This window comes from Chryseobacterium sp. MHB01 (assembly GCF_034651565.1).
GTDB lineage: Bacteria > Bacteroidota > Bacteroidia > Flavobacteriales > Weeksellaceae > Chryseobacterium > Chryseobacterium nepalense.
This window is the reverse complement of the sequence record NZ_JAYEDA010000016.1, coordinates 1-57671: the sequence shown is the minus strand read 5'-3', so window position 1 is coordinate 57671 and position 57671 is coordinate 1. Positions and strand designations below refer to the sequence as shown.

At 36.3% G+C, this 57671-nt stretch carries 50 protein-coding genes; 24 read left to right on the top strand and 26 right to left on the bottom strand.

Translation table 11 applies throughout. From position 1 onward, the window contains the following. Nucleotides 1-53: 53 nt before the first annotated feature. The 5 genes from U9K52_RS19040 to U9K52_RS19020 all read left to right on the top strand — a co-directional run bounded on the left by U9K52_RS19040 (nucleotide 54) and on the right by U9K52_RS19020 (nucleotide 7769). The gene (locus U9K52_RS19040) at nucleotides 54-938 is read left to right on the top strand and encodes a hypothetical protein (protein ID WP_322927771.1); all 885 of its coding nucleotides are present in this window, start codon (nucleotides 54-56) and stop codon (nucleotides 936-938) included. Nucleotides 939-1134: 196 nt separating this feature from the next. Next, nucleotides 1135-2685, top strand: a complete 1551-nt coding sequence (locus U9K52_RS19035) for an NAD(P)/FAD-dependent oxidoreductase (RefSeq protein WP_322927770.1) — start codon at nucleotides 1135-1137, stop codon at nucleotides 2683-2685. 76 nt (nucleotides 2686-2761) lie between these two features. Then, nucleotides 2762-4417, top strand: coding sequence for a C45 family peptidase (locus U9K52_RS19030; RefSeq protein WP_323673819.1), 1656 nt, complete (start codon nucleotides 2762-2764; stop codon nucleotides 4415-4417). 226 nt (nucleotides 4418-4643) lie between these two features. Further along, nucleotides 4644-5738, top strand: a complete 1095-nt coding sequence (locus tag U9K52_RS19025) for a hypothetical protein (RefSeq protein ID WP_263602105.1) — start codon at nucleotides 4644-4646, stop codon at nucleotides 5736-5738. A gap of 18 nt (nucleotides 5739-5756) precedes the next feature. Then, nucleotides 5757-7769 carry an FG-GAP-like repeat-containing protein gene (locus tag U9K52_RS19020; protein ID WP_263602106.1) on the top strand — a complete coding sequence of 671 codons (2013 nt, stop codon included), beginning with the start codon at nucleotides 5757-5759 and terminating at the stop codon, nucleotides 7767-7769. Nucleotides 7770-7821: 52 nt separating this feature from the next. On the opposite strand, the gene U9K52_RS19015 is transcribed toward U9K52_RS19020, so the two are convergent. The 24 genes from U9K52_RS19015 to U9K52_RS18900 all read right to left on the bottom strand — a co-directional run bounded on the left by U9K52_RS19015 (nucleotide 7822) and on the right by U9K52_RS18900 (nucleotide 28467). Further along, complete coding sequence (locus tag U9K52_RS19015) at nucleotides 7822-8994, bottom strand: DUF2062 domain-containing protein (protein ID WP_322927766.1); 1173 nt, start codon at nucleotides 8992-8994, stop codon at nucleotides 7822-7824. Nucleotides 8995-8998: 4 nt separating this feature from the next. Continuing rightward, the gene (locus U9K52_RS19010; protein WP_248388799.1) at nucleotides 8999-9475 is read right to left on the bottom strand and encodes a hypothetical protein; all 477 of its coding nucleotides are present in this window, start codon (nucleotides 9473-9475) and stop codon (nucleotides 8999-9001) included. Beyond that, nucleotides 9472-9852, bottom strand: coding sequence for a 3-hydroxyacyl-ACP dehydratase (locus U9K52_RS19005; RefSeq protein WP_248388797.1), 381 nt, complete (start codon nucleotides 9850-9852; stop codon nucleotides 9472-9474). The genes U9K52_RS19010 and U9K52_RS19005 overlap by 4 nt, the downstream gene beginning before the upstream one ends. A gap of 133 nt (nucleotides 9853-9985) precedes the next feature. Beyond that, nucleotides 9986-10597 (bottom strand): outer membrane beta-barrel protein, encoded by a 612-nt coding sequence (locus U9K52_RS19000; RefSeq protein WP_322927764.1) that lies wholly within the window; start codon nucleotides 10595-10597, stop codon nucleotides 9986-9988. Between the two features lie 6 nt (nucleotides 10598-10603). After that, nucleotides 10604-11191 (bottom strand): hypothetical protein, encoded by a 588-nt coding sequence (locus U9K52_RS18995; protein ID WP_248388793.1) that lies wholly within the window; start codon nucleotides 11189-11191, stop codon nucleotides 10604-10606. A gap of 13 nt (nucleotides 11192-11204) precedes the next feature. After that, nucleotides 11205-11831 carry an outer membrane lipoprotein carrier protein LolA gene (locus U9K52_RS18990; protein ID WP_322927763.1) on the bottom strand — a complete coding sequence of 209 codons (627 nt, stop codon included), beginning with the start codon at nucleotides 11829-11831 and terminating at the stop codon, nucleotides 11205-11207. Between the two features lie 141 nt (nucleotides 11832-11972). Then, the gene (locus U9K52_RS18985; RefSeq protein ID WP_322927761.1) at nucleotides 11973-12734 is read right to left on the bottom strand and encodes a polysaccharide deacetylase family protein; all 762 of its coding nucleotides are present in this window, start codon (nucleotides 12732-12734) and stop codon (nucleotides 11973-11975) included. A gap of 180 nt (nucleotides 12735-12914) precedes the next feature. Beyond that, nucleotides 12915-13976: a beta-ketoacyl synthase N-terminal-like domain-containing protein gene (locus tag U9K52_RS18980; protein WP_322927759.1), complete on the bottom strand. Its 1062-nt coding sequence runs from the start codon at nucleotides 13974-13976 to the stop codon at nucleotides 12915-12917. Beyond that, entirely contained in the window at nucleotides 13973-15172 is a 1200-nt protein-coding gene (locus tag U9K52_RS18975; protein WP_322927758.1) for a beta-ketoacyl-[acyl-carrier-protein] synthase family protein, read from the bottom strand. The genes U9K52_RS18980 and U9K52_RS18975 overlap by 4 nt, the downstream gene beginning before the upstream one ends. A 79-nt stretch (nucleotides 15173-15251) precedes the next feature. After that, nucleotides 15252-15509 (bottom strand): phosphopantetheine-binding protein, encoded by a 258-nt coding sequence (locus U9K52_RS18970; RefSeq protein ID WP_066437770.1) that lies wholly within the window; start codon nucleotides 15507-15509, stop codon nucleotides 15252-15254. Between the two features lie 92 nt (nucleotides 15510-15601). After that, nucleotides 15602-16141, bottom strand: coding sequence for a hypothetical protein (locus U9K52_RS18965; protein ID WP_322927756.1), 540 nt, complete (start codon nucleotides 16139-16141; stop codon nucleotides 15602-15604). A 17-nt stretch (nucleotides 16142-16158) separates the two neighbouring features. After that, nucleotides 16159-16482, bottom strand: coding sequence for a type II toxin-antitoxin system RelE/ParE family toxin (locus U9K52_RS18960; RefSeq protein WP_322927754.1), 324 nt, complete (start codon nucleotides 16480-16482; stop codon nucleotides 16159-16161). Beyond that, nucleotides 16443-16691: an addiction module family protein gene (locus U9K52_RS18955; RefSeq protein ID WP_248388779.1), complete on the bottom strand. Its 249-nt coding sequence runs from the start codon at nucleotides 16689-16691 to the stop codon at nucleotides 16443-16445. Before U9K52_RS18955 ends, U9K52_RS18960 begins: the two co-directional genes overlap by 40 nt. A 33-nt stretch (nucleotides 16692-16724) precedes the next feature. Further along, on the bottom strand, nucleotides 16725-17888 hold the full coding sequence (locus U9K52_RS18950; RefSeq protein WP_322927752.1) for a beta-ketoacyl synthase N-terminal-like domain-containing protein: 1164 nt from the start codon (nucleotides 17886-17888) through the stop codon (nucleotides 16725-16727). After that, nucleotides 17885-18313 carry an acyl-CoA thioesterase gene (locus U9K52_RS18945; protein WP_248388775.1) on the bottom strand — a complete coding sequence of 143 codons (429 nt, stop codon included), beginning with the start codon at nucleotides 18311-18313 and terminating at the stop codon, nucleotides 17885-17887. The genes U9K52_RS18950 and U9K52_RS18945 overlap by 4 nt, the downstream gene beginning before the upstream one ends. After that, the gene (locus tag U9K52_RS18940) at nucleotides 18303-19568 is read right to left on the bottom strand and encodes an ABC transporter permease (RefSeq protein ID WP_248388772.1); all 1266 of its coding nucleotides are present in this window, start codon (nucleotides 19566-19568) and stop codon (nucleotides 18303-18305) included. Before U9K52_RS18940 ends, U9K52_RS18945 begins: the two co-directional genes overlap by 11 nt. Then, the gene (locus U9K52_RS18935) at nucleotides 19555-20310 is read right to left on the bottom strand and encodes an ABC transporter ATP-binding protein (protein WP_248388770.1); all 756 of its coding nucleotides are present in this window, start codon (nucleotides 20308-20310) and stop codon (nucleotides 19555-19557) included. The genes U9K52_RS18940 and U9K52_RS18935 overlap by 14 nt, the downstream gene beginning before the upstream one ends. Nucleotide 20311: 1 nt before the next feature. After that, nucleotides 20312-21307: a BtrH N-terminal domain-containing protein gene (locus U9K52_RS18930; RefSeq protein WP_322927750.1), complete on the bottom strand. Its 996-nt coding sequence runs from the start codon at nucleotides 21305-21307 to the stop codon at nucleotides 20312-20314. Nucleotides 21308-21340: 33 nt separating this feature from the next. Then, nucleotides 21341-21745: a hypothetical protein gene (locus U9K52_RS18925; protein ID WP_248388766.1), complete on the bottom strand. Its 405-nt coding sequence runs from the start codon at nucleotides 21743-21745 to the stop codon at nucleotides 21341-21343. Between the two features lie 5 nt (nucleotides 21746-21750). Continuing rightward, nucleotides 21751-22194 carry an ABC transporter permease gene (locus tag U9K52_RS18920; protein ID WP_248388764.1) on the bottom strand — a complete coding sequence of 148 codons (444 nt, stop codon included), beginning with the start codon at nucleotides 22192-22194 and terminating at the stop codon, nucleotides 21751-21753. 91 nt (nucleotides 22195-22285) lie between these two features. Beyond that, nucleotides 22286-22717: a hypothetical protein gene (locus tag U9K52_RS18915; RefSeq protein WP_248388761.1), complete on the bottom strand. Its 432-nt coding sequence runs from the start codon at nucleotides 22715-22717 to the stop codon at nucleotides 22286-22288. Next, nucleotides 22718-23857, bottom strand: coding sequence for a beta-ketoacyl-ACP synthase III (locus U9K52_RS18910; RefSeq protein WP_248388759.1), 1140 nt, complete (start codon nucleotides 23855-23857; stop codon nucleotides 22718-22720). A 1-nt stretch (nucleotide 23858) separates the two neighbouring features. Next, nucleotides 23859-24773, bottom strand: a complete 915-nt coding sequence (locus U9K52_RS18905; RefSeq protein ID WP_263602118.1) for a dialkylrecorsinol condensing enzyme DarA — start codon at nucleotides 24771-24773, stop codon at nucleotides 23859-23861. A 43-nt stretch (nucleotides 24774-24816) separates the two neighbouring features. After that, entirely contained in the window at nucleotides 24817-28467 is a 3651-nt protein-coding gene (locus tag U9K52_RS18900) for an MMPL family transporter (RefSeq protein ID WP_322927748.1), read from the bottom strand. Nucleotides 28468-28641: 174 nt separating this feature from the next. On the opposite strand from U9K52_RS18900, the gene U9K52_RS18895 reads away from it, so the two are divergent. From U9K52_RS18895 to topA, 5 genes are all read left to right on the top strand, one after another. Then, a complete protein-coding gene (locus U9K52_RS18895; protein ID WP_263602120.1) occupies nucleotides 28642-29646 on the top strand; it encodes a hypothetical protein in 1005 nt (334 codons plus the stop codon). Further along, nucleotides 29643-30782, top strand: coding sequence for an EpsG family protein (locus U9K52_RS18890; protein ID WP_322927747.1), 1140 nt, complete (start codon nucleotides 29643-29645; stop codon nucleotides 30780-30782). The genes U9K52_RS18895 and U9K52_RS18890 overlap by 4 nt, the downstream gene beginning before the upstream one ends. An 81-nt stretch (nucleotides 30783-30863) precedes the next feature. Then, entirely contained in the window at nucleotides 30864-35558 is a 4695-nt protein-coding gene (locus U9K52_RS18885; protein WP_322927746.1) for a T9SS type A sorting domain-containing protein, read from the top strand. A 106-nt stretch (nucleotides 35559-35664) separates the two neighbouring features. Next, on the top strand, nucleotides 35665-36813 hold the full coding sequence (locus U9K52_RS18880; RefSeq protein WP_322927745.1) for a hypothetical protein: 1149 nt from the start codon (nucleotides 35665-35667) through the stop codon (nucleotides 36811-36813). A gap of 51 nt (nucleotides 36814-36864) precedes the next feature. After that, nucleotides 36865-39438 carry a type I DNA topoisomerase gene (gene topA / locus U9K52_RS18875; protein ID WP_322927743.1) on the top strand — a complete coding sequence of 858 codons (2574 nt, stop codon included), beginning with the start codon at nucleotides 36865-36867 and terminating at the stop codon, nucleotides 39436-39438. A 336-nt stretch (nucleotides 39439-39774) separates the two neighbouring features. Here the strand turns inward: topA and U9K52_RS18870 are convergent, their stop codons facing one another. Then, a complete protein-coding gene (locus tag U9K52_RS18870; RefSeq protein WP_322927741.1) occupies nucleotides 39775-40254 on the bottom strand; it encodes a hypothetical protein in 480 nt (159 codons plus the stop codon). Nucleotides 40255-40486: 232 nt separating this feature from the next. Here U9K52_RS18870 and U9K52_RS18865 point away from each other — a divergent pair, with 232 nt between their 5' ends. Beyond that, entirely contained in the window at nucleotides 40487-41566 is a 1080-nt protein-coding gene (locus U9K52_RS18865; RefSeq protein ID WP_322927739.1) for a glycoside hydrolase family protein, read from the top strand. Between the two features lie 50 nt (nucleotides 41567-41616). On the opposite strand, the gene U9K52_RS18860 is transcribed toward U9K52_RS18865, so the two are convergent. Continuing rightward, nucleotides 41617-42207 (bottom strand): hypothetical protein, encoded by a 591-nt coding sequence (locus U9K52_RS18860; protein WP_322927738.1) that lies wholly within the window; start codon nucleotides 42205-42207, stop codon nucleotides 41617-41619. Between the two features lie 157 nt (nucleotides 42208-42364). Here U9K52_RS18860 and U9K52_RS18855 point away from each other — a divergent pair, with 157 nt between their 5' ends. The 13 genes from U9K52_RS18855 to U9K52_RS18795 all read left to right on the top strand — a co-directional run bounded on the left by U9K52_RS18855 (nucleotide 42365) and on the right by U9K52_RS18795 (nucleotide 56704). After that, on the top strand, nucleotides 42365-43435 hold the full coding sequence (locus U9K52_RS18855) for a formimidoylglutamase (RefSeq protein ID WP_248388739.1): 1071 nt from the start codon (nucleotides 42365-42367) through the stop codon (nucleotides 43433-43435). 3 nt (nucleotides 43436-43438) lie between these two features. Then, complete coding sequence (locus U9K52_RS18850; protein WP_322927736.1) at nucleotides 43439-44440, top strand: glycosyltransferase family 2 protein; 1002 nt, start codon at nucleotides 43439-43441, stop codon at nucleotides 44438-44440. 90 nt (nucleotides 44441-44530) lie between these two features. Then, the gene (locus U9K52_RS18845; protein WP_248388735.1) at nucleotides 44531-45658 is read left to right on the top strand and encodes a glycosyltransferase family 4 protein; all 1128 of its coding nucleotides are present in this window, start codon (nucleotides 44531-44533) and stop codon (nucleotides 45656-45658) included. A 26-nt stretch (nucleotides 45659-45684) separates the two neighbouring features. Then, complete coding sequence (locus tag U9K52_RS18840; RefSeq protein WP_322927735.1) at nucleotides 45685-46554, top strand: polysaccharide biosynthesis/export family protein; 870 nt, start codon at nucleotides 45685-45687, stop codon at nucleotides 46552-46554. A gap of 4 nt (nucleotides 46555-46558) precedes the next feature. Next, complete coding sequence (locus U9K52_RS18835) at nucleotides 46559-49054, top strand: exopolysaccharide transport family protein (RefSeq protein WP_322927734.1); 2496 nt, start codon at nucleotides 46559-46561, stop codon at nucleotides 49052-49054. Between the two features lie 213 nt (nucleotides 49055-49267). Beyond that, the gene (locus tag U9K52_RS18830; RefSeq protein WP_248388729.1) at nucleotides 49268-50161 is read left to right on the top strand and encodes a DUF6089 family protein; all 894 of its coding nucleotides are present in this window, start codon (nucleotides 49268-49270) and stop codon (nucleotides 50159-50161) included. Nucleotide 50162: 1 nt separating this feature from the next. Then, nucleotides 50163-50912, top strand: a complete 750-nt coding sequence (locus tag U9K52_RS18825) for an isoprenyl transferase (protein WP_322927733.1) — start codon at nucleotides 50163-50165, stop codon at nucleotides 50910-50912. A gap of 27 nt (nucleotides 50913-50939) precedes the next feature. Then, nucleotides 50940-53477, top strand: coding sequence for an outer membrane protein assembly factor BamA (gene bamA / locus U9K52_RS18820; RefSeq protein ID WP_248388725.1), 2538 nt, complete (start codon nucleotides 50940-50942; stop codon nucleotides 53475-53477). Between the two features lie 8 nt (nucleotides 53478-53485). Then, nucleotides 53486-54031: an OmpH family outer membrane protein gene (locus U9K52_RS18815; RefSeq protein WP_072884471.1), complete on the top strand. Its 546-nt coding sequence runs from the start codon at nucleotides 53486-53488 to the stop codon at nucleotides 54029-54031. Between the two features lie 61 nt (nucleotides 54032-54092). Next, a complete protein-coding gene (locus U9K52_RS18810) occupies nucleotides 54093-54596 on the top strand; it encodes an OmpH family outer membrane protein (RefSeq protein WP_072884267.1) in 504 nt (167 codons plus the stop codon). Nucleotides 54597-54665: 69 nt separating this feature from the next. Next, nucleotides 54666-55151 carry an acyl-CoA thioesterase gene (locus tag U9K52_RS18805; protein ID WP_322927732.1) on the top strand — a complete coding sequence of 162 codons (486 nt, stop codon included), beginning with the start codon at nucleotides 54666-54668 and terminating at the stop codon, nucleotides 55149-55151. Next, nucleotides 55151-56017, top strand: a complete 867-nt coding sequence (rfbD, locus tag U9K52_RS18800; protein ID WP_248388721.1) for a dTDP-4-dehydrorhamnose reductase — start codon at nucleotides 55151-55153, stop codon at nucleotides 56015-56017. The genes U9K52_RS18805 and rfbD overlap by 1 nt, the downstream gene beginning before the upstream one ends. 3 nt (nucleotides 56018-56020) lie before the next feature. Continuing rightward, on the top strand, nucleotides 56021-56704 hold the full coding sequence (locus tag U9K52_RS18795) for a hypothetical protein (RefSeq protein WP_322927731.1): 684 nt from the start codon (nucleotides 56021-56023) through the stop codon (nucleotides 56702-56704). The last annotated feature ends 967 nt before the right edge of the window (nucleotides 56705-57671 follow it).

The following is a 57671-nucleotide window of genomic DNA, read 5'->3' as shown; positions in this document are numbered from 1 at the left end:
AATAATTGTTACACTGTTACATTTTTACATTGGTACATGGTTCAATGACGACTATGAACAAGTGGAAAGGTAAATCTAAGGGGACGATTCTGGGATACAGAATTTTTGTCTGGTGTATTAGAAATATCGGGATCAGAAGTTCATATATTGTGCTTTATTTTGTTGCCTTCTACTATTTTTTATTCGAAAAAAACGGCAACAGATATTACAGATATTATTTCGGAAAAAGACTGAATTACGGATACTGGAAAACAAAAATTTCATTATTTAAAAACTATTTTACTTTCGGAAAGGTTCTTATCGACAAAACGGCTATTTCAGCCGGATTACGGGGAAAATATACTTATGAATTCGACGGAATTGAAAATCTGAGAAATCTTTTAGCCGAAAAGAAAGGCGGTGTTCTCATCAGTGCCCATATCGGCAATTTTGAAATCGCAGAACATTTCTTTGCAGATATTGATTTTGATTGTCAGATCAATCTGGTGACTACAGATCAGGAGGTTACGGTTATTAAAGAATATCTTGAAAGCGTATCGGTTAAAAAAAGTACCGTTAAATTCATTTATGTAAAAGAAGATATGTCTCATATCTTCGAGATTAATGAAGCGCTATCCAAAAACGAACTTATTTGCTTTACCGGCGACCGCTATTTCGAAGGGTCAAAATTTTTAGAAGGCGAATTGCTTGGGAAAACAGCAAAATTTCCTGCAGGTCCTTTTCTTATTGCCTCAAGGCTTGGCGTTCCCGTGGTGTATGTTTATGTAATGAAAGAAAAAAATCTTCATTATCATTTGTACGCCAGAGTTGCTGAGAATGTAAAAAAGCGCGATGCACAGGGACTTCTCAATTCTTATACCCAAAACCTGGAATCCATGATCAGGAAATATCCGCTTCAATGGTTCAATTATTTTGATTTTTGGGACGATATTGATTAATTTTCCTACTTTTACTCCAGAAAAAACTAATATTTAACTCAAACATTAAATGATTGAGAATTTAAAATAAAGTTCTAAGTTCATTTTTGTCTTGCTGAGTGTTTAACGCCTTTGCGAATTTAAAAACAGCAAGTGATCAAGAAAAATCTTTGCAGGCTTTGTGTTTAAAATTCAAATCATAAAGACACTTTCCTCCTTGAAAAAAACATACGACATACTCGTAATCGGCAGCGGATTGGGCGGCCTTGTTTCGGCACTTATTCTGGCGAAAGAAGGCCTGAAGGTTTGTATACTGGAAAAGAATAATCAGTACGGAGGTAATTTACAGACTTTTTCCCGTGATAAACTCATTTTCGATACAGGAGTTCACTATTTAGGAGGTCTCTCGGAAGGGCAGAACCTGCATCAGTTTTTTTTCTATCTGGGAATAATGGATGCTCTTGAGCTTAGGAAAATGGATGAAAACGGATATGATAAAATAACTTTCGGAGACGATCAGACAGAATATCCCCATGCACAGGGCAGCGAAAATTTTGTTAAACAGTTATCAAAATATTTTCCTGAAGAAAAAGAAAACATAGAAAACTATTGCGAGGAAGTCCGGCGGATATGCAGTCAGTTTCCAAGATACAATCTTGTTGGGGAAAATCGGTATAACGAAGAAATTCTCCACTTAAATACCAAAAGATTTATTGAATCTTTAACCTCTGATAAAAAGCTGCAGTCCGTTTTATTAGGTTCGAACTTTTTATATGCAGGTGATTCTGAGCATATTCCGTTTTATGTTCATGCACTTACGGTTAATTCCTATATTCAGAGCGCTTACAAATGTGTAAATGGAGGCAGCCAGATTTCAAAGTTGCTCATTCGCAAGCTTCGTGAGCATGGTGCTGAAGTTCATAAACATACTGAGGTTTCAGCGTTTATTTTTAATGAAAATAATGAAATAGCCGGTGTAAAAACGGAACAGGGAAGAGAATACTTTGCCAAAAAATTTATTTCGAATATAGAAATACGCTCTTTAATTCATATAATTGGAGAAGAAAGGCTAAAAAAATCTTTTTTAAACAGGATCATGAGCTGGAAACCTGTGTCTTCATGCTTCAGTGTGTACCTTGTACTTAAACCCCACACAATTCCTGATTTTAATTATAATATATACCATTATTCTAATGAAGAAATGGTCTGGAATGCATACCGTTATCAGAAAGAATCCTGGCCGGAAACTTACATGCTTTCTTCAACGGAATCAAAACATAATCCTGGTTTTGCAGAAAGTCTTACGGCAATTTCCTACATGGATTTTGAAGAAGTAGAAGAGTGGAAGAATACATTCAATACCGTTGCAGATGAGCATGAAAGAGGAGCGGGCTATGAAAGATTCAAGCTTGATAAAGCAGAAAAAATGATTGATGCCTTAGAAAAGAAAATCCCTGATCTAAGAAAATATATAAAAAAAATCTACACCTCTTCACCATTATCTTACCGCGATTATATCGGCAGCTTCAACGGAAATATGTACGGTTATCGCAAAAACTCGGAAAATCCTCTAAAAACAATGGTTTCGCCAAGAACAAAAATCGACAATCTTTTTCTCACAGGGCAATCTGTGAATATGCACGGAATCTTAGGTTGTACTATAGGGGCATTCAATACCTGTGCGGAAATTGTTGGTAAAGAATTGATTGATAAAAGATTAAAACAATTTATTAACGAAGGTAAAAGTGGAGAAGAAATACAACATTAATTTACGATTAGTCATTCCAAATGGAGAAAGACGAATTAAAACATCCAAATTAAAAACAAATTTTTCTTCAAGATGCATCGTTTTATCATTTCTCAGTCTTAGTCTTATTTTTATCCTAACATCTTGCGGTATACGAAAATCCATCAATCATATTCCTGATATTCAACAGTATTCTATTGAAATTCCGGAAGTTAAAAGAATCAATGATTCCACTTTCAGCTTTAAAAAAAATTATTTAACGAAGAACAAGCAGCAGATCTGGGAGCTTTATATTACAGGAAACCCTTTGCAGCTGGGGTATAATAATGGAGCGCTTACACAGAGCCTCATGCAAAATCAGGAAAAGATTTTCTTTTCAAAAGTAGAAGGTTTTGTTCCGTCGAAATTTAAACAAAGTCTCTTGCGTGGGTTTTTGAAATGGTATAACCGGAAAATGTATCTGAATGTTCGGGAGGATTTTCAGGCAGAGCTCTATGGTTTATCCCGGTATTCTTCCGATGAATATGATTTTATCGCCCCTAAATACCAGCGAAATCTTTATCTGCACGGGGCTCACGATATCGGTCATGCCATGCAGGATCTTATGATGGTTGGATGTACTTCTCTCGCCGTCTGGAATGAAAATACCGAAGACGGAGATTTGCTGATCGGAAGAAATTTCGATTTTTATGTGGGTGATGATTTTGCGGAAAATAAAGTTATTGAAATTGTAGAGCCGGAAAATGGGATTCCTTACTTATCTGTAAGTTGGCCGGGTATGATAGGGGTAGTTTCCGGGATGAATAAAGAAGGAATTACGGTAACCATCAATGCCGGAAAATCTAAAATTCCGTTAACAGCAAAAACGCCGATTTCTCTGGTAACGAGAGAAATTCTTCAGTATGCTAAAAATATTGATGAAGCCATAGCCATTGCAAGGAAGAGAAAAGTTTTTGTCTCGGAATCTATTCTGGTTGGAAGTGCTTATGATAAAAATGCTGTAATCATCGAAGTTTCTCCGGATAATTTCGGGGTATATAAAGTAGAGAATACAAGTCGGGTTTTTTGCACCAATCATTTTCAGTCGGATGCTTATAAAAATGATAAAAGGAATCAGAAGCATATTGCAGAAAGTCATTCCGAATACCGCTACGAAAAGCTGCAGGAACTTTTAGAAAAAAATAAAAAACTTACCCCTGAAAAAATGGCTGCAATCTTACGTGACAAGTCCGGACTGAAAGGAAAAAAAATAGGTTACGGAAACGAAAAGGCAATTAATCAGCTTCTGGCGCATCATGCTGTGATTTTTTCGCCCCAGAAAAAGTTGGTTTGGGTTTCGGCAAATCCTTATCAGCTGGGAGAATTTGTATGTTATGATCTTAATGAATTATTTTCGGATCAAAAATTGAAAAATGGTGATTTCGCAAGGTCTGAATTGAATATTGCAAAAGATCCTTTTATAGATTCCCGGGAATTTGAAGATTATAAACAATACAAAATGATGAACGAGGAAGTTCAGAAAGCAATTGAAGGAGATGTATTGTTAACGGAAGATTTCCTGCCATATTACCAATCACTAAATCCGGATTTCTGGGTGGTTTATTATCAGTCTGGAAAATATTATTACAAGCAAAAAGAATACAGCAAAGCAAAAACAGAATTTGAAAAAGCACTGACCAAAGAAATCACAACTCTTGAGGACAGAAAGCATATTGAACATTATTTTAAGAAAGCACTCAAAAGATGTAAATAAACATTTTCTTTGTTTAAAAAATATTGTTTTTATGATGAATATTTTAAATAATAAATTTTTGAATCTGATTCTTGATATGATTTGTTTTTATTAAATTTTAACAAAAGAAATAGCTGTAAGTATAGTATAAATTATCTGTTTTTAAGAATATTATTGTTTTTATTGTTAATAATTTTATTTCGTATGATTTAAATGATTAAATTCGTTTTCGTTAAATCGTTAATGAATGAGAAAAATCTACTTACTGTATTTATTTTGCTTTTTAGGCCTTTTTTCCTGTAAAAACGACGAAAAAATTGAAAGTGTAGAAACGGAAAGTTCTTTTGTTAATTTTAATATTGACGCAGTTCCGTACGCAAAACTCTCAACTTATATGTTTTTTACGGGGGAACTGAAAAATCTGCAGCCTAACACCAAAGTTATTCCTTATGAACCCGCCAGTTCGCTTTTTACAGATTATGCTTTGAAAAAGAGATTCATCTGGATGCCGGGTAATGTAAAGGCAAACTATGATGCGGATGATAAAATACTGAATTTTCCTGTGGGCACCGTACTGATCAAAAATTTCTACTACAATACCGTACAGCCCGGAAATACAACAAAAATTCTTGAAACACGCTTAATGATTAAAAAATCCACAGGCTGGATTTTTGCAGAATATCTCTGGAATGATGCTCAGACTGAAGCCGAGCTGGTTACCGGGGCCAACTTTGCAAGCGGAAGTTCTAAAAACATTACTTTTAAAAAAGATAATGGTGATATCATCACTACGGATTACAGAATCCCTTCGGAAACGGAATGCCTGGCGTGCCACAAATTAGACAATAAACCAATTCCGATTGGGATGAAGCCACAGAATTTAAATGGGACTTACAATTATCCTAATGGTATTAAAAACCAGCTTCAAAAGTTTGTTGATGAAGGCTATCTCCAAAGTTTTCCATCCAATATTGTCTCGACGGTGAATTATAAAGATACAAGCAAACCTCTGGATATCCGGCTGCGTTCTTATCTTGATATCAACTGTGCCCATTGTCACCAGGAAAATGCAAGATGTGATTACAGAGCAATACGTTTAAGCTTCACCCAGACGGCCAACTTAACAAAGATGGGGGTTTGTGTGATGGCTGATGAACCCCTCGGCTCATCGCTGGAAAAAATTATTACGCCAGGAAATCCTGCCAAATCGGTAATGCATTTCAGATTGAATTCTGTCAATGAAAATAACAGGATGCCGCTGCTAGGAAGAACTATCGTTCATGATGAAGGTGTACAACTCCTGAATCAATGGATCTCTTCTTTAAATCAAACTTGTCCTTAATAATAAAAACTTCTATCCATGAAAAAAATATTCCCCTTACTTATTTTATTATTGAACAGTACATGGGCGTCTGCACAGCTCACCTGCGCAACAGCAGTTTCCCTAAATCTAGGAACAGTTACCGTGCCGGATGTCACGGGAGATCCTCCTTTAACGGCTTGTACCTTAGGTGCAGCCGGAACAAAAGGCTTGTGGTATAAATATACGGCTACAGCAAATAAAACGATTAAAATTACCACTTCGTCTGCTGGGCAAAACGCTGATACCCGTTTAATGGTGTTTTCAGGAAATTGTACCGCACTTAATTGTATTACGGCCAATGATGATTACATTGGACAGTTTTCCCAGGTTACCTTTAATGCAGTTGCCGGAACCACATATTATATCGTCTTTGATAATAAATATTCTTCCTTGGGCTTTAATGTTACATTATCCGAGGTAATAGTTCAGCCGGATCGCCTGGTGTTTAATCCTCAGACTGTTTCTGTTGCAGGAAGTTTTAATAACTGTATTGTAGATATGAACGGAGATTATCTTGATGATATTGTTTCTGTAGTAAGTGCTACACAGATTGTCATTTCCTATCAGCAGCCGGGCGGAACATTCAATAATGTAACGTATACCGTTCCCACCACAGTTATAACACCTTCATGGAGTATAGCCGCCGGAGATTATGATAATAATGGATTTAACGATCTGATTTATGGTTCGGGAAGCGGAATTGCTTTTTTAAAGGCAAATGCCACCGGAACGGCTTATACGTCAGACAGAAAACAGCAATCATTCTTAGTTCAGAGAACAAATTTTATCGATATTAACAACGATGGGAAATTGGATGCTTTTGTATGTGACGATAATGCTCCGAACAGATACTATATTAATGACGGCACGGATATGAATCATAGCCAGGGCGGACTGGGAGATTTCCCTTCCGGAGGAAACTACGGTTCTATCTGGATTGATTATGATAATGACGGAGATATGGATCTCTTTATTGCAAAATGCAGCGGAGGAGGTTCCGGGCCCGGAGGAAACATCGATGAACTTCACCGAAATAACGGCAATGCTACTTTCACCAATGTGGCGGCAACAGCCAACATGGCAAACCCCGTTCAGACATGGTCTTCCGCGTGGGGAGATTTTAATAATGACGGATGGATGGATGCAGTGGTAGGAATTAATTCCACGGCAAATGGACTGAGTAAGGTAATGAAAAACAACGGAGACGGAACATTTACTGATAAGTCTGCAGGATCGGGATATGATACCAACAGTGCACTGAGCAGAGAATATGTAGCTCATGATTTTGATAACGACGGATTCCTGGATGTATTGGGAGCTGGAAATAACATCATGTTCGGAAATGGTGATTTTACATTTACCCCAAATCCAAACCCTTATAATCTCAGCAGCTTTGACCGTCCTATCGGAGATTTAAATAACGACGGATTTCTGGATATTCAGAACGGAAACACGATCATGATGAATGCCGGAAATACCAATAAATGGCTTAAAGTAACCCTGAAAGGAACTCAGAGCAATAGAAACGGAATTGGCGCAAGAGTAGAAATTTACGGGTCCTGGGGTAAACAGATCAGAGATGTGCAAAGTGGCACAGGTTTCGGGAACATGAGCACACTGAATGTTCATTTCGGGATCGGGCAGGCTACTGCCATTACAAAAGTGATTGTGCGCTGGCCTTCGGGATTGGTAGATACAATTAATAATGTTACCCCGAATACAACATTAAATGTAATTGAAGGTTCATTCTTAGGTACAAAAGAGATTCAGACCGCAGAAGAAATTTTCACGGTATATCCTAATCCTGCACACGATAATATTCAGTTTAAAACCAAGTCCGGTTTTGTTCCTGAACATGCTAAAATATATGAGATGAGCGGGAGAATGGTTCTGCAGACTAAAGTAGAAAGGGATCAGATTTCCGTAAAAGATTTAAAACCGGGAACATACCTGCTTCAGGTAACCGATAAATCGGGTAAGAATTATTCACAAAAAGTAACAATAAAATAACACGAAATACAACTGCAAGGTCAAAAGGCTTTGCAGTTTTGTTTTAATAATACTAAGTGTTTTCCGGATCTACTTTATTCAGGAAGAGAAAAACAGCAGTCCCAGAAATGACGGACATGGAAACCGATAATATCGCGCTGCCGATCACATACTGCAGCAGATTATTTTTTACAAGATCAAAATTCAGCTCCTGGCTGAAAATATTGCTGTTTCCCCCAACAAATGGCGAACCCAGAAACAATGAAGCTGCAATAATAAAAGGGATAAAAGGCGGTATACTTACATTTGAAGCCACAAAAGCCAAGACTTTATTCAGCTTAAAAAGTACGGCTAAAGATATGGTAAGCAGGGTATGAAAACCCCAAAAAGGAGAAAAACCTATCAATACACCGAGTGCAACGGAAAAAGCTTTGGTTCGGTTACTTCCATCGCTTTCCAGAACGTCTTCTTTTATAAATCTCTTAAAACTTTTTTTTTTGAAATTATTAATGAAATTTCTAGGAATAATGTAAACCAGCGTAATGGCTACCAAAATCGTATTAAGGATACTGATTCGGGTGAAATCTTTAAAAGGCCTGAAATGGGACACTCTTTCTGCAGGATCGTATAATACTTTTACAGGAACATTTTTTACAGGAACATGCCTCCAGGCTGTCCGTACAATAATTTCAATTTCAAATTCAAATTTAGGGGTAAAATATTTTCTGGGAATTTTATGCAACGGATACAACCGAAATCCCGATTGTGTATCTTCCAGCTTAATCCCTGTTTCAAACCAGAACCAGAAATTAGAAAAACGATTTCCGAAGCTGCTTTTTTTAGGTATTCCGTCCTGAGCCATATTTCTGTTACCTATCAGAAGTACATCCTGACTTTCCTTTAGCAAAGCTTCTACAAAAACCGGAATGTCATCCGGGTAATGTTGTCCGTCAGAATCAATAGTAATCGCATAGCTGTATCCTATCTTTTCCGCCACTCTGAAACCTGTTTTCAAAGCATTTCCTTTTCCTTTATTTTCAGGCAGATGAATAATCCTGATTTCGGGATAATCCTGTAAAATAAATGGTGTGGAATCTGTAGAACCGTCATTAACAATGATAATGTTATTCGTGTAATGTAAAATACCGCCGATAACTCTCCTCAGCGTTTTTTCATTGTTATAGGTAGGAACTAAAACACAGATATTCTTTTCGGAAATTGCTTTCTGGACTTCAGTGAGGGTCATGGTTTTATTTAAAACTTGCTTTTTCGGCCTCCGTCATTGTTTTAGATTGTGCCGCAAATTTTTTAATATAGTTTTTTAATGTTGAATTTTGCTTGCTGTAATTATTCAGAATGAAAGCTTTATCATCTTTAAGGCTTCCTCTGTACCCCACAATTTTCGGAATATTTTCCTGAACACTCATCCTGATGACCCGAAGTTCGATATTATTGGGATTGCTTTTGATAATAGTTTCAAGACTGGTAGCACCGGATTTTACCAATGCTTTCCGGTTGTGCTTCGTAATTTTGGCTTCCATTATTTTAGCTGCCGCTTTATAACCCTGGATGACGGCGTCAGACCCGGAGCTTTTTTCAGCAGTATTGATAAATGCTTCGGTATTCGCATTGGATGCATTTGCTTTAGCATAACTTTCCCGCAAAGATTCAATTCCCGATTGAAAGAAAAGCATAACTGCAGTTACGAACGAAAAAATTAATTTCATTTTGCCAGTTTTTTATAGTTAACTGACATTTTTAATGCAATAGTCTCGCCAAAAGAAGTGGTATTTTTTACTTTAACTTCTTCTTCAGATTCATTAATATCCAGCTGTAATTTCAGTTCAGGGGTTTCAAAAGGATTAATGATCGCCATAAATTTTACATTGGAAGCGGATTTCAGAAATAATTTTTGTCCTGCTAATTCTTCAGAAAGTTCTTTTACAATCTGCATCATACAAACTCCTGGAGTAACGGGATTTCCCGGGAAATGGCCCTTAAAGATTTCATGATCTTTATTAAGTAAAATATGGGCGATATAACTTCCGTTCTCTGTTTTTTCGTAGGATTCTAATTGGTAAAAATCGGTAAGAATTGTCTGCATTATTTATTCTGTTTCAGTTATTTGGAATAATTTTATATTGAATTTAAATCTTTATTTAGAAAATTCAAACTATTCGCGAAGATATATCTTTTTGAAACGAAAAGGAAATTGTTTTACCAACAGATTTTTAAACTTACTTTTTAAAGCGAAACGTATAATAAGCTCCAATCTGAAAAACAGTATTTGAATTGGCAAAAAGAAAAGAAGAATTTTCGTGATCCAGCATGGATATAAATCCCTTTTTGATCCGTACTTCAAAGCCCAGATTTTTGGAAAGATCATAACCCAAGCCTCCCGCGAAGCCAAGATCAAGTCCGGCATTATTATTACCGACAGCAAGATCCAGAAACGGGCCGGCAAAAACATTAAAGTTTTTTATATATACTTTATTTGTAAATTGCAACCCTACAAAATCATAGTGAAGCCTTTTGCGCGGAAGAATTCCGTTTTCTGAAGTGTATTGCAAATTTGTACCCTGTCTTGAGTAATTAAATTCAGGCTGTAAAGCGTAGCGCTCCGTAAATCTAATGTTTCCCTGTAATCCGATATAAAAATCTGTAACTGTTTTCAGGTTTGTATTGATCACCTTTTCGGGTTTGTCGTCTTCGTGGATGTAAAAGTTTTCATTGTTTCTTTTAGTAAGGGTAGCGAAATTTACGCCTGTCCTTATGCCCGTACTGAAAGTCACCTGAGCTGATGAAAATCCGAAGATCAGAATCAGACAGGTAAATAATATTTTTCTCATGTAAGGTCATTGGTTTTCGGTAATCTGGAATAGTTTTATATTGATTTTGAAATCTTTATGCCGGAGATTCAAACTATCCGCGAAGATATGTTTTTTTGCGTCAAAAGTAAAATCGATCTTTTCCCTGTTGTTTTTCGTATAAACAATTTGTTTCAGCATTCGGTTCTCCTTGCCAAAGAATAGATAATATGCTTTCTTATCTGCTTTTGAAAGATAAATATAATCGGTTTTGTTTTCAAAACTTTGTGAAACAGGATAATTTTGTTTTAAAAGCTCCCTGAAATCGTTCTTCAGAAAATTAATGACGATTTTTTTATCCATATCGGGAAGTACATAATTGAGTTTAAAATCTTCCTCCGAAATTTCAAAGTCAATCAATTTATTTCCAAAATCCGAAGTTAACACAACACGATGAGTGTTTTCACTAATTTTTTTTATGATCAGAATGCCACTTACATGGTTTTTATAAATATCCATCTGGCATTTATACACATAATCTTCCGTAGATGAAAAATAGAGATTTTCAACAGCCTTTTTAACGGCCGTAACAGGTTTCGCATCATTAAGCGTATAGGTTTTACACGCTGTAAACAAAATGAAAATCAGGCTATAAGCTAAATTCCGAAGCAGCAACCGGCGCATTGACTTTTGTATTTTTGAAAATAATATTGGTAGTGTCTCCGGAAGCTTCCGTCATATTGACCTGAGAAACCGTTGATTCATTTTTAGGAAAATATAATTCAATTTGCTTAATATATTTCAGCAGCTGAGCAGATTTCGGGGTAAATTTTGCAATGTTGAAATTGGCACTTTTCATATAACTTACTGAGAATTCTGGATCATTGAACATCTGTCCGTTTGAACTTCCTACGATTAATTTATTGATTTTTTCGAAAGTTTTGCTTTTGGCATCCACAGAAGATTTCTTACCCTGATCATTAATAAATATCTTATTATCCTTAAAAACAATGCTGTACTGATAGGGTTTTGTGTATTTCCAGGCAAGCATATTCGGAGTTTTGAGGGACATTCTTCCATAGGTAACGATATTTTTATCCAGGAAATCCATTTTCTTGCTCTGCGTAAAATCGGCCTGCAGCGTTTTTATCCCTTTCGTTTCCGAAGAAACTTTCGCTACAAATGCTTTGGCTTCAGCCCCGGACATTGCCGTATTCTGTGAAAAAAAAACACCTGAAATCAATAGAAATGCTCCTAAAGCTATATTTTTAATCATTTTTTAACGTTTTAATGTAACCACAGAAGGCACAAAAGATTATTATTTCCATTTAACATTACAATTAAAGTCTACAAAAGATGAAAATTAAAAATTTTCAAAACTTATGTGTTATTCTTTTCATTTAAGCGTACTCTGGTGTTAAAAAGCTTTTGTCTCTTTTGCGGTTAAAATATTATCAATTGTAAAAGTTGAATATTTCTTATCCTTCAAAAATACCAATAAATCTGCCAAAACTTTATACGTTTTTTCTGAGGTATCGTGAAGAAGAATAATGCTTCCTTTTTTTAATTTTTTGGTAATGTTATGGTAAATTTTGTTCTCATCCTGAATTACCGTATCTAATGACCGTACATTCCAGCCAATGCTTTTCTTATGGGTTTTTCTGATTGCTCTGGCAATGTTCGGGTTGGTTACACCAAACGGAGGACGGTATAAACTGGTTTTTAAATTGCCGGTTTTCAACATCATTTCGTCACATTTTTCGATCTCTTCGATCATTTTTGAAGTTGATAAAAAACCGGTATTGTCAGCATGTGAAAAAGTATGATTTCCAACGGTATGACCTTCTGCAATAATTCTTTGGAAGGTTTCGGGATATTTTTCAATCTGTTTCCCGATGCAGAAGAAGGTTGCTTTTATATTGTTTTCCTTGAGCAGATCCAGAAATTGAGGTGTATATTCTGTAGGCCCGTCGTCGAAAGTCAATGCAACTTCCCTGATTTTTGTTCTTTTATGATTAAAACTGCTTACGAAATAATTCAGCCCGACATCAAAAGATCCCCAGATAATAACCGCAAAAAACATCAGAAAACAAAACAGATATACCCAAAACGTTCCCTGAAATGCATAAATAAAAACATTGCAGAAAATATAGAACAGGATAAACGGATAATGTTTCATCTTTTATTGTTTACAAATTTAGGGTTTAAAATATCCATGATTTATATATTCGTGTTGTCATTGTGAATGGAGCAAAACGGAATGAAATGCTCTTGCGAACGAAACCTTTTCAAACTTTATATTTCCAAACTTAACAGGTTTCAAAAACCTGGTAGGTTTTAATTTTATTAATTCAACAAACTAAACTTTTCCCAACAAAACCAAGCTGTGATCATTTCCTCCCAAATGATTATAAAGCAGAATGTTCCTAATCTCACCTTTTTTCAGATCATTAATCATCATCACTTCCGGAATTTCCTGACTCTTAAGGATATGACAAGCGATAAAGGTAGAAAATCCACTGGCCGTATTGAATTCGCCGCTTAAATGTTTGTAATACAGTAATGAAGAACCTGTAAATAGTTCCGTTGCTTTGTTGTAATACACATCAGACTTTGAATCTCCGCTGAAACCCAAAATTACTGCGTCAATATTAGTGTTTGCTAAATTATTTTTATTTAAAAATTCTTTAATAAAGTCTTGAGTTTCTCCTAATTCTAATACATTAACAATCTGAATATCTTTCAGTTGAGCATAACAATTTACTGCCTTTTCTTTTCCCAGGACAAAAAAACTTGCTCCTTCTCCCCAAACAACGCCGTGCGTTTCTGAGTTCAGGTAATCTACAGGTAAATCTTCTTCTTTTTTAATGGTTTTGTTTAATTTGTACAATTCCATTGTTCTTTCGGTCTGTTCATCCGTTGAACCAACGAGTACATTTTCCGCGTCACCGTCGATAATCTGTAGTTTTGCATCCAAAAAAGAAAATTCCAGAGACGAAGATGTATTCACATACGTGAAATTATATGCATGACATTGAAGACCTAAAGCGATCTGTCCTGCCACCGTATTATGAGTAGACTGGATGAAATAAGTGGGAGTCAAAAACTCTTCATTATTATCCAGCACATTTTTTAAAAATTTCTCGGAATCCTGAGAACATCCTATGCCGGTTCCCACAATGATCGCATCCGGATTTTCAATACCGGCCTCTTTTAATGCATAATGCGAAGCGACAGAACTCATTTTTACTGTTTTAGACATTCTTCTGATCATAGCCGGAGGAATGAATTCTTTGTAGACAGGTTCGATGGCTTTTAAGACCAGAGTAGAATATTCCGGCTTTAAATTTTCTAAGAAATTTTCATTTAAAGTGTCCTGAACAGAAATGCAGGCGGCACTGTTGATGTAAACCGGATTCATGACTTTGAGAAAATTAAGGTTGAACAATTTCCGCCAAAACCAAACGAGTTGGAGAGAACGTGGTTGATGTTTTTTTCTCTGAGTTCGGTAACCGGAGTCAGGTCAAATTCTGCCATTTTAGTTTTAAAATTCAGATTCGCGAAAATGATATTATTCTGAATGGCCAACAAAGAATAAACCGCTTCAATTCCTGCTGCTGCAGCCAGAGTATGGCCTGTGAAAGCTTTGGTTGAACTGAAATCCGGGACTTTATTTTCTCCGAAAATTCTGATCATTGCAATACCTTCTGATAAATCATTATTTGGAGTTGCCGTTCCGTGAACGTTAATATAATCGATTTGTTCTTTATCTAAACCCGAAATTTTGAGTGCTTTTTCCATCGCTAAATAGGCACCCTGACCGTTTTCGGAAGAAGCAGTCTGGTGATGCGCATCATTGGCATTTCCATATCCCGAAAGATAACCAAGCACTTTTTTATGTTCCTTTTTCACCACGTCTTCGGATTCCAAAATTATAAAAGCGGCCGCTTCTCCAAGATTCAGACCTTTTCTGTCATGATCAAAAGGAGTATTATAAGAATCTGTAAGAATCATCAGCGTGTTAAAGCCATTCAAAGTAAATTTTGAAAGGGCATCTGTCCCGCCGACGATCACACGATCCAACACTCCGTTCTTAATCAGTTTGGCTCCCATCATAATCGCATTGGCTGCTGACGAACACGCTGTACTGATGGTTGAGACCATACCTTTCAAACCAAGATAGTCCGCAATTAACAAAGATGAATTTCCGGCATCGTGAGAGTCAATATATTTTTGCTGTTCAGGAAGATCTTCGTAGGAATAGAAATATTTTTCGGTCATATCCATTCCGCCAACGCTGGTTGATGAAATGAGACCTGTTTTATATCCATTGATGTCTGTAATTGCTGCATTTTCTACCGCTTCTTTTGCGGCAATCATTCCTAACAGGGCTGTTCTGGTAGCATTTTTTACATCTTTAAGATGAAGCTTTTCTATAAGCTCTGCGTTTGAAAGCTTGATTTCACCTGTTTTGATGCTTCCGGCATGGCGTGTTTCAAAGAGTTCGATATCTGAAATTCCGTGCTTTCCGGACATTAAGGATTGCAGATTTTCCTCCACATTGTTTCCAATAGAAGAAATAATGCCCATTCCTGTTATAGCAATTTTTTGACTCATTTTTACAAAATGTAACAATGTATCAATGTAACAGTTTACCAATTGCTAGACTGTTACATTGGTACATTGATATATTAATTTATTTTGTTCTGTTTTCCTCGATGTATTTTGCCATAGTGTCAATGGATGTAAAAATTTCCTTTCCTTTTTTAGGATCGGCCAATTTTATTCCATATTCTTTATCCAAAAGAACAATCAGCTCCAACGCATCAATAGAATCCAGACCCAGACCGCCACCGAATAACGGATCCGTATCTTTAATTTCTTCTACTGCAACGTCTTCTAAATTAAGAACTTCAATGATTTTGTGTTTTAATTCTTCTCTTAAGTTTTCCATAATTTTAAATTTACCAATGTATCAATGTATCAGTTTACCAATTGATTATACTGAATGTCATTGTTACATTGTTATACTGTTATATTGTTACATTAGTTCGTAAGCAAATATACAAAAGCATTATAACTTTCGTGATATAACTCTACCCAACCGCACAATACCTTGTCGGCTTTTCCTGACTGCAAAATCTGTTCCGAGTAATTATTTAAAAATTGCTCATCAAATTCATTCAGTACAAAAAAGGCGTTTTCGGTCTGCATTTTATGCTTGATGCTGATTTCTCCTACGCAAATATTGGGTAATGTATATACAAAAACCGCGGGGCTCGGGAAATAATTTTCCTGAAAATTGATGCTTTCCTGATATTTAAAGTCGGTATCAAGGCTTGAAGATCTGTTAGCAAAAACCAATGCGGTTCTGCTGTGATCTCCCTCTTTTAGAATTATTTCAGAGGCAAGAAATGCGAGTTTACTCAGATTATCCATCTTATGAAATTTCGGATAATTGACTTCTAAAGTTTTATAGGCTTCTTTGGAAAAATCTGAGAAATTTTCAGTTTGAGTTTCAAAAATAACCTCGTTGTTGAAAGTAATTTTTGAATTATTTATGGTGCAAATATCTGTTTTCTTCATGAATGCGTTTTAGAATTTTAAGGCTTTTTTGTTGGGTTTTGATGGGTGTTGAAAACAGCAAAAACAATAATTTTATTTTCTATAATTTGATAAATGATGACGTAAGGAAACTTTTGAATATAAGCCTCACGTAAGTTTCCTTTTTTTAAAGGAAAGTGCAATGGGTTATTTTGAATTCTGAAAAAATAAGATTCAACTTTTTTTGTAAATTGTATTCCAAGCGCAATCTGCTTACTTTCGTACCACAATGCAGCTTCTTGAAGATCAGCTTCGGCATTTGGAGATAAAGAAATTTGATAAATCATAAATTTTTCATCAGTCTTTCTTTTACTTCTTCCCACGAAGAAGTTTTAAGTTCACCACTTAAATATTTTCCACGCTCTTCTTCAATTCGGTCATAAATATGATCCGGAACTTGTGGATATTCTGAAGATTTTAGTTCTGAATCTTCTTCTGCATCAATAATGCTGTTGATGATTCTTAAAATTCTTTCATCCGCAATGTCGATGAATTCGTGAATTCTTTTTCTGATTTCTATTGTAGAGCCCATTTTTCAACCTTTAAGTCTATCAAAATTACGAAATTATTCTTTACACTTTTCCAAAACAACCGCCGCATTACAACCGCCAAAACCTGAAGCCGTTTTCAGAATATATCTGATTTCTGCAGGTTGATTTTCTTTAATAATATTCAAAGATTGGGAAGTCCCGATGTCTTCAAAATTTTTAGATGGAAGCAATGTTTTATGTAAGGCACTTTCCATCGAAATAATGGTTTCCAGTAGCCCGGAAGCACCTAAACAATGCCCATAATACGCTTTTAAACTATGCAAAGGAATGTTTTGTAACTCCGCACGGTTGAAAGCGATAGCTTCCATCTCATCATTATAGATGGTGGCAGTTCCGTGAGCGGAAATAAAATTAATTTGCTCTGCTGTAACCTGTGCTTCCGTCATCGCATTTTTAATGCTTGCATATAAGCCATCACCGGTTCTGGAGGGTCCGGAAATGTGATTGGCATCATTAATAGCAGAATCTCCTAATATTTTAAAACTAAATTTTTCGTTTTGTAGGATTTTTCCTTCGTCAGAACGATAGCCTGTTATGTAAACTGCTGCTGCTGCCTCACCAAGATTGATGCCGTCGCGGGTTTTATCATAGGGTTTGCATATCCCGCTTCCGATAGCCTGAAAAGAATTGAAGCCAGAGATGACAAATTCTGAAATTTCGTCTCCGGCAATAACAAAAGCATCGTTATATTTTCCGGACAAGATCATGTTTTTTGCAACAGCGAGTGCCATTACTCCGGAAACACAAGCATTGGAAACTACAATTGGCTTGGTTTTAAATCCGAAAAAATCGGCAATTTTTTGAGCTAAATCCGAAAGGAAAACGCCTTCCGGCAAAGTGTTTTTATTTTTTAATAAACTGATGTTTCCTTTGGTAGTTGATAAGATAAAAGCTGTTTCTTCTGTAATCTGATGTCTTTCAACCAAAGGTTGTAAGCTTAACAAAAACATTTTTTCCAGCCTTGTAAAATTGTTGTTCTGTACGGATTTGAAATTTGTTGTAAATTCCTCTTCCAGTTTCTCAGAATTAATTTTGGAAGCGTAAAAAGGTTCGTGATTCTCTATGATTTTATGAAGAGAGACACCGGATTTTCCTTCCAGAAGAGCATCCCAGTTGGAAGAAACATCAAAACCTAATGGCGTGACACAATTGTAATCGGTGATATAAATTTCCTTCATGGTAATCCCATTTTATCTTTCCAGCTCTGAAAAAACTCAGGATTGTACAAACATAAATTATTATCGGAATCCAGGAAAACCTGAATGGTTTCTCCGGAACAAACCAACTGATTATTTTCGTTAAAAAGCTCGTATTGATATATTAATTTTGCTGAAACCGCATTAACGAAAGTCGTTACAATCTTGAACGTTTCGCCATATTTCAGTGGGAGAAAATGTTCGCAGGTACTTTTAACGATTGGCGTTACATAACCAGCCTTCTGAATATCGAGATACGTTAAACCATGTTGTCTCCCGAAAGCTTCTCTTCCATCTTCAAAATACACAATATAATGCCCATGCCAAACAATTCCAAGCGGATCTGTTTCGTTGAAGCGGACACGGACTTCCTCGGTACAGCTTAATATAGTTTCTTTAGACTGCATTTTGTTTTCTTTCGTAAAATAATGAAATAGCAACCATAGCGATATAAAATAAAAATAAAAATATGATTTCTTTTGCAATACCACCGATTCCGCTGTTTCTTAAAATGATATCATAATACGCATTTAAGCCCCAGTTCATCGGCGAAAATTTGGCGATGGTCTGCATAAATTCCGGCATCAGGAAAACCGGAACCCAAATTCCGCCGATTGCTGCCAGCACCACAACTGAAGTTGCCCCGAACGGAGCTGACTGTTCCTGCGTATCTGCAACAGTTCCCAGCAAAACCCCAAATCCAATAGCCGCTAATCCGGCGAAAATGGTAACGATAATTAACGGAAACATCTTTCCGGTCACATCAAACTGCGGAAGATCCATATACGGGAAAAGATAAATTCCTACCGCAACCATCAGCAAAAACTGAATAACACAGATAATAAGATATGTAAATGTTTTTCCTAAAATATGAATGAAATACGGTGTCGGACTGATTCTTGCCCTCACGCTTGTTCCCTGGCTTTTTTCTTTAACTAAATTAATAGAAAGCGGAACGACGATGAAAAATATCGCAAACAAAGCCCAAGCCGGAACATTATGCTGAACGGAATTCGGCAATACATCCATATTTCCTTTTTTCGGAGTGATCTCCTTAAAGGCAATCAGGCTGTTATTTTTTAGATCTTCCGTAGTTCCCAGCTGATCCTGAAACGCTTTATAAATCTTTTTGTTTTCGATCTCAAAAACCATTTTATTCACGGCATTCATCACATTGTTCTTAAAGCTGATATTGGTTGCGGGATCGAAATAAAGGCGGATATCTTTTGCTTTTGAAGTATTCTGTTTTATCGCCGTAGAATCGGTTTCTAATCCAAATGAGCTAACAATAGATTGAACCTTAGAATCAATATTGGAGTTGATGTCTTTCGTTAAATTTTTAGGGATAACAATAGCCATCTGATAATCTCCCCCAAATACGGCTGTCTCAGCAGATTTTTCATTAAAATCGGTCAGCAGCTCAAATGTTTTACTGTTTTCAAGCTGTTTCTTTATGCTTTCTGAAATTTCAGATTGGTCATTATCAATAAATATAATCGGGATTTTTGAACCTTCCATATTTTTAAAGGTCGAATCCTGAATTAGAGTAATGGTAATAATCAGCAGTAACGGCATCACGAAAATGATGACGATTCCTCCAATATCTCTTTTAAGGAGAAGGATTTCTTTAATAAAGCTTCGCCACAGTTTATACAACAACATCTCGTAATTCTTTTCCGGTTAATGAAATAAAAACATCTTCTAAGTTTTCTGCGTTGCCTACTTTGTTTACCAGTTCTTCGGGAGTCCCAACTGCGTGGATTTTTCCGTGATCGATAATGGCAATTTTGGTACAGAATTCTTCCGCTTCAGAAAGGTGATGTGAAGTATAAATAATACAGGTTCCTTTTTTATTCAGATCTAAAAGATGATCAATAATTGCTTTTTTAGACTGTACGTCAACGCCTACGGTCGGTTCATCCAGAAATAAAACTTTCGGGTTGTGAAGGGTTCCTGCGATGAGGTTGCAGCGGCGTTTCATTCCTCCGGAAAATTGTTCCACTTTTTTATCGGCAAATTTTGACAGTCCCATGATTTCCAGAGATTCATCAATGGAAGTTTTTAAATTTTTATGGCTTAAACCATACAAGCTTCCGAAGAACATTAAGTTTTCTCTTGCCGTCAAAGTAGGATACAAAGCGTATTCCTGAGGAACAATACCAATAATCTGCCTTAATTTAAAACCGTTTTTCTGGGGGGAAAGCCCGTCAATGGTAAATTGTCCCGATGTGGGTTTAATCAATCCGGAAAGTATGGAAATAAGCGTGGTTTTACCGGCTCCGTTGGGCCCGAGAATTCCGTAGATCTCGTTTTTGGCAATATTCAGCGAAATATCATTTACAGAAAAGTCTTCTGCATTCTTATATTTTTTGTAAAGATTTTTTATTTCAATAAAATGTTCCACGTTATATTGCTTTTCTTAATTTTTTATAGAAAGCTTCTTCCAGATCTGCAATGTGAAGCATTGATTTTGAAAGGTTGTTATAGATATCGCTTTTTGAATTCCTGTTTTTGTAAACCCGGGCAATATCCACTGCAAAATCTCTCCAGAGGTCACCAATCATGGTGATTTCTTTCGACAGTTCTTTTAATTCATCATTTTTGAGAATAACGGCCGCTTCCTGTAAGAAAGCTCCGTAAATGAACCTGAAGCCTCCTCCTCCGGTTCCTATTTCCTCCTGCATGCGGATCAGCTGACCCAAATAATGATTGGTAGTCTTTGTACCTTTTTTTTCAGCCCATTTCGGAATGCTTCTGGCGACCCATCTTATCGCTTTTACTCCGACAATAGGAACAGGAGCAAGCATATTTTTGCAGGTATCTCTGATTCCTTTTTTAATCGCCTCTTCAAGATGGATCTTTTCCGGAATATAAGTAGGGTAGTACATGTGTCCTTTCGGAGGAAGTGCTCCTTTGGCATATCTCACCTTTTCCAGCTCGGCTTCGCTGAGGGTGGTTACATAATCCATTACGGGATCACTGATAAGAAATTTCCCGTCTTCTTTTCCGTACACTACAAGATTGTGCGCATTGAAATGGAATTTATACTCTTCCGGAAAATAGGTAAGGTTGAAAACACCTACCTGAAGGCCGGTAGGAATATTATTTTCAAGGTTTTTTTCAAGGGCTTTCTGAGCTTCCTGCGGATTGGAAAATTTAAGCCTTTTAATTTTAATTCCCAGTCTTTTTGCGGCTTTGCTGAAAATGGCTCCCGGCATCGGACGGTAGCTGAAACCGGGCGCAAAATTTACTTTTAAAAAAGGGAGGTAAACAAAAAATAATCCGGAACCGATTCCGAAGATCATGGGCTCGCTTAGTTTTAACCCTTTGTTTAATAATAAATTGGAAGCAACACCGTTTTCGCAATGCGCAGTCTGATGGTGTTCAAAATTAATTTTCATTCTTAGCTTGGTTTATTACTTTTCAACGATAATTTACTTACCGTTGAAATTTTTCAGTTCGTCTACCGTAATACCGAATGTATCAGCATATTTTTTCAGTACAGAGTCGCTTAGTGTTTTAAATATTTTTGGTTTTCCGTGTCTTTTTACCCGCCACTGCCACATTCCTACGTAGGCTGCCAACACCTGAAGATCCATTTTATTGAGCTCCATGAAATAGACAATAGGACTTACGATATTATTGGCTACGTTTTGCTTTGCTTCTTCAATTCTTTCATGGATGAGTTCCATGGATTCTTCCAGCGCCGCTTTTTTTGCATCCCAGCCAATGCTGTTGGCGGTGGTATAATTGTCATTTTCATCCGTAACATACAGAACTTCAGTCATGTTTGCGGATTTAAGATTGCTTTCATCTTGCGGAAGGTCTTGCTTTTTCATGGGCTTTAGCTTTTTACTTCTTGAATAAACAAATTGATTTCAGCTCTGATCAAAAGCTGGTCATTATGAAAAGTTTCGCAAAAGATATTGCATATATTCCCGAATTGTGAAATGAGCGAGGCTCTGGAAATAATTTTATCACCTACTTTTGGGAGTGCATGTACTTCTATTTTTTTGATGGAGGTAATAAAGCCAATCACTTTGGTATCTGTGTCTGGATTCTCAAAAAAACTTTGTCCCAGAATTGAAGAACAGGTTTGTGCAAGATTTTCAATAAGGCCGGCCTCAGCAAATTCGTTATTGTGTACAAAAATATTGTTTTGCTGAATCTCAAAGGAAGTTACCACTTTTTCTTTAGTCAGTTCCATGATATAGTCTGCCATCAGCATCGGGTCGCGATGCGGGAGAAAATTGTGGATGTTGATGATGTTTTCTTCCTTGATTTCCATTAAATGATATATTTTTAAGTTCGCGAGTCGTTTGACTACCATAAATCTTCGATTTTACTTAGCCAAGATCACGAAATTTTTAATTCAAATATTACATGACTACAGTCTTCATCTGAGATTTTGCAACAACCTCGTCATTGACTTTTGTGATGACATCTACCAAAGTTACACCCATCATTTCATTAATAATGAAAACTTCGGATACTAACTCATCTCCCGTTTCCGGAAGCTTGTTTACCTCAAACGATTTAACAGCGCCGATATATCCGGTAGGCGCTTCTTTTCCCGAAAGATAGAATTTATAGCCGGTATGAAGCGCTACACTTTGTGCCTGATGTTCCAGCAATCCTGAAGCCTGGAAAATTCCGTTCTGAATAAAAATGTTTTCTTGCGTCGGAATAAATCCTGAAACAATATGACTTTCCGAATATTCTGCGATGCTGTTTACCATTACAAAAGGAAACCGCTGAGGAATCAGGTTTTCAACAAAATTCTGATCGGATGTAGGCAATCGGTTTTCCATTTAGCAAACAGTTAAGAGGGCACAAGAGTAGGCAAATCTTCCACTTTCCGGCACGCAAAGAAGTACTTTTTCTCCTTTTTTCAATTTTCCTGAATTCATTAGTTCTTCAAGAGCGATGAAAATAGAACCGGCACCAATATTTCCTACTTCGGAAAGGTTATAGAACCATTTTTCCCAAGGAAAATCCAATCCTACATTGGCAAATTCTTCTTTCAATCCTTCTTTAAAGTATCCTGACGAAATGTGCGCCAGTACGTGGTCTATTGTATTTGGGTCAAGATTGTGCTTATCGAAAGATGATCTTAAACTTTCGGCACCTTTTACCAAAATATACTGGTCTAAAATTTTTGTATCCTGTTTAAGAGCAAAGATGGATTGTTTCAGCCATTCGTCCGAAGAATAATCTGCCCAAGATTTCAGGCTTCCGTCTTCCTGTTTTTCGCATCCGGCATACATACATGCTTCAATCTCGTGGGCGTAAGAATAAAAATCAATGAATTCTACTTTCAGGGAAGTTTGGTTGGGTCTTGGTTTATTTTCAAGAAGCAGCGCACCTGCACCGTCGGAAAGCATCCATCTTAAAAATTCTCTTTTGAATGCAATAATAGGTCTTTCTTCAAGCAGTTTTAAATTTTCTGCTTCATGATTGAATTTATCGGCAGTCATCCATGCTGAAAATCTTTCCGAACCTACACAAACGGCATTTTCCTTAACCCCTGCTTTTACGGAAAGAAAACCGTAATTAAAGGCATTCATCCCAGAATTACAAAGGCCTGTTGAGGTGTTAATCTCGATTGATTTATTGAGATTAAGTTCTCCGTGAACCATGGATGCATGAGAAGGCTGGATCTGATCTGCAGAAGTGGTTCCGCAAGAAAGCAACTCGATATCCTGTTTACCAAAATTTTCATCAAAAAGACCTTCTACGGCTTTTGCGGTAATCTGGGCATTGGTGTGGGTAGGTTTTCCTTCTTTGTCTAAAGCGTAATACCTTGTTGTAATTTTGTTGTTTCTTAGAATTAAAGCTCTTGCTTTTGACGGTTTGTCATTTATATAGCCAAGATACGTTTCCATTTCATCATTAGAAACCGGTTCATTCGGCAAGTATGTTGAAGCTTTTGTAATAAATACGTCGTTCATTCTATTTTATATTAATTCCTTGTAAATATTCTCTTTGTTTTTTTCTTTTAAACCAAAAGATAGGTGTTGTAAGCAAATGTAATACCAGAACTATGGGTGATACAATCCATATTGCGGCCATCAAATATACCTTAAAGAATTTGATCAGCAAAGGTCGCTTTTCTTTTTTCCTCATGATGAGGCCGGACCATACTTTGAAAATTTTATTGCCTACTTTTTCTACTCTCACAAGGAAGGCACGGATTTCTACGGCTCCGTTTTTTACAAGATCCGGCTGTAGTGCTCCCAGTGTATTGGCGGAAAAATGTTTTTCAATAATTCTGCCGTATTTTCCGGCTCCGTTAATCTCTTCATCTGAAACTCCTGCTGCAGGAAGCATACCGGATTTTTCCTTTTTTCCGGTAGTCATCCAGCGAAGGATGGTAAGGACACTGGTGTAATTATCGTGTCTGTCTACCAACGCAATATTTCCTACAAGCTTAGCCTGCATTTGTTTCAGGTATACTTTAAGCTTTTCCTGGGAAAACATCCACATATTTCTTGTTCCTGAAACAGTAATAACCGGAGTATCTTTAAGAATGTTTTCGGCAAAGCCACTTTTCAGAAAAGAAATAATGGGAATGGACGGGGTTAAATACCAGACCTGGTATCCGAAAATGACCAGGTCAAATTTTTTATTCAGAACTTCTTCCGGTGGCGGCAGAATTTCACTGGGTATCTGCAGATAAGATTCAGGAAAAGTATTGAAAAATACATCACCTGACCACGGAAAAGGAAAATCTTTTTTCAGTTGTATATTATAGTAGGTTACCTCATATTCAAGGTTTTTCTCTTCAAATGGCTGAGCCATATTTTTTACAATATCTTCCAGCTGGCCGGACTGAGTATAATATATAACAAGTATATTCTTTTTCATTAATTCTTTTTATCCGTTTACAAAAATATGCTTTTCATATTTATTATTGTGAAGTAAATATTTTTAATGATCCATAACTGAATTTTAATGAATATTCAGCATTATCTAATATATTATTTTTTGCATTACAAAAGATAATGGTTTCAGGAAGTTTTTCCAATGCATTGATGCTGAAGTTTTCATCTGAAATCAACAGGATGTCAATGTTTTTTGTGATTTCTTCAAAATCATTGATGTAGCTGATTTTTCTTCTTTTGACCAGATAGTTCTGTTGGGCAATCTGTCTTTTTTCAACATCTTTTATGAAACTGAATATTTTTCTTTCTGCCTGCTGAAGCGTAAGCAGAATGTCTTTCTGCCCGAAATCGTCTGCGATGTGAAGGATATTCGCGTTCTTCGGAATATGCTTGCCGAGTTCAAAGTAGATTGATTTATTGTTTTCAAAATCTTTTTTAACGGCGCTCACCACTTCATTGTCTTTATATAAAAAGCTTAAAAACAGTTTTTTCTTAAAATAATTTTCATCTTCGAGTTCATTTCGCAAAATGGCAAATTCTTTTCTGAAGTAAGCGTTAATCTTTTTGGTACGTTCAGAATAATTCTTCCCGAAGCTTTCATCTTCCTTTTTTATCCTTTCGCCAATTTTTACGGTAATGGATCCGTCGTAAATGATAAAATCTCCTTTCGGCAATACCTCGGAATTTCCGTGAATATAAACCGGTACAATATCCAATCCGAATTGCTCAGCAAGATAAAATGCCCCTTTATGAAATCTTTTAATATCGTTTGTGTAGGAACGTTCTGCTTCCGGGAACACAGCGAGAGAATATCCTTGGTCTACTTTATCTTTTAACTTATCAATACCATTTTCTATACCTTGGGAAACAGGATAGCATCCTAATGCCCTCACCATTTTTCCGAAAACAGGTGATTGGTATACCCAGTCATTAACAAGGAAAACAAACTTATGTGTAGTCATTGCAACTGCGAGTATATCAAGGAATGAGGTATGGTTGGCAATAATGATGGCCGGTTTGCTGAAATCTTCATCCGTAGCTTTAATGATCTTTTTCTTTACCCATGGATTGGTAAACAAGACAGAAGTTAAAAATTTCGCAGAAATAAATTTAAAAAAGTTTAAAGTTCCGCCTTTGGAATTCTTTGTAAACGGACTGATAAACAGAGAAAAAAACAATCCTCCCAATCCGTAATAAAGGAAAGACAGTACCGAATGTATAAAAAGCCTTAATGTGATAGGAGAGAGTCCTTTTTTTGCCCTGTTGGTAATAAGTAATCTGAACCAGAAAGGATATAAGGTTGACGTAATAACAATTACCGAAAACATTCCTATTAAAGCCACCAGAGCTAATGAATGAAGGGCAGGATGTTTGGCGAAGATCAGTGAACCGATTGATAAAATAGTAGTAAAAACAGCCAGAATAATTGACGTTCTGTATGTAGGAAGTTCATTTTTGCCGGTCGTATGCTCCTTTTGCATAGCTTGGGTCAGGAAGATGCTGAAATCATCTCCCACTCCGAAAACCAATGTACAGACCACCGTACTGAAAATATTAAGTTCTAACCCGAGAAAATATAACATCCCTGCCGTGACTATACCGGTAAGGACAATCGGGAACATGGTGAGAAGCGTGAGTTCAAAATTTCTGAAAAACACAATGATCGTTAAAACAATGGCTAAAAGGGAATAATTGATCAGGGTGTTAAAATCGCTTTTCAGCAGTCCCAGAAAGTTTTCATTCATCTGCTGCCGGTCGATGGCAAGAACGTCATGTTTTTTTTCAACATCTTTAATAAAAGCGTTTCTTTTGCTTTCATCTACTTTTACAACATTCGATACAGTATAAAATCCGTTTTCTTCACTCAGGAATTCAGAGACTTGCAGTGCTTTTATCTGTTCATACTCTTTAAGGCTTAACGGAGTGTAATCTTTATTTAAATTATCATTAAACTGATTGAATGCAGCTTCATTAAAACCATATTGATTCCCATTTTGAATGAGCACGGAAACGGTGCGTATTTTTTTATCAGAGGTCCAGAATTTTTTCCAGTCTTCAATTTTTTTCTGCTGATCTTTTTCGGAAAGCACAACTTTTCCCAAAGAATTATAGCTTAATATTTTTCCCTCCTGCTTTTCCTTTTCAAGAAACCGGCCCAGCTCCGAATTTTTGGAGAGTGCTTCTTCTGCAGAATTGCCATAAGAAATCGTGTAAATGGATTTTGAAGTAATGTCGGAAAGCTTTTGGAGTTTAGCTTCCGTTATTTTTAAATCTTTAGGAATATAATTTAAATCTCCGATATCTTCGTTAAATCCTACATGCCGGAATCCAAACAGGCAGGCCATGATGATCACCGAACAGCCGATAATCAGAGGTTTATTTTTCTCATAAGGATAAGACCCGATTCTATCAATAAAATTGGTATTTGCGTCTTTTTGTTTTTTGGGATGGTAGAGCTGGGGAACAATAATTAATGCCATAACAGAGGATAGCATAACCGTAATGGCGGCAAAAAGTCCCAGATCTTTCAACGCCTCAGAACGTACCAAAACCAGGCAGAGAAACGAAATTGCCGTGGTGGCACTGCTTAATATGATGGGCTGTGTGATTTCTTTATAAAGTTCTTCAATATTATTGTTGTGCTTGTAATGGGTAAGAATATGGAGGGCATAATCAATCGTAATCCCGATCAGAATGGCACCTACACTTAATGAAATAGCGGAAATTTTATCTTTTATAAAATACAGGATCAGTAAAGCCAGCAATACCGAAAAAACCGTCGGGAGAAATACAATAAACGGGGTAAAGAAATTCCGGAAATAATAGATCAGTACCACCAATAAAATAGTTAGGGAAATCAGTACCGTGTTCTGGATGTCTTTTTTGATCTGCTGAGCATTGGCAACCGCAATTACCGGAGAGCCGAAATAGCTGATTTCCGTTTTCCCTTTGAACTGCTTATTCAGGTTATCTTTTATTTCATTTAAATGATCAATGAATGCTTCATTGTTTTTGGTATCGTTGCTTTTATTTTTAGGATCGATAAAAAGCAAAAGATTTTTTCCGTCTTTGGTAACGATATAGCTGTTTTCAAGTTTAAAATCCTTGCTGATGTTTAAAGCATTGAGTTTTTTTATCCCTAAAAAAGTAATGCCAAGCGGATCTTTCTTGATAAATTCCTTCGTCACCAGGCTTGTGGGAGAAACCAGGGAGATATAGTTGTTTTCTACCTGTTTTGCAATACTGTCTTTATTGAGCTTTCTCTCAATTTCCGTGTAATCGTTTTCATCTAAGAATAAAGGAAGATTTTGGTTGATAAAATCAAAGGTTTCGGATATTTCACTGTCATTTACTTTTCCCTGAACAGAGCTGATGTACTTTTGTAAAGGTTCTGTTTTCTGAAGAAAAGCATCTGCCGTTTCGGAAAGCTGGAAATTATCTTCCCCGGACCGGTTTTCAATAATAACAATAATTTTATCTGAAAAGTTAAGCTGCTGAAGAACTTTTGCGGTAAGATCTGATTTTTCATTTTTAGGAATAATCTGGTTAATATCTTCCTCAAAATTGATTTTTGAAGCAAAGAAACCGCATATCACAGCAATTCCTACTGCAAATAATACAGACAGAAGCTTATTTTTAGAAATGAGATAATATAAAAAGATGAAAAAACGATGCATCACATGGTAAAATCAAGTTTGCAAATTTAAATTTTTCAGGATTAGTTCAAAGTGTTTTCATAATAAGTTTATCTGAAAATCAATAAAATATTTAATCGTAATGAAAAAAAATATACATTTGCAGAAGTTCCTATTAATAATATAAAAAAAACTAAGCATTGCTTAGAATTTATTATGTTTACAACAAATGATGAAAAAATAAACGGATTTTTATTCGTAATAATTCTTCCGTTCCTGCTGTATTTCATGTCCTACTATGGATTTGAATCTTCTTATGCACGGCTTAAAACAATGGAAAAAGCACCGGCATTTATGTTCTCTTCAGTATATGCTTACAGAGTAATTCCTAACTATCTGAGTGTACATGGCACAGAACTTCTTACTTCTACTGTTAATACATACGTTCCATTTATGAAGAATTTTCTTTTGAAACAGGGAACATTATTTTATCACAGTACATTTCTTATTAACAGTTTCTTTTTTCTGCTGTCTTCTGTCATTTTAAATTCAATTTTTGGAGTCAGCACTTCCGGGATGCCTACGCCCCTCATTGTCAGAAGAGTGCTTCATTTGCTGGCTGTTTTCTTTCTCGTAATTACGCAGTATGTCCCTACCAATTGCGATTCGATTGCCATTTTCTTTTACCTGTCGGGATGTATTCTCACCTTTAAATATTTACAGAAAAAAAGACGGGCAGATTTTGTTCTGTTAATCATTGTTATAGCAGTTTCAACATTTGTAAGGGAAACTGCGTGTCTTATTATTTCTTTTTTTGCTGCCGTTTTTGTGAATTTTGAAAAGCTGAAGAAAAAAGATTTTTCTTTTATGAACGAAATATTCATATTGGCTGTAGCTTTTGCAATTCCTTACATCGCTCTGCGGATGATTATTAATCAGGAAGTGTCTTTGGTGGAGGGAATCTATTTGTTCCAGAACTTTACCAGTCTGTTTAACATGAGCGGTTTGATGTTTGCGGTTATAAGTGTTTATTTCTGCTATCAATTATGCAATGAGGAAGGAAAATCTCTGGTAAAGAAATATATATTCTTTTCTCTTCCGTATCTTCTTATGATTACTGTAGTGGGACTTTTTTGGGAAGTCAGGCTGTTTGTTCCTATCATTCTTACGGGGCTCATTTTTGTTTCCTATCAATTTAAAATACAAATAATCAAACCATGAGCTTGCTGCATCCATATTTTATCATTGCGATGATTTATATGCTTATTTTCAGTTGTTTGGAAGTATTTAATGGTAAGGTTGAAAAAAAATGGCTGTGGATTTTGGGTGTTTATCTTATTATGATAGCAGGTCTCCGAAATAATGTGGGGCCTGATTACGGAAGTTATAAAGGAATTTATATTTATTCTGATGTCAAAGATTATATTTCAATTTTGATGAGTGCTATCGGAAGGGAAGGTCCGCAACCTGTAGAATTGGAATGGCTGTATGTACTCATCAATAAAATATTGCTCAATATATTTGGTGCTCCGTTTTACATGGTTACTCTGGTTATTGCGATTCTGGCTGTTTTTTTTAAGGTAGAATATGTGGATGATAATACTTTCTATCCATTTACCTTTATGCTTTTAATGTTTATTCCCGGCTTTTTTATTGGAGAAAGCGGCCAGATCAGACAAAATTTAGGGTCATTCATTGTTTATTTCGGAATAAGATACATAAAGGAACGGAAATTCTGGGCCTACTTACTTTGTATTTACTTAGCTGGTGGTATTCATAATGTTTGCTATATTTTCCTTCCAATGTACTGGCTGGTAAAAATTCCATTAAATAAATATGTGATGCTTTTTCTCATTATTGTCTCTGTGTTTTTATCTCCTTTCGAAATTTACAGATCTTTTGGAGGTTTTTTGAACAATGTTGCAGCAGACAATACACTCTCCATAGGCTTTAACGGTTATCTGGATGAATCTGTTGAAAGAATTAACGGTGCGGTTGGTATACCGGAAATTATGATGGCTATCCTTACATTCTTTCTGTTTGTTTTTGATGATAAGATGAAAGCCAGATTCCCTTATTACGAATATCATAGTATTTATGTGGTGTTGGGAATATGTTTTTATTTTATTTTCAGGAATAACCCTATATTTTCCTCAAGACTCGCAGGTGCGTTTATCGGTTTTGCCTATATCATTATTCCTAATTCAATGTATGTAGTATCCGCCAGAACGAAAGGCTTGATTTATATATTTATAATTGCACTGGTAGTTTTTAATTTTATCGTTTTTTCAGCTTTTAACAATATAAAAGCAGGACGTTTTACTATTGATCTTTATCAGAATTATCTTCTTCCGTAAATGTAATATGAATAACAATAACAATTTTTTTAAATATCAATTTACTATCAAGTAGTAATCTTTAGTACTTAAACACTTATTATGAAGAAAAAAATTTTGGCTGCAATATGCAGTTTAATCTTTATTTATTCCTTTTCACGGAACAATCCGGTATTTCTATTTTATGAAAACTTTGATTCTTCGACTCCCTCTGCTACAAAAGTTCTATTTAATTACGATCTGGATCCTCTTATTATCGTTAATCAAAATGTAAATGAGAAAGGACTGGTTGTAATGACTGGAAAGTTTACAAAACCTTTTACAAGTGATCATGTTAAATTATCAATCAAATATCAGGATTCGCAAGGTAATTGGATAACCGGATGGTGTAAGATGTTATATTCCTACAATCAGTATAATGAAAATCTTACGGCACGTTTTGAACTTCCTGCTTCATCTCAGAGTTCTTACAATGTGAAGGTGGAATTAAGTTCCGATACAAACCTAAACAATTTTAATAGTATTGCGTGGGAGAAAAGTATTAGTCATTATAAGTTGAGTGATTACACATTAACTGGATGTGATCTTGATGAAAATGAATATACAGTGCTTTTGACTCCCAAAAAAGACGGAACATTGATCTTGGATAATGCAGGTAAAATTTTGGGTGTGAAAGACAGGGTTACATCAGCTCATTTTTGGAATAAATTAAGTAATGTTTTAATGAATAATAAGAAGGATGATGTAGTCTTTTCAACAACTTATCCTTCAGACTTGATAAACGAAGTAAATGGCAGTAAAGCAGTAAAACTTTTGAATAATGGTACAACTACGGATATATTGGCATCTACTCCCGAATTCATTTATAATGAAAGCTCAACGCATCCAATTCCTTATCTGTATAGTTATGATGATCCTGTGTATATGTTTGCAGGTAAATTCTCAGCTAACGGATTTTTTATTAAGTTTAGCCAATGGCCTGAAGAAATTAACGGTCCGGGATATTTTAATTGGAAAAATCCTGCTTTTATAGAGAGCAGATATTTCAATATGTATAACAGAACATGGAAGAATCTGGCTGAGTTTATTCCTGATCAGCAGCCTGTTGTTATTGTATCAAGTATTTCAACCGGGTTGAGGATTTACAAAAGTGATGGGACCTACATAAATCTAACACCGGATAGTACAAGTAATTATGGAGCTCCTTATTTCGGGTATACCAATGGTTTAGGTGTTCGCAGAGGACCAGGTTCCGAAAACCTAATTGTTTCCAATACTTCCGAAATGACTTTATATGGTGTAGGTGCATTACGTAATGATATTTCTACATCATATATAAGCAAAAGATCTATGCAGGATATAGAGAAAGAGATCTCAAAATTCATCAAATATTCAGGTGTTTTCGGTTCCACTTCAGTTTATGATGACACTTCCGAATGTGCTCAAGCTTGTTTTAAGGTGAATGACGGAGCGGTTTCAGACTATTCTATTGCGGACTGGACTAAAGCTCCTAACAGCTATATTTTTGTTCCTAATCAAGAGAATAATGGATTGTATATTCCCGTTAAAAAGGCATATGCAATGTGGAGTAATAATAATATTATCGGAGGAAGTCCTGTTCCATCAGGAACCGCCACGGCTGAAGTGTATTGGGAAGATAATCACGGTTTGATTAGATCGGGGAACAATTATAGCCTTGAAATTATTGGTTCCGGAGAGAATGCCAAAATAAAGGTTCCTATTAACAAGGCTAAAGAAGGAAATGCTGTAATTGCTTATAAGATCAACGGGGAAATTTTCTGGTCATGGCATGTATGGGTTACTGATGATCCTACTAACGGATCTTCGTATAAAAGTTTTGAAGGACTTAAAAGACAGAAAAGTGACGGTACAGTAGAATTAATTCCTGATTCTGATTGGGGATGGATGGATAGAAATCTTGGTGCTATAGGAAGCTCTCTCACCGGAGATGATTGGATTAGGAATGGTGGGCTCCTTTACCAATGGGGAAGAAAAGATCCAATTCCTCCATTAATAACTAAAGGTAATGATGCTTACGAAGTTTCTGGAACCGTAGGGCGAATCAGACACAGGCAAGCTAAAAATTGGCAGAATAATGCGAAAAAAATTGATGATCTTATAAAATATATACCTCTTTCAAATGCTCAGGTTACGAATAACATTCGCTTATCTATTAAAAATCCATTGAGCATTATATACATAAATAAAGATGATAATTCTGGGTTAGCATTGTATAATAATAATCCGGATCTTCCTGTAAACTGGTTTGGGACATCCGGCCTTTCAGCTCCCAGAATGACAGAGCTAAATCTGTGGTCCGATAACTCAAAAGGTATAGTAAAAACCAATTATAATACTGATAATGGAGCGAACTCTTATAAAGATAAATCTGTATTTGACCCCTGTCCTAACGGCTGGAGAATACCTTCTGTACTAGTTGCGAATCTTGGAAATGGTAATTATGCTGACGATGTAAGAGTAGACTTTAGCCCCTTCGGAATTAGAAGTAATATAGGTATTGATGCTTTTGAAGCCAACAAATATCACATTATTAAACCTAATGATAATAATACTCCAGCCTACATGAAAGGGATAAAAGTATATCCTAATATTGGAATGGACTTTAGTAATGTCGGTGGGAATAATATGGGAATTTTCCCTGGAACAGGCGTTCTTGTTAAAGGTTATCTAAATTATCACGAAGGACAATATACGGATCAGCATGAAACGTATTTGTGGACCGCTACTATGGCAAGATTTAGTGCTGCTGTTCCTGCTATACTTGCTAGAGGCTTACGTCTGATTCCGGACAAAGACCAGCCAGATATTCCGGATGCTTCTCTTCCGTCAATAAAAGGAAGATTTCAATATTATCCTTTGGGAAAAATAGAAACATCTGCTGCCAATGGATGCAGATGTATAAAAGATCCTTTATTTAAGGTCAATAAATATGATTTTCCAACAGAGTTTTTTAAAGATACATCTGAGTACTTAGAAGGACTGAATAATCCAAATACATATACTATCGTTAAAAGTAGTGAAGAGTCCACCATTCAGATTCCTGTGAGTAAAGCTTTTTCTGTACAAAGCCAATTGCTAAATAATGCCGATATTTTAAATCCTTTGAATTTTAATAATTTGAGAACAAACGTACTATGGTCTACCAATCCTTCTTTAATTAGTAATATCTCAATTAATAATTCAAGTCCGGGTTCATTATCAGTATTATCGAATACAAATATTAAGATTAAAATTACTCCTAATCAAAGTGGTAATGCGGTTATTACATTACACAATGGAAGTATCACTAATCCGGTATATTGGAGTTGGCATATTTGGGTAACAAATACTCCTGTTGGCTCCGTTTCCTATACAACAGATCTGGCTACAGCCGCCGCACCAAACTATGTTAATTATGTAAACGGAAGTGCCGTATTGTCAACGGAAATTATGGACAGAAATTTGGGTGCAATAGAAACATTTCCTACAATAACAGGAGATAATCTTAATCCTGAAGCACAGCCTGGAGTGGCAGAACAAATTGTTCTGTCTGGTGGTCTGCATTATCAGTGGGGAAGAAAAGATCCTTTTCCAACCTTTAGGCCGGCTTATCCTGCAAATTCTCAATTTCCTGTGTATTATAATAATGCAGTTAAATATTATAAAGGAAATGTGAATGCCGATGGCACGATAACATACAATGAACTGAATGAGACAACATTTTATTCTGACTATACAAAGGCTTATAATTCTTATAGTAATGCTGCTAATGTATTATCTACGGATAAACCTGGTGATAAAATAGCTAAAGTTCTTGCTTATGCCGTCAAAAACCCGCTGGAATTTATGATACCCAGTACACTTTCTTCTTATGATCCTGCTCCAAACGGAACGGGAAGATATACTAACGGTTCCGACTGGTTGTCACCGGATCCTAATTTGGCTGCAGAACGTTGGGGTAGAGGTGGAAAAAAATCTGCGTTTGATCCCTGTCCTGATGGCTGGAGAATTCCGGATTACACAAATTCTGAACCAAGTGGTGGCTATGGTGTTTCACCGTGGTATAAAAAAGGGTTAGGAATAGGGGTTGATACTAATCAGACAATAAATAACTATTTAGGAACCAGAATCAGAGTGGCAAACAGTGTGAATGCAGGATTTAATTTTTATAATAATATTTATCAAATAGGAAATTATCCTGTTTTCACCGGAACTAGAGCAATCAGAAATGTAGAAACCAATGATACTCCAAATTATAATTCTATTAATAGTACTTATAGTCTTTTCTGGAGTGCAGCACTGAATTCTAACTACAGAGGCAGACCGATCGGCTATTTGTTTCAGATAAATAATAATATTCCTGAAAAAAATTATTTCACTCCTTACAATGACAAAAATGATCCCTATTTCGGAGCAAGTTGCAGATGTGTAAAAGTGAAATATGATAATAATGGAAATGAGCAAGGTCCTACCCCGAGACTTTCTGTTAATAACATAGTTTCGGGTAAACAGGCAGATGTTTTAACAAAAGTAGCTGTTAAAGAAAAAGTTTCAGATACTAAAACTCAAATATTTCCAAACCCAGTTAAAAATTTCTTATATATTAAATCAGATAATCACAAAGATTATTTTTATCAGATTTATAATATGTCCGGACAGCTTATTAAGTCGGGGAAATTTGAAGATGAAAAAACTGACTTATCTTCTTTACCAACGGGAATATATCTGATCAGAATTAATAATTCGGAAAACGTAATAAAAATTATTAAAGAATAATTAGTTTATTTCATAATTTAACCGGAAGATTTCTTCCGGTTTTTAATTTGAACCAGACCAGATTATTTTATTGCAAATGATAAATTAAATTACTCAAAAACACATTATGATACCCAATAAGTTCCTCGCATCCTTCAATATAAAAGTATGCCTCTATTTTTTAATTGCGGTTACTGCAATTTATACCCTTGTATTTACTTATTATTACAATTTTAAAGACGACGGATACATCCTTGCTGACTGGCTCATTAATTATCAGGATGGAGGTTTTAAAAGAAGAGGCTTATCCGGAAGTTTCTTTTTCCTGTTGCAGGATATAACAGGTCTACGGCTTAATTATCTTGTGTATTTTTTTCAGTTTCTCATTATTTCAGGCTTTTTTTTGCTCTACACAAAACTCATCCGCTATAAAGTTACAGACCTGTTATATTTATCACTCTTATTATCATCGATAGGCTTTGTAGGGCTTCTCAATACAGTTACTTACGTGGGAAAAAAAGAGTTTATTCTCTTTCTGATATTTACGTGGTTTGTTTATATATTAGATCGTGATAAACTTTCAAAATACAAGGAATATGCTGTATGTGGTGTACTTCTTATAACCACCCTCTTGCATGAAGCCGTTTTATTTTATATACCTTATTTTGCCATCGCACTGTATTTAAAAACCGGAAAATTTCAGTTTAAAAGGTATCTCAAATATTTTCTTTCTGTTGGAATTCCATGTCTTCTTTTATTCTTGTTTGGGAAAAATATTAATGAGGGAAAATCGCTGGAAATTCTTTCAGCAAGAGGAATTCATCCCATTTATGGCATATTTTACTGGAATATAAATGAGAGAGAATATATTAAAGAACATATCAACGAGTATATTTTATATTTCATTAGTCTAAGCTTTAATATTTTTCATCTTTATTATTATTTAAAGTTTCTAAGAGAAAGAAAGGTAATATCTATTTTATTAATTGGAGCTTTTCTATTCTCGCTTCCGCTTTTTTATCTGGCTATCGACTGGGGAAGGTGGATGTACATTCATATGATGATGATCATTGTACTTTTTGCTTTGTTACTAAGGACAGGACGTTCTGCATACGTATTTGAACCAATTGTTATTAACAGAAAATTCTATACTGTTTTATTCATTATTGTTTTCTCTCTGATCTACAGGGTTGAGATGTCCGGAAAAGGCTTTACTTTTGAAGGAATATTGTATAGAGTGTTTATAGCACCGCTGGAATTATTAAATAAAATGTAATTCCAAAAACCTATCTAATAAAAAAACTTTACTTTTGCAAAAATTTTTAGAATGTCGAAAAATTTAGTAATCGTCGAATCACCGGCAAAAGCAAAAACGATTCAGAAGTATTTGGGGAAGGATTTTGAAGTGAAATCCAGCTTCGGCCATATCCGTGATCTTCCTAAAAAAGGAATGGGAATCGATTTGGCAACCTTCAGCCCGGATTACGAAGTTTCTGCAGACAAAAAGAAACTGGTGACCGAACTGAAAGCTGCCGTGAAAAAAGCAGATATCGTTTGGCTCGCATCCGATGAGGACCGCGAAGGAGAAGCCATTGCATGGCATCTGGCCGACGAGCTGAAGCTGAAACCGGAAAACAGAAAAAGAATCGTTTTTCATGAGATTACTAAAAATGCCATTCTAAAAGCAATCGAAAACCCAAGAGATATTGACCAGAACCTCGTTAATGCTCAACAGGCACGAAGGGTATTAGACAGAATCGTAGGTTTTGAAATGTCTCCCGTACTCTGGAAAAAAGTAAAACCCGGATTATCTGCAGGAAGAGTGCAGTCCGTAGCCGTAAGGTTAATTGTGGAAAGAGAAAAAGAAATCCGTGAGTTTGTTCCGAAAGCAAGCTTCAAGCTGGACGGGATTTTCCTTAATGCAGCCGATCAGGAGATTGCGGCAAAACTGAAGAAGGATTTCGATAAAGAACAGGATGCCGAAAAATTCATAGAACTTGCAAGAACTACAGAGTTTAAGGTTTTAAATGTGGAAACAAAGCCCGGAACAAGATCTGCTTCAGCGCCTTTTACTACTTCCACACTGCAGCAGGAAGCCTCTTCGCGATTAGGATATAATGTAACCACTACCATGCGTCTTGCACAGAGATTATACGAAGAAGGTTTTATTACGTATATGAGAACCGACTCCGTAAACCTTTCCCAGGAAGCAATTGAAGGAGCAAAAAAACAGATTACTTCAGAATACGGCGCAGCATATTCTTCACCACGAAATTATACCACAAAATCATCATCCGCTCAGGAAGCTCACGAGGCGATCCGTCCTACGGATTTCGGGGTGAAAACGGTAAGTGATGTTCAGCTGAACAGATTATACCAGTTGATTTACCGAAGAACACTGGCTTCGCAGATGGCGAATGCTAAAATTGAGAAAACCGTTATTGAAATCGGGAATGCCAAATTACCACAGAACTTTGAAGCACAGGGTGAAGTGATTATTTTCGATGGTTTCTTAAAAGCATACGGCATTGTGAAAACTGAAGAAGATGATGAGGAAAACAACGAAAAACTGCTTCCGAAAGTAAATATCGGTGAAGTATTGGAGTATAAGAAAATTACCGCTACCGAAAAATTTACCAGGCCAAGCGCAAGATATACCGAAGCAGGATTGGTAAGAAAACTGGAAGAACTGGGAATTGGACGTCCTTCCACATATGCGCCAACCATCCAGACCATTCAGAATCGTGAATATGTGGACAAACGGGAAATCGAGCCACAAATTCGTGAAGTGGTAAAAATATCTTTGGTAAAAGATAAAATAAAGAAAGAAGTCCTTGAAGAAAAATTCGGAGGGGATAAAAATAAATTTGTTCCTACCGACATCGGTGAGGTAGTAAATGACTTCCTGACCGACAATTTTAAAGAAATTCTCGACTACGGTTTTACGGCCAGGGTAGAAGAAAGTTTCGATGAAATTGCCAGTGGCGACCAGAAATGGAAGCAGATGATGACGGATTTCTACTCGAAATTCCATCCGAGAATCGAAGATGTGGAAGAAAATGCAGACCGTGCTACCGGCGATAGGCTTCTTGGCATTGATCCGAAGACCGGCAAAAATGTTCATGCCAGAATCGGAAGATTCGGGGCGATGATCCAGATCGGTGAAACGGAGGACGAAGAAAAACCAATCTTCGCATCATTAATGGCAGGGCAGAACATCGCCACCATTACCCTTGAAGAAGCTCTGGAATTATTTAAGCTTCCGTTTGATCTCAGCGAAGTAGACGGGCAGCCGGTTTCCGTAGGAGTCGGAAGATTCGGGCCGTATGTGAAATGGGGCGAAACCTATATCAGCATTCCTAAAGGGGAAGATCCGCTTTCGGTAGACCAGAAACGTGCGGAAGAAATTATCAATGAAAAGAAAATCGCAGACGCACCGATTGCAACATACAAAGGTGAGCCTGTAACGAAAGGTTCCGGAAGATTCGGGCCGTTTATCAAGTATAAAGATATTTTCGTGAATGTTCCGAAGCGGTATGATTTTGAAAATCTTTCCCAAAGTGATATCAACGAATTGATTGATGCTAAACTGGAAAAAGAAGCCAACCGGTACATTCAGCAATGGGAAAAAGAAAAGATTTCCATTGAAAACGGAAGATGGGGTCCTTTCATTAAATTCGGAAAAGGGATGTTCAAGATTCCGAAAAAAGCAGATGATACCAAATATGATGCTGAAGAGCTGAAGGAAATTTCTTTAGATGAGGTTAAAAAATGGATCACCGATCAGGATCCGAAAGCTTTTGCTGAGAAGAAAAAGCCGGCAGCGAAAAAGACAGCTGCTAAAAAGACAACGGCAACAGCAAAAAAGCCTGCAGCTAAAAAACCGGCAGCGAAGAAATAAAATAGTTTTATAAAATATGAAGCACAGATTTTTAGTCTGTGCTTTTTTTATTTAATGAAGAGAGGGAGATTAAAATACCTATTAGTATTATTTAAAATTGTAATACTCAATGCCTGCGAGCTTCACAAACGAACCTTTTATAATCATTAACCAGTCTTTTACCTTCAAAACCTAGGCAAAAAGCCTGATTTTTCACCCTTTTTGCCTCAACGTTGAGCCTTTTAGGTTCATCGATGAGCCTTTTTGCATGAAAATTCACCCTTTTTGCATGAAAAACGACCCTTTTAGGCTGGACGTTGAGCCTAAAAGGGTCGTTTGTAAATCATAGAGCAGCAATTATTCTTTTTTAGGCAGCTTTTTATAGCTCCTTCTTATAAATCGCTGACTGAGATCTTCATAAATTGGGGCTGCGGTGGGAACTCCCTTGTCATAAGCTTCTTTTGCAGCACCATAATAAAACATCGCAGCGGCCAGAGCTTCACTTCCCGCAAGAATTACTGTGTCTTTAATGTCGGAAGCCAGCTGGGTCGCCAGATTTCCGAGGGGATCAAGTGCTGTTACCAAAGCTTCGTCTTTCAGAAATTCTGTTGCGTTCATGTAGTTGGGGATAAATTCCGGATTGGTCGCCATATAGCTTTTTACCTTTTGCACGGTAGCCACCGTTTTGTCGCCCATTTTAAAGATAGATTCTTTTTCTGCTGAGGTTAAGGCCTGTAAGTAAGGCGCAAGAAGTGCTTTGCATTCCTGTAGTTTTTGATGCACCTCTGCAATAACAGACTGAGGAATTTCTACACTGATCTGGTTTTGTGTGCTCATCGTTTGTGATTTTTAATTGTTAAACAGCTAAAAGTAAGAAAATTTCAGAAAAAGAAATCATGATAATCATTGAATATTATTATGTTAACCCGTTGTGCGTTTGATTCATTTTCTTCAAAGATCAGTCATTCTTTATAAAGTTTTTAAATTGCTTTATATACAAACATACCCTCATGCGCAGGATACTCTTTGAAGATCTTTCTCTTATTTTAGCTTATATCAAATTAAATAAATGAAAGAATCAGGAAACTTCACCCGCAAAGAATTTCTTCAGACCTCAGCGTTGGGAATGGCTGCCGTATTGTTGGGGTCATCTTTTACAGGCTTACTGTCCTCAGAAGAAAAGCCTTATTTCAGGTTGAAACCTATTGGAAGATCACTCGCTTTGGAAGGTTACTACATTTGGTGCAGTTCGCCAATCTGGGGGGAAGACGGAAAAGTTCATCTCTTCTATTCCCGATGGAAAAAGGAAAAGGGAATGGGCGGCTGGCTCAACGGATCTGAGATTTGTCGCGCCGAAGCCAATTCTCCATTTGATACATTCGAACATAGACAGGTAATTCTGGTCCCGCGAGGGGAAGGCTTTTGGGATGCAACGACCTGTCATAATCCTTTAATTAAGAAAGTGGGTAATCAATATTTGTTATTTTTCATGGGAAATTCTAATGGAAAAACCAATACCAAAAGAATTGGGCTTGCGATTTCAGACAGTATTGACGGACCGTGGACAAGGCCTGACCAGCCGCTGCTGCTTCCCGGAAATGAAGGTTCCTGGGACGATCACTGTACTACGAATCCTGCTTTCGTAAAAGGAAACGACGGAAAATACTGGCTCTTCTACAAATCCTGGAACACCCATGAGTATGAAACCCAGAAAGGCCCGGTCAGAGGAAACAGGAAATACGGTCTGGCAAAGGCCGATTCTCCGCTCGGTCCTTACAGGAAAATTTCAGAAAATCCTGTGATTGATTTTTCATCATTGCCTAATAATGCTCAGCTTGAAGATGCTTTTGTCTGGAAACAAAATGGGAAATTTCACATGATCGCCAGAGACATGGGCTTTTTTAATCATGAATTTGGGCTGCACCTTACCACAAAAGATGGAGTCAGCTGGACAAAACCGGAGGTGGCCTACCTGAATATGCAGTATTATACTAAAGAAGCCAATCCTCCGGCTCACCTGAAAAGATTCGGCAGGCTGGAAAGGCCGATGCTTTTGCTGGATAAAGACGGAGAAACGCCGCGGTTTTTGTTTGGCGCTACCCAAGGAGGAGATTTTGAGACTTCTACCACTTTTGTTTTTGAGATTTAAAAAAATAAGTAATTTTTACTTGGATAATTTAGGCAAAGCTGAACCATGAATTAAAGTGCATTTTCAACGGTTCCGTATAAGATATTGTTATCTTTAAAGAATTCTTTTATCATATCGTATTTTTGGGAACATTCATCACCTAAATTTATTTTGTCAATATTTGTTCGAAATTGGCTGCAGCCAAAACATAATTCTATAAAACTGAAAAGTTTTCCTTCTTTATCGATAAATAAGATTGCGTTTTGTGGGAAATAACATTTTGTTACCTCATAAATTGTAGGTTTACTTTTGTATCCGTAATTATAAATAATATCAGCAAGTTTAACGATTTTCGAAGTTTCTAAAATTTTAATTTCTTTAAACTGACTCAGCTCAGCAGAATCAATTTTCTGGCCTGCAAATTTGTCCAGCTGTTTTTGAAGTTCTTCTCCTATTATCCCGGGGATATGGTTTTGGTAAGAAACAAGAATTACCTTTTCTGAAATGCCATAAGGAAATATTTTCAGTAGCTTTTCAGGATGTAGGGTGTTGTTTTTTTTACAATTCAATTTGTCAATTTCTTTATCTGCTCTTCTGTTTTGAGAAAATATATGAATGGTTGAGAATAAAAAAATGAGAATAATCTTAATTCTAAATGTCATGTTGCTTGAAAAATTTGCATTCAAATATAAAAGATAAATTGGTATTAATAACCTAAATTCAGTTTTACTAGAAACTTAAACAACTGCTGTTGTTTTTATGCTTGGGGAATAATTTTATTTTAATATTTTTGATCTCAATATATATTGAAAAGGGATCATGAATTTTGAAGATTTTATTATTTCGCCAAGAAATTTCAAAACAGAAAGCTGGCAGATTGGCCACAGAATTACGAAGGATATCAAAGAAGACAGCATTGTCCTTCTTTTTGTTTCGGATTACAGGGGTGCCGGCGGAGAGGCAGAAGTACAGGATTTTACCGGGATCCGAAGAGAGTTTTACAAACTTTCACAGCTTGATTTTGAAATTCCGGTGGTAGATCTCGGTGATCTTGTTTCCGGAAAATCGGTTCAGGATTCCCATTATATCTTACAGGAAGTCCTTTCGGCATGTCATTATAAAAGGGCTATTCCGGTAATTATCGGAGGTTCCAATGATTTTTCGTTTTCCCTTTTTTCAGCGCTTAATTTTCATACAAAGAATATCAATTATACCCAGATAAGCAATATTATTTCCCTTCAGCAGGGAGAAATGATTAACGAATATACTTTCCTCAGCAAGATTTTTGGGGCAAAGAATTTTTCGATTAACAATTATCATCACCTCGGCTATCAGAAACATCTGAACGAAATTGATTCTGTGAGACTCATCAAAGAAGTGGAATTTGACATCATCCGCCTTGCCGAAATGATGAATTCTACCGAGAAAACAGAGCCGTTTTTCAGGAAAGCGGACCTGGTAACCGTAAATTGTGATGCCATTGAAAGTTTCAGTGAGCCTTTTTCCATGAACCCTCAGGTAAACGGCCTAAACAGAAGGGAGGTCTGCGCGTATATGAAAGAGATCGGACTCAGTGAAAATTTGAAATCCGTGGGAATTTTTAATTATAATATTTACTCGGAAAATCAACTAAACCACCAGCTTCTTGCGCAAATGATCTGGTACCTCATTGAAGGGATTAATATTCAGAGATCTCATCCCAAAGAAAGACATTATGAAATATTTTATGTCCTGATTGATGACCGGCAGTATACTTTCAAACGGGATACGTTCAGCAATCTCTGGTATTTCGGGGATGATGAAAATATAGAAAACTGCGTTCCCTGCTCCCGTAAAGATTTTGATGAAGCTAAAAAAGGCTGGCTAAACACACGACTGACGAAAATTTAATATATGAAACATGTTCCCTCAAAAGTTTCTGTTATTGTTCCGGTTTACAATGTTGAAAAATATCTTTCCAAATGTCTTGATTCTTTAATTTCCCAGAGTCATCAGAATCTGGAAATTCTGGTAGTAAATGACGGAAGTACAGATTGTTCTGAAGATATTATCCGGAATTATGCACAAAGATATCCGGACAGGATAAAAGCTTTTCAAAAAGAAAACGGTGGCCTCAGCGATGCCCGGAACTTCGGAATCGACAGAGCAACCGGAGATTATATCGGCTTTGTAGATAGTGATGATTATGTAAGCCCTGTAATGTTTGAAGAGATGACCGTGCTTGCCGAAAAGCATTGCGCAGAAATGGTGATCTGCAATGTCCTGAAAGTAGATGAACACGGCAACATCCGGCAAAAACTGATTCAGGTTCCTGAGATGCCGGAGAAAATTGATCTTGAAAATAATTTTTCCGTTTTTTCCGATATCAGCTATTTTGCCTGCAATAAGCTGTTTAAAAAAAGTCTTTTTAATGAAAAAAGATTTAAAAAAAATGTTCATTTTGAAGATATTCAGCTTATTCCCCAGCTTTTACTGGATTGTACAACGGTAGCCCAGACCCAGAATTTCCATTACCATTATCTTGAAAGAACCGATTCCATCAGTAAAACCCACACCGAAAAAGGACTTGATATTTTAAGGGCAGTAGAGGAGGTGGAAGAATATTTTAAAACAACAAAATATTCGGATAAAGTAGGCGAGCTTAAGAACTTTCAGATTTTTGAAGGAGTGTATTCGTTTATAGCATATCTTGCTTTTGTAAAAAATGATGAGGTTTTTTATAAAATGTGTGAAAAGCTTGAATTTTTTATGAATAAAAGGGATATAAAACTTAAAAATTTATTGCAATTTAATCGTTTTGGTAAGAATTATCTATTATCTTTGTCATTGAAAAAAAACATATTTTATCTTTTATTTTTTGCAGGGCAGAAAAAACTGATAAGAAAATTTATATAAAAACACAGATGTAAGTGCTGTTTCGGGGAAGCTTACACAACTTTTCCGGATATTCTCACAGAGTAGAACAGTGCTTTTAAATGAAAAAAAATGAAAAATTTTGAATTATTTTTAGCTCAATCGGGTCTTCCCATATTTTACATTAAAATAGGACTTGGTTTTTTATTCTCTTTTTTAATCACATTTTTTTCAATTCCTACCATTATCAAGATTTCCAGAAAAAAGAATCTGATGGATGAGCCGGGAATTAGAAGTTCTCATTTGCGAAAAATTGCAAATCTGGGAGGGATTGCCATATTTTATTCCATCGGAATCTGTGCGCCTATTTTTGCCTATGAACTTTTTGATCTTTATAAATTTCTCTTTGCCTCATTGGTTATCCTGCTTTATGTAGGCGTAATGGACGATATTGTCATCATGAGGGCTTACAAGAAACTTGTTGCACAGGTTATTGTTTCATCTCTTGTTGTGATTGGTTCGGATATCAGGATAAGAAATCTCTTCGGAATTTTCGGGATTTATGAAATCAATTATTTTGTAAGTGTGATCTTCAGTATCGTTACCTTTATTATTCTTATTAATGCCTTTAATCTTATTGATGGAATTGACGGTCTTGCAGGAGGGTATTCTTTGGTGTGCAGTGCGCTTTTCGGAATCAGTTATTACAGATTAGGTTCATACAATTATCCGTTGGTCGTTTTATCGGTTATCATTATCGGCTCTGTGCTGGCTTTTCTATACTATAATTTATCCAATTGCAGAACCGGCAAAATTTTTATGGGAGATACGGGATCAATGCTGCTGGGGTTTCTGCTGGCATTTACTTCAATCTCCTTTATTGATATTTTTATTGATAAAAAGCTTCCCGATGTTCCAAGGTACCATCTCCAGTCTGCTCCGGTAGTTGCGGTGGCTATCCTGATTCTGCCTATTATAGATACGCTGAATGTAATCATTATCAGATTAATTAACAAAAAGTCTCCTTTCGATGCGGATAAAAATCATATTCATCACAGGCTTTTAAAACTTAATCTTACGCACAGAAAATCGTCCGGTTATATCATTTTGTACTATCTTTTTGTAGTTGGTTTAGCATACTGTCTGAGACATACCAATGTTAATCTTTTGCTATTTATTATAATATTTTTAGGTTTTTTGGGCGCATATATCCCTCACTTCATTTATGCGCTGAGAAATATTAAAAACACTAGAAATTAGATCTGTTTCACAATAATTTCAAAAATATGATGAAGAATTACAAGTATTTATTTTTAATAATGCTGCCTTTCCTGATGGTCTCCTGCATTACGACAAGGGATGTCCGGTATATGCAGCCGAACGAAAGCCTGGTGATTAACGAGGAAGGGCTTATTCCCTACAATATTCCCATTTACAGAATTACCAGAAATGACATATTAAATCTTAATATTGTTACAACTCCAAAAGGTGATGCTGCCCAGTTTTATTCCTCATTCAATACTTCCGGAGCCGTTGGAGTACAGGGATCATCAGTTTCAGGGGTGGGTTCAGGATTCAATCAGGGAAATTCGAGAGCCAGCGGAGGGAATTCTGTTTTTTATTTTAATGGATTAAAAGTAGATTCAAAAGGTGATATTAACGTCTTTGGTATCGGTTATATTAAAGCTGAAGGAAGAACTATTGAAGATGTAGCCGACGAAATTCAGGCAAAAGTTAATGAAAACTTTCAGGAAGGAAAATCTGAAGTAAGACTGAATACCGACGGGATTACCTACTATATACTGGGAGATATTGAAACAACAGGTCTTACCGGTGAAAAAGTAGCGCATAAAAATACACTTAATATTACAGAAGCATTGGCAATGAACGGTGGACTCAATAGAAATGTCGATAAAAAGAATATCGTTATCCACCGAAAACTTCCGGAAGGAATTAAGATTGCAAGAATTGATCTTACCCGGGAAGATATTATGAACTCACCCTATTATTATGTTCAGAACGGAGACGAAATATACCTTAACACAAGAGCAAAAAGCCTGAATGGCCTCGGGAAAGATCCTATCCAGACCTTAACAACAGGAGTTTCGGTTTTCACAACGGCATTGTCCATCTATCTTCTTCTTAAAAATCTTTAATATTATGATCCCGGAAAAAGAGACAAAAATTGAGAAAGATGATTCTCAGGAAGGAAAATATGGTTCATTCGGATTGTTTGACCTTGCCCATTTTTTTAACAGGATTATTAAAAACTGGTATTGGTTTATACTGATGCTCTTTATAGGGTACTGTATGGCATGGGTATACAGTAAATATTATGCGCAAAATATCTATGCTTCCAATCTATCATTAAGTATATCAAATAACACATCCAGCTACTTTACTCCTAGCCAGTCTATAAATTTTATTTGGGGACAGGGAGGGAATCAGGATGGTATTTATCTGAAAAAAATGCTGCTGTCGAGAACGCACAATGAATTTCTGGTAAAGGAATTGGAACTTTATGTAAACTATTCTACTAAAGGTATTATCAAATCAACCTATCTGGATAAAGATGATGTGCCTATCCTGCTCGAAGTGGATAAAAAACATCTTCAGCAGATGGATTACCCTATAACATTGGTCCCCAAAAGTAATAATAAATTTGAGGTTGTTCTGCCGGAAGACGGGCATTCCCGGAATTTGTACAGTTATGAAACGGAAGGATTTACTACAGTTGATCCATATGACAGACCTGATAACAGGACCATTGAAATCGGAGAATGGTTCACAGCTCCCAATCTGAGATTCAGGCTGGTGAAAAATCCCATTATACAGAAAATTGACCTGCAGAATATCATTGTTAAGCTAAGTACGGTAAATAATGCAGTACAGGATATTGTTTCTACCATCGGAGTTGATTTTGATAAGGAAATCGGGACCATTATGATTATTACAAAAAGAGGGTATAACCTTAATGGAACCGTAAATTTTCTTAATAAATCCGTAAGCGAGCTTCAGAAAAAAAGACAGGCCGATAAGCTGATTGTTGATAAAAATACCAACGCTTATTTACAGGAAAATCTTGATAATGTAAGAAAAAAACTGGATTCAAGCGCCTATGTCCTCAATTATATGAAGACAACCGAAAAGCTTTATGATATTAAAGACAGAGATGAAAAATCTCTTAATAAGATTAAGGAACTAGAGTCTAAAAAAGCAGATCTTGAAAGTAAAATAAGTTCATTGCGTCATATGAAAAATTCCCTTGCTTCCCAGAACCTGGAGAAAATGATCAGTACAACTGCGGCAGGATTTCAGGATGGTGTTTTTTCTGCAACAATTTCTGAGCTTAAAGATTTATACCTTAAAAGACGCGAAATGGCCCGCATTTATAAGCCGAATTCCGAGCCAATGATTGAAATCAATAAACTCATAAATGACGCCAGAGCTAATTCAAATGGGGTTTTGGGTAATTATTACTCAGATTATCTTGAAGAAATAGCTAAAATAAACCGAGAAGTAATGCAAGCCAATTCAGATCTTACCACTTATCCCGAAAAGGAAAGAAAATATCTGGATGCGGAAAGAGGGTATAACATGATTGAGGCAACCTATAACAGTCTCCTGAGCAGACAAAACGAAACCCAGTTAAAGATAGTGGGCAATCAGTCCGATATCAGTGTGATAGACCCGGCCAAAAATATAGGGCAGGCGCCGATAGCACCGAATATAAAAGTCGTTAAAGCAGGAATTATAGGCGGACTTCTGATACTTCCGATGCTGTTTATCCTAATAGGGGAATTGCTCGACAATAGAATCAGAAATATTAAAGAATTACTTAATGCCACAAGAATTCCCCTTCTCGGTGTTATCGGTAATAATACCAATGAAACAATGCTTACCGTTCTGGATCAGCCAAAATCTTCAGTTTCAGAGGCATTCAGAGGAATCAGAGCCAATATGAGATTTTTAGCAGGAAGCGATCGCGGAAGTAAAGTAATTCTGGTAACATCATCCATCGGTGGTGAGGGGAAAACATATGTTTCCATCAATCTGGCTTCCGTATTAGGGCTGAGCGATAAAAAAACAATTCTTCTGGGAATGGACCTCAGAAAACCAAAAATCTTCGGGGATTTCAGAATTGATAACAAATATGGAATTTCAAATTATCTTACCGGGGAGGTGGAAATGAGCCAGATCATTAATAAAACAAAAATCCCCAATCTTGATGTGGCTACATCAGGACCAATCCCTCCAAATCCTTCCGAATTGCTTATGGGTGAAAGCAATATCCGATTTATTCAGGACCTGAAAAGTCTTTATGACTTTATTATTATTGATTCACCGCCGGTGGGTCTCGTTGCAGACTCTTACGAACTTATGAAATATTCTGATACCAATATCTATGTAGTCCGTCACGAATACACCGAAAAATATATGCTCAAAATGATTACTGAAAAGTATCATAATGGAGAAACAGGAAATCTCGGGCTCGTTTACAATGACTACAATACGAAGCAGGGATATGGCTATGGTTACGGCTATGGTTATGGCTACGGTTATGGTTACGGCTATTTTGACGAAGATAAAAATTACAAAGAACCATTGTTAATAAGAATTAGAAATAAAGTACGGGAAATATTCAATAAAAAATAATACTTTTAAGCCCTCATTTAATGAGGGTTTATCATGAAGCGGAAATTTAGTATCTGATAAAAAAAGAATAATTTATCGACTTTATCGTTTACTTTATAACAAATTATGTTTTTTTGTTTATTTTTAACTAAACATTAAGATTATCATTAATATAAAAATGTTTTATATTTGCAAAAATTAAATTTTAAAATAACCATAAATCCATATTCTTTTATGAATAGAAAATTATTGTTTAGCTTCCTTGCCGCCCTAGGAACTGTGGTAAGTGTTAAAGCACAAAGAAACGAACTGGGAGTTCGTCTAGGTATGAGTAACCTAGTTGGGGATATAGGGAGAACGAATTATATTTTACAAAAGCCATTGGATTTAAGTAAAGCATCGGATTGGGGAGTTCCGTTTTATGGAGGGATTTTATATAGATTTAATTTTAATCCTCATCAAACGGTAAGATTAGATCTTGGATACAACCAGATTCAGTTTAATGATAAAGTTGCAAAAGAAGAGTACAGACAAAACAGAAACTCTTTCGGGAAAAACAATGTGTATGAGGCAAGTCTTGTTTTCGAATATAATTTCTTCCCGGTAAATAATGAACAGAAAGGTATGGTAAGCCCGTATATTTTCGGTGGGGTGGGAGCGTTAATGTTTGATGCGCCTAAAGCTACACTCATTAACGATTTCAGGAGAGATGCTGATGGTGTTGCGCAGGCTCCAATTAATGAGCTTGATTTTACCACTACAGCTCAGTACTCTACGGGAACAAAAACTACCATGCATATTCCTTTTGGAGTAGGTTTGAAATATAAATTTAATTATAACTGGGCCATTTTTGCTGAAGCAACATTCAGATATACTCTGACGGATCAGCTTGATTACAGCAAAATTCTCACTAAAGATGTAATCTCTACTTATAACGGAGATATCTTAAGCCCTGTTACAGGAGGTTCTCTTCTTCAGACAGATGCCTATTATGTGGTGTCTAAAGAGAGGGAAGCTGCTTTTACGGGAGGTAGAAATGTTGGAGATACAAAATCTAAAGACTGGATGAATACGGTAAGTTTAGGTTTGACTTATTCGTTCGGAAGACCTCCGTGTTATTGTGATTAATATGTCGTTGATAAAAGATAAAATAGATCCTGATAATTTACCAAAGCATGTTGCGGTTATCATGGATGGTAATGGAAGATGGGCAAAATCCCGTGGCGAAGAAAGAACATTTGGCCACAGAAATGCCATTAATGCAGTAAGAAATGCCATTAATGCATGTAATGAAATACATATTCCGTACTTAACGCTTTATACCTTTTCTTCGGAAAACTGGAGCCGCCCTGCAGAAGAAGTAAATACATTGATGAATTTACTTGTAGAGACTTTATTGCTCGAAGCAGAGGAGATTTTCAGCAAAGGCTTAAGAATGCATGTGATTGGTAATTTAGAAAAGCTTCCTCCACTCGTAAAAGATCAGCTGAACCGTGTGGTGGAACTTACAAAAGAAAACACAAAAGGTAATTTGGTACTCGCCATAAGCTATGGCTCACAAAATGAAATACTGAATGCCGTAAAAAACATAAGTGAAGATGTAAAAGAAGGAAAGATACATGCGGCGGATATTGATGAAAAATTATTTGAAAGCTATCTCTATACCAAAGATTTTCCACCTGTTGATCTCCTGATAAGGACCAGTGGCGAAATCAGAATCAGTAATTTCCTCCTTTGGCAGATCGCCTATGCAGAACTGCAGTTTTTAGATGTTCTGTGGCCGGACTTTACCAAAGATATTTTCTTTCAGTGTATTGTTGATTATCAAAACAAAGAAAGAAGGTTCGGAAAGACCGGGGAACAAATAAAAATCCAGTAAAATTAAGAAAAGAAAGACTACGATAAAATGAAGTTTAGACTATTACCCATCATTATGTTTGTTGCTTCTGCACATTTCTATGGACAGGTAACGCCACAGGACAGCACACAGGTAAATACTTCTGTACAGGCAGGAAACCAGACAGGAACATACACATTGAAAGACATCGTTGTAGATGGGGTTAAAAAATATACACCGGCTCAGATCCTTAGATTTACAGGATTATCGAAAGGTGAGACGGTAGACATTCCGGGACAGAAAATCAGTAACGCGGTAAAAAAACTTTGGGATACACAATCTTTTTCCGAAGTTGAAGTATACGTTCAGAGCATTGAAGGGGAAACTATTATCCTTAAATTTTATCTTCAGGATCTTAAAGATCTGGGCGAGGTGAAGTTTACAGGAAAAGGTATCGGGAAATCCAAAAATGAAAAGATGGCTAAAGACAACAATCTGAAGCCGGGAACCAAAATTACCCAAAATTTGGTTTCAAGTCTTAAAACTAATATTCCTAAAGATTTTATCAAAAAAGGATACGCTGATGCAAAAATTACCATTCAGGACAAAGTAAATGCGGGAGATCCTAATCTTGTTGACTGGACAATCAATGTAGATAAAGGCAAAAGAATCAAAATCGATCATATCGAGTTTGAAGGAAATACAGCGGTTTCTGATAGAAAACTTAGAAAAAAAGCATTTAAAGAAACCAAGCAGAAAAGATTCGGAATCGGAGGGATTCTGAAATCTTCAAAATTCATTGAAGAAAAATATCAGGAAGACAAGCAAAATCTCATCAGTTACTACAACTCATTGGGTTACAGAGATGCGAAAGTTCTTTCAGATTCTGTTTGGAGAAACAAAAGAAATAATTACGAGATCAATGTAAAGCTTAACGAAGGGAAACAGTATTATATCGGCGATATTACATTTACCGGAAATACCGTTTATTCTACGGATTATTTACAGAGACTCTTGGGATATAAAAAAGGTGATATTTACGATGCAGTAGGATTCAACAAAAAAGTTGGTGAAGACGGAGGTAAAGAAGATGATTCTGATATTAAGTCGGTCTACATGAACAACGGTTACCTTTTCTCAAATGTTATGCCTGTTGAAAAATCGGTAAACGGAGATAAGATCAATCTTGAAATTCGTATCAACGAAGGGGAAAAAGCTACTTGGAACAGAGTAACCTGGGAAGGAAATACAACGACCCATGATCATGTGATCTTAAGAGCTTTAAGAACCAAGCCGGGAAATCTTTTTGCTAAAAGTGATATCAAAAGAACATATTTTGATCTTGCCGGAATGCAGTTTTTTGATCCGCAGCAGGTAGGCCAGGATATCCAGCCAAATCAACAGGATAACACCGTGGATATCAATTGGAAACTTGTTGAAAAAGGTTCTTCCCAGGTTCAGCTTCAGGCAGGTTACGGTGGTAACAGCTTTATCGGTACTTTAGGGTTGACATTCAACAACTTCTCTTTGAAGAACTTCCTCAAGTTTAAAGATTTTAAACCTGTACCACAGGGTGACGGACAAACATTGTCACTTCAGGCACAGGCAGGGCAATATTTCCAGAATTACAGTATCGGGTTTACAGAACCCTGGTTATTCGGAACAAGGCCAACTGCATTATCTGTGAGTCTCAATAACTCAAGAGTTAAATACTCGGATGTTTACGGATCATCTCAGAAGCTGAATATTTTCTCCGCTTCAGTTGGATTAAACCGATTGTTGAAGTGGCCGGATGATTATTTCTCATTATACACCGGAATTCAGTTTCAGAAATACGATTTTAAGAACTATCCTTTCGATTTCGGAGGAACTACAGAGTATTATGGTACGGCGAACAACTTTAGTATCAATCTCGGGCTAAGTAGAAACTCTGCCGGTATTGACCCCATTTTCCCTACGGTAGGATCTAATTTAGACCTCTCGGTGAAATTCACACCGCCGTATTCATTGTTCAGTAACAAAGACTATTCTACACTTAGTCCTACAGAGAAGTATAAATGGATGGAGTTCTATAAAGTGAAGTTTAAAGCAGATGTATATAACGAAATTGCCGGGAAACTGGTCTTAAGATCTTCTGCTGAAATGGGCTTCATGGACGGTTATAACAAAGAACTTGGTGCACCGCCGTTTGAAAGATTCTATGTAGGGGGTACAGGACTTTTCGGAGGCCGTTTTGATGGTAGAGAATTAATTCCGTTAAGAGGATATGAAAATGCTTCTACCTACGGAGGAACTTCTGAAGATATTACCCCTACAGGTGGAGGTACTATTTATAACAGATTTACGTTAGAATTAAGATATCCGATTTCATTGAACCAGACTGCAAAAATTTATGCACTCACGTTCGCAGAAGGAGGTAACGTTTGGAATTCATGGGGAAGCTATAATCCATTCCAGTTGAAAAGATCAGTTGGGGTAGGGGTGAGAGTTTATATGGGAGCATTCGGCTTGATTGGGTTCGACTTCGCTTATGGATTCGATAAAACAGTTTCAGGAACAGATCCTTCCGGATGGAAGACCCACTTCCTGATGAACCAATCTTTATAATTCATCATATGAAAAATTTTAGAATTGTTTTCTCATTCTTCTTATTTTTGCTTTTCAGTTTAAGCAATGCACAGAAAGTGGGTGTTGTTGATACAGAGTATATTCTGAATAAAATGCCTCAGTATAAGGAAGCGGAAGCAAGACTTAACGCCCAGATTGATACATGGCAGTCCGAACTTCAGAACCTGCAGTCGGAATACGAACGTAAGAGATCTGCTTTTGAAAGTGAGAAAGTACTTTTAATTGGAGATCAGCTGAAGTTGAGAGAAAAAGAAGTAATGGATTTGGAAAAAAATATCAAAACCACTACAAGTTTACGCTTTGGAGCTACGGGAGAGATTAAAAAGCTAAGGACTAATCTTGTTCAGCCGTTTCAGGATCAGATCTGGGGCGCAATCAAGACAATGGCCGAGAAAAACGGAATAGGAATAGTGATTGATAAAACAAGTAATAATGTACTGTTCCTGCAAAAAAGATTCGATTACTCAGATAAAGTACTTGATATTTTATTAAAAGATACCGATAAAAAAGAAAAAACTAAAACCCGAAAATAAAAGTTTAACTTTTATTAAATTTACAGATCTAAAAACAAATTAAATTATTTATTTACCAATTATGAAAAAATTAAGTGTATTATTTGCAGCGGTAATGATGGTTGTATCGGTAGGTATGGCAAAAGCTCAAAAAATTGCAACTTTAGACGTTATAGGTATTCTTAATGCAATGCCTGAAAAGAAAAAAGCAGATACTGATCTTAAAGCCTTCTTAGATACAAAACAAGCTGAAATCAAGAAAAAGGCGGATGCAGGACAGGCTAAGTTAAAGCAATATTCTGAGGAAGCTCCTAAGAAAACAGCTGAAGAAAACAAAGCAAGAGAGGCTGAATTGGCAAAAATGCAACAAGAAATTCAGGATATGAACGATAAAGCTCAAAAAGATTTTGTTGCAAAACAAGATGCTGCGTATGAGCCAATCGAGAAAAAACTGAATGATGCCGTTTCCAAAGTTGCTAAAGCAAACGGATACGATTATATCATGGATGCAAACTCTTCTGCCTTCGTATTCAAAGGAGGTCCGGACGCTACGGCTGCCGTAAAGAAAGAATTAGGTGTTCAATAATTTATCAGATATTCAAAAACATTTATAAAAAACCATCTCTCATCGGGGTGGTTTTTCTATTTTTGCAGCATGGAAAAAGAAGTATCAACCACGGTAAAGGTGAGGTTTAGTGATTGTGATCCGATTGGTCATTTAAATAACGTTAAATATCTGGACTATATGTTCAATGCCAGGGAAGATCATGTGGAAACATTCTATGGTTTTACCTATGAAGAATATACCAAGCTTACAGGCTGTACCTGGATTGCCATTCAGAACGAAATTGCTTACATTAAAGAAGTACGGTACAATACTTCAGTGATCATCAGCAGCAAAACCATAGAAGTTCAGGACAGAACGGCAAAGGTTGAAATTCTTATGAAAAGCCTGGACGAGAAAACCATTCATGCAGTATTATGGGTTACAGTAATTTATTTTAATGTTAAAACAAGAAAATCTGAAGTACATCCAGAAGAGATTAAGGAAACGTTCAATAAATTTTATGTAGATTTAGAGCAGAAAGAGTTTCGGTCAAGAGTTAAATTTTTAAGATCACAGAACGCAAAAAATTCATAATGAAAAAAATATTGGTAGTAGGAGGAAACGGACAGTTAGGAAATTGTATCAGAAAAATCGCTCCTGATTTTGAGCTGGATTATGAATTCGTTTTTACAGATTCTCAGATATTGGATATCACAGACGAAGATCAGGTGAATTCTTTTTTTTACGATAACAAACCGGAGTTCTGTATCAATGCATCAGCTTTTACAGCGGTTGACCTTGCTGAAAAGGAAAAGGAAAAAGCTTTTGCCGTAAACGCACAAGGTGTTGCTTATCTTGCACACGCCTGCAAAGAATACAATACTGTACTTATTCATGTATCTACAGATTATGTTTTTGACGGAGAAACAAATCTTTGTTATTCAGAAGACGACTTTACCAATCCTATAGGCGTTTACGGAGAATCAAAATTAAAAGGAGAAGAACTGGCTTTAGAAGCAAACCCTAAAACAATAATTCTTAGAACATCATGGCTCTATTCAGAATTCAATAAGAATTTCGTAAAAACTATGCTTCACCTCTTTTCGCAAAAAGAAGAATTAGGAATTGTGGCAGATCAGTTCGGACAGCCGACTAATGCCAACGATCTTGCTGAAGCTATTATGAATATTATTGAAACACCCCAAAAAAGTTATGGGATTTTTCATTTTTCAAACTATCCGGAGACAACCTGGTTTGAATTCGCACAGAAAATAGCTGAGCTTTCAAAATCATCAGTTAAGCTCAATGCATTAAGCACCGAACAATATCCTACTCCGGCTAAAAGACCGAAAAGAAGTACCATGTGTCTCGATAAAATAGAAGAAGTTTATAAAATTGAACCCAAACATTGGGAGAATAGTCTCGAAGAATGTCTGGATATTCTGCATAATAATCTATAAAGAATGAAAAAAATACTGTTTGCCTCCTTTATTCTTGCAGCTCAGTTGTTCTTTGCGCAAAATGTGTTTTTAACAAAAGTTGAAAAAACGCACGATAACACGGATAGGTTTTTATATAAAATTAATGAAGAAAAAAAAGATGCGGAATATCTCGGAGAAATCGAAGTTCAGGGATTTTCGAAAAATGATGCCGAAATTTTTTCATTGATTTATAAAAAAGCAAAAGAAATCGGAGCCAATACTTTCGCTTTAAAACCTTTTGAAAATGTTGACGGCTCATGGCAAAGCGTTAATCCTGCCAATTACAGATTGGCTTTATATTATCTTCCGAAAGATAAATTACTGAATCAGACAGGACTTTTATATGTATTTGCCTCTTCGGAAAGAGATCAGAAGATTTCTGTAAATAAAGTTGATTATAACATTCATCCAAGATCATATATAATATTCCAGACCACGCCGGGGGAAGTTTATACCATCTCAACAAAAAAACTTCTGGGCTCAGCCGTAAAATTCCAGCCTAAAGAAAATAGTATCAATCAGTTTTTTCAGATTTCAGCAACAAAAATAAAATCAGATGAAACAGGAGTCGGAGGCCTCAATTTAAAAAGCGGTGATATTATAGGACTCGAAAAATCTTATGCCGAATTTCTTAGTCTTATTTATAATAAACAAAAAGCAGAGTGAAAACTTTGCTTTTTTTATTTTCAATAATCTTCTTGAATTAAAAACTGTTTCCTACGTTTCAGACGGGCTTGCCGAATTTAGATAAATACCTCATTCATTCACAAGCTTGCTTAAAACATACACACACGCTCTCACACAAACACAATTTCACACAAACACACACTCCAACCTTTCCCTTTATTTCCAAGAGCTTAATCCGGCTCTCGCTACTCGCTTTTCCTGTTGTATTGGTAGCGGCGGCAAAGCCGCCGCTACCAATACAACAGGAAAGAGCTCAGACAGGCCGCTCGATCCGGGCTAGGGTGGGGTGGAAGTAAAAAGTAAGAAGTAAGAGGTTAGAAGTGAGAGGTGAAAGTTTAGAAATGGAATATTCAATTTTAAGTTTTGGTTTAGGATTTATGATTTACGTTCATCCTTTCAAATTTCCAACCTTCATAATTCAAAACTGCGGTAGGTAACTTAGAACATCCGCTTATATCCTGCCTGTCCTTCATCCATTACTCCCCATCTCTTACTTCTCACTTCTAACCTCTCACTTTTCACTTTTTACTTTTTCCAGCTTATAAGTTAGCTTCTCTTCTCTTTGACCAACCCCTGCTCCTTTTACGGGCATCCAACATCCAACACCCATATACATATATAGATCCACCCACTCTCTCCTTCGCAGCCTCCCATCTTCCTTCTTCCTTCTTCCTTCTTCCTTTCTCCCCTTATAGGCTTAAAATTATTCATGCATACAACCAGAGAGTTAAGGATAAAAATTGCGTAAACTTAAATTTTATGTTAAATAGATTTGGAATATAGGATAAAGTGTTGTTATCTTTGCCCCACTGAAAACGCAAGGAAGTAGGTAGCGCAGGAGGGGCCTTTCGGGGTTTAAAAAATAGAAGCTCTGATAAGGGGATATGAAAAAAACTTTCACAAAATTTAATTAAAAAAATCTTGTAGGAATAAAAAAGATTTGTAC

Excerpts from the sequence above, each read along its gene's own strand:
- U9K52_RS19040 (WP_322927771.1), top strand. The coding sequence starts at position 54 with ATGAACAAGTGGAAAGGTAAATCTAAGGGGACGATTCTGGGATACAGA.
- U9K52_RS19025 (WP_263602105.1), top strand. The coding sequence starts at position 4,644 with ATGAGAAAAATCTACTTACTGTATTTATTTTGCTTTTTAGGCCTTTTT.
- U9K52_RS19020 (WP_263602106.1), top strand. The coding sequence starts at position 5,757 with ATGAAAAAAATATTCCCCTTACTTATTTTATTATTGAACAGTACATGG.
- U9K52_RS19015 (WP_322927766.1), bottom strand. The coding sequence starts at position 8,994 with ATGACCCTCACTGAAGTCCAGAAAGCAATTTCCGAAAAGAATATCTGT.
- U9K52_RS19010 (WP_248388799.1), bottom strand. The coding sequence starts at position 9,475 with ATGAAATTAATTTTTTCGTTCGTAACTGCAGTTATGCTTTTCTTTCAA.
- U9K52_RS19005 (WP_248388797.1), bottom strand. The coding sequence starts at position 9,852 with ATGCAGACAATTCTTACCGATTTTTACCAATTAGAATCCTACGAAAAA.
- U9K52_RS19000 (WP_322927764.1), bottom strand. The coding sequence starts at position 10,597 with ATGAGAAAAATATTATTTACCTGTCTGATTCTGATCTTCGGATTTTCA.
- U9K52_RS18990 (WP_322927763.1), bottom strand. The coding sequence starts at position 11,831 with ATGATTAAAAATATAGCTTTAGGAGCATTTCTATTGATTTCAGGTGTT.
- U9K52_RS18985 (WP_322927761.1), bottom strand. The coding sequence starts at position 12,734 with ATGAAACATTATCCGTTTATCCTGTTCTATATTTTCTGCAATGTTTTT.
- U9K52_RS18980 (WP_322927759.1), bottom strand. The coding sequence starts at position 13,976 with ATGAATCCGGTTTACATCAACAGTGCCGCCTGCATTTCTGTTCAGGAC.
- U9K52_RS18975 (WP_322927758.1), bottom strand. The coding sequence starts at position 15,172 with ATGAGTCAAAAAATTGCTATAACAGGAATGGGCATTATTTCTTCTATT.
- U9K52_RS18970 (WP_066437770.1), bottom strand. The coding sequence starts at position 15,509 with ATGGAAAACTTAAGAGAAGAATTAAAACACAAAATCATTGAAGTTCTT.
- U9K52_RS18965 (WP_322927756.1), bottom strand. The coding sequence starts at position 16,141 with ATGAAGAAAACAGATATTTGCACCATAAATAATTCAAAAATTACTTTC.
- U9K52_RS18955 (WP_248388779.1), bottom strand. The coding sequence starts at position 16,691 with ATGGGCTCTACAATAGAAATCAGAAAAAGAATTCACGAATTCATCGAC.
- U9K52_RS18950 (WP_322927752.1), bottom strand. The coding sequence starts at position 17,888 with ATGAAGGAAATTTATATCACCGATTACAATTGTGTCACGCCATTAGGT.
- U9K52_RS18945 (WP_248388775.1), bottom strand. The coding sequence starts at position 18,313 with ATGCAGTCTAAAGAAACTATATTAAGCTGTACCGAGGAAGTCCGTGTC.
- U9K52_RS18940 (WP_248388772.1), bottom strand. The coding sequence starts at position 19,568 with ATGTTGTTGTATAAACTGTGGCGAAGCTTTATTAAAGAAATCCTTCTC.
- U9K52_RS18930 (WP_322927750.1), bottom strand. The coding sequence starts at position 21,307 with ATGAAAATTAATTTTGAACACCATCAGACTGCGCATTGCGAAAACGGT.
- U9K52_RS18925 (WP_248388766.1), bottom strand. The coding sequence starts at position 21,745 with ATGAAAAAGCAAGACCTTCCGCAAGATGAAAGCAATCTTAAATCCGCA.
- U9K52_RS18920 (WP_248388764.1), bottom strand. The coding sequence starts at position 22,194 with ATGGAAATCAAGGAAGAAAACATCATCAACATCCACAATTTTCTCCCG.
- U9K52_RS18915 (WP_248388761.1), bottom strand. The coding sequence starts at position 22,717 with ATGGAAAACCGATTGCCTACATCCGATCAGAATTTTGTTGAAAACCTG.
- U9K52_RS18910 (WP_248388759.1), bottom strand. The coding sequence starts at position 23,857 with ATGAACGACGTATTTATTACAAAAGCTTCAACATACTTGCCGAATGAA.
- U9K52_RS18905 (WP_263602118.1), bottom strand. The coding sequence starts at position 24,773 with ATGAAAAAGAATATACTTGTTATATATTATACTCAGTCCGGCCAGCTG.
- U9K52_RS18900 (WP_322927748.1), bottom strand. The coding sequence starts at position 28,467 with ATGCATCGTTTTTTCATCTTTTTATATTATCTCATTTCTAAAAATAAG.
- U9K52_RS18895 (WP_263602120.1), top strand. The coding sequence starts at position 28,642 with ATGTTTACAACAAATGATGAAAAAATAAACGGATTTTTATTCGTAATA.
- U9K52_RS18890 (WP_322927747.1), top strand. The coding sequence starts at position 29,643 with ATGAGCTTGCTGCATCCATATTTTATCATTGCGATGATTTATATGCTT.
- U9K52_RS18885 (WP_322927746.1), top strand. The coding sequence starts at position 30,864 with ATGAAGAAAAAAATTTTGGCTGCAATATGCAGTTTAATCTTTATTTAT.
- U9K52_RS18880 (WP_322927745.1), top strand. The coding sequence starts at position 35,665 with ATGATACCCAATAAGTTCCTCGCATCCTTCAATATAAAAGTATGCCTC.
- topA (WP_322927743.1), top strand. The coding sequence starts at position 36,865 with ATGTCGAAAAATTTAGTAATCGTCGAATCACCGGCAAAAGCAAAAACG.
- U9K52_RS18870 (WP_322927741.1), bottom strand. The coding sequence starts at position 40,254 with ATGAGCACACAAAACCAGATCAGTGTAGAAATTCCTCAGTCTGTTATT.
- U9K52_RS18865 (WP_322927739.1), top strand. The coding sequence starts at position 40,487 with ATGAAAGAATCAGGAAACTTCACCCGCAAAGAATTTCTTCAGACCTCA.
- U9K52_RS18860 (WP_322927738.1), bottom strand. The coding sequence starts at position 42,207 with ATGACATTTAGAATTAAGATTATTCTCATTTTTTTATTCTCAACCATT.
- U9K52_RS18855 (WP_248388739.1), top strand. The coding sequence starts at position 42,365 with ATGAATTTTGAAGATTTTATTATTTCGCCAAGAAATTTCAAAACAGAA.
- U9K52_RS18850 (WP_322927736.1), top strand. The coding sequence starts at position 43,439 with ATGAAACATGTTCCCTCAAAAGTTTCTGTTATTGTTCCGGTTTACAAT.
- U9K52_RS18845 (WP_248388735.1), top strand. The coding sequence starts at position 44,531 with ATGAAAAATTTTGAATTATTTTTAGCTCAATCGGGTCTTCCCATATTT.
- U9K52_RS18840 (WP_322927735.1), top strand. The coding sequence starts at position 45,685 with ATGATGAAGAATTACAAGTATTTATTTTTAATAATGCTGCCTTTCCTG.
- U9K52_RS18835 (WP_322927734.1), top strand. The coding sequence starts at position 46,559 with ATGATCCCGGAAAAAGAGACAAAAATTGAGAAAGATGATTCTCAGGAA.
- U9K52_RS18830 (WP_248388729.1), top strand. The coding sequence starts at position 49,268 with ATGAATAGAAAATTATTGTTTAGCTTCCTTGCCGCCCTAGGAACTGTG.
- U9K52_RS18825 (WP_322927733.1), top strand. The coding sequence starts at position 50,163 with ATGTCGTTGATAAAAGATAAAATAGATCCTGATAATTTACCAAAGCAT.
- bamA (WP_248388725.1), top strand. The coding sequence starts at position 50,940 with ATGAAGTTTAGACTATTACCCATCATTATGTTTGTTGCTTCTGCACAT.
- U9K52_RS18815 (WP_072884471.1), top strand. The coding sequence starts at position 53,486 with ATGAAAAATTTTAGAATTGTTTTCTCATTCTTCTTATTTTTGCTTTTC.
- U9K52_RS18810 (WP_072884267.1), top strand. The coding sequence starts at position 54,093 with ATGAAAAAATTAAGTGTATTATTTGCAGCGGTAATGATGGTTGTATCG.
- U9K52_RS18805 (WP_322927732.1), top strand. The coding sequence starts at position 54,666 with ATGGAAAAAGAAGTATCAACCACGGTAAAGGTGAGGTTTAGTGATTGT.
- rfbD (WP_248388721.1), top strand. The coding sequence starts at position 55,151 with ATGAAAAAAATATTGGTAGTAGGAGGAAACGGACAGTTAGGAAATTGT.
- U9K52_RS18795 (WP_322927731.1), top strand. The coding sequence starts at position 56,021 with ATGAAAAAAATACTGTTTGCCTCCTTTATTCTTGCAGCTCAGTTGTTC.